The organism is Solibacillus faecavium (assembly GCF_014836905.1).
Taxonomy (GTDB): Bacteria; Bacillota; Bacilli; order Bacillales_A; family Planococcaceae; genus Solibacillus; species Solibacillus faecavium.
Genome location: NZ_JACSPZ010000014.1, coordinates 1174 through 50243 on the forward strand (window position 1 = coordinate 1174; position 49070 = coordinate 50243).

Sequence of the window (49070 nt, forward strand, 5' to 3'; positions counted from 1 at the left end):
ATGCTTGGAAACTGGCACGTTCCGTGTGGAGCAGGGGAAAAGCCGGAGATAACTTCAAACGCTTACCTATTGCTACGTTTTGTGGAAGAAGGTTTATTTTTACAAATCTAGAATATGTATTATCATTATAAGGAAGTGGGTGTATATTGGATGTTTCATCAAAAAGAATATGAATGGGTTCGTCAGACACGATTAACGCTGCTAGACTATTGTAAGGAACTTAACCAAAATGATTTTACTCGCCAAAATGGATACAGTTGGGAAAGTGTGCGAGACTCATTGGTTCACATAGCAGATTGTTATATTGCGTGGCTCGGCTCATTTGTTTTATTAAAAACTAAGAAGCCAATTACACCAAAGGATGTACGACAGAAATTGAAACTGGACGATATAAAAATACGCTTTGAACAGGTTGATTCTTTTGTAAATGAGGTATTTGAATTACACGGAAAGCAATTATCTGAGCCAATTCAAAGAAAGATTCCTTGGAGAGATGAAAAAGAAATTATAACATTTACCCCTGGTAAATTAATAATGCATACTATAACTCACGAATTTCACCACAAGGGACAAATTGTAGCTATGATACGTCAGATGGGTTATGAACCTCCAAATACAGATGTATTAGGAACTAACGATTAATATATGTAAGAGAAAATAGATTTCTTTACTTTTTTCTATTAACAGGTATAAAGGTAAAGTTCAGCTGCCAACTCAGGCGGCTTTTCTTATCGAACTAAAGGGGCAGCGCGACAAGTTTTGTTATAAGCACTCCGGTGCGAAAGACGAGGAATTTCCACAGAAATTCTAACTTTATAACCGAGGATAGGAATGATAAAACCATGTATTTTGAAACTATCCCATTGATACTCCTGCATGCGTCATAATGGACAGATTATGGGGTATGAAGCTCAGGTGAAGTCGGCAGAACAAAGGCTAAAGCCATTCCTTTCAGGATAAAGGTATGCCAATGGATATGCCGGATGGCTGAAAAACTAAATAAGGTGAGAATTTTCTTACACAAAGAACGGACGAACTTCCGAATGTACAGGTCTAGAGTTTCGAACAATAGGAAACTATTGTACCACCCTTACGGTGGTGTGAGTGATGTGGAGTAAAAATTGCCCCTCTGAAACACGTTATATCGAACAATGGCGGTATCCAGCTCACAGGCTTACAGGAAGCACCTACGTTTAGATAGATAGCTAAGTTATAAGGGACTTGGAAAGTAAGGAACGTTGATTCGAGGGCTGTCACCCAAAACGGTTGCTATAAGTAATTGAACGAAATGCACTTGTCCTTATGAGGGTAGGGGTACGACTGATGAAGCTTCTGTAACGGAGGTAGAGGAACAGCCCCAAGTCTAGTGATTGGCAACGATTATTTTTCAATTGTGCATTGCACCGGTCGGGTAAGAACGTGGGAACATCACCTCACAAAGGAATGATGCCACAGTGCAAGCTCTACGATACTGGGATTACTATGATATGACCGACACTTTTACTGACTTGTACCACCGAGCTAAAAATAAAGAAACATTCCATCACTTATATGACGTCATCACGTCGAGGAATAACATTTTATTAGCTTATCGGACTATCAAGTCAAATAAGGGGTCTAAGACCCCCGGTACAGATGGAAAAACCATCATCGACATAGAGAGACTAACAGAAAATGATTTAGTAGAAAAGATACAAAAACAGCTCAAGAATTATCGCCCGAAGAAAGTCAGACGAAAATTAATTGAAAAAGATAATGGTAAAATGCGACCTCTAGGCATTCCATGTATCCTCGATAGAATCATTCAACAGTGTTTCAAGCAAGTATTGGAGCCAATTACGGAAGCGCACTTTTATAATCATAGTTACGGTTTTAGACCTTTACGGTCTACACATCATGCGATGGCAAGAGTTCAATTCCTTGTTAACCATTCTAAACTTCACTATGTTGTTGATGTTGATATCAAAGGCTTCTTTGACAATATCAATCATACATTGCTCATTAAACAGCTGTGGAATTTAGGTATTTATGATAGAAAAGTTTTAGCTTGCATTTCAAAAATGTTAAAAGCTGAAGTTGATGGTGAAGGCATTCCGGAAAAGGGTTCACCGCAAGGTGGACTACTATCCCCGTTATTATCTAATGTGGTTTTGAATGAATTAGATCAATGGATAGCGAATCAGTGGGAACTCTTCCCTCTTGATAAGCCATATACGACACGCGAAGGTGAACGCTATGCAAAGATTCACACAAAGTTAAAAGAAGGTTATATAGTTCGCTATGCCGACGACTTTAAAATCTTATGTCGGGACTGGAAGACAGCCGAAAAATGGTATCATGCCGTTAAGCTTTTTCTGAAAGAGCGTTTAAAACTTGACATTTCACCGGAAAAATCAAAAGTAATTAATCTGCGGAAACATGAATCAGCCTTTCTTGGATTTACGATACGTGCCATTCGCAAAGGTGAAAAACGTGTGGCCCATACTTTTGTGAAAGCCGAAAAGATACAGAAAATAAAAGATGAAGCGAGGAAACGAATTGAGGCACTTCGAGCCTCACCAACGACTCAAAATGCTTTGCGATTTAATAGCTTTGTCTTAGGGCTGCATAATTACTTTAATCGAGCTACACATGTCAACTTAGCCTTCTCACGTCTTGCTTATGATATAGGTGCATCTATGTACAATCGTCTTAAACCAGTCGGGAAATACGCCCATCCAGCGAATCCGCCGCCAACCTATAAGAAGTTATACAGTTTGAGGTTCAAGACATTTGAAATTGCTGGTATTCATCTCTTCCCTCTTGCGAATGTTCAGACAAAGAACACTATTTGTTTCACACAAAGTCTGACACTATTCACAGTTGAAGGCCGAGCGCTAATTCATAAGAATTTGCATAAGAATATCAAGCAAGAAATTGCCTTGCTAATGGAGTCAAATATCCCGACACGAAGTGTCGAATATATGGACAATCGAATCAGTCGATATAGTATGAAACAAGGAAAATGTGAAATTACAGGACAATTTCTACAAGCACGGGATGTACACTGTCATCACTACGTGCCAGTACATCTCGGCGGAAATGACAAGTTCAATAACTTACGCATTCTCTACAAAGAGGTACACAAACTAATCCATATGACAGATACAACTAAGATGAATATACTCATAAAAAGTTTGGATATCACGCCACCGATATTAGAGAAAATCAATAAATATCGGGAAAAGTGCGAGTTAGAACCTATCATATAATCCAAATCAATAAGAGTAACTTGAAACTTATAATCAAAACCATCGCCAGATGGAACGCGGAATGCTTGGAAACTGGCACGTTCCGTGTGGAGCAGGGGAAAAGCCGGAGATAACTTCAAACGCTTACCTATTGCTACGATTAAATAAAATTTGGATAATTATGTTATTATAAAAAGAGATATTGGGGGATAAAATGAAGTTTTTCATAAATTTGTTGCCTTTGATTTTGGTATTTTAAGGCTTCTAAATTATGTGTATTTTGCTAAAAGAATAGGAGGATGAATGAAATGGCTAGAAAATGTTATGAGTGCGGGAACACAAACGAGGAAGAGATTGAATATAAGACGGTGACTACTGACGAAGGTGACGGGAACGAAAAAAAGATAAAACTTTGGTTATGCATAGATAACGATGATTGTGAAATGAGAGTGTCTAACAAATATACATCTCGTAGTTAAATAACGTTCCCAAATGAAACTTTGGGAGTCTTAACCGAATTTATATAACAAAGGGGTTTAAGAATTTGAGTTCATGTACAAATATCTATTGTTCACTAAATTTCGTTAGCAATGAAATAGTTGATGTAAAAGAGTTTCGTAAGGATTTTCATCTATATGAAAGGTTAACGTGGGTAAAAGGTGATTTACAATTTCCAGAGTATGAAACATCAGCACGTTTAGAAAGCAGGATTACAATCCGTTCAGAGATTTCCGAGAATAACGATGGTGAAGCCATTATAAACGCTTTTTTTGAAGATTTATTACCAAAAAAAGAAAGGCTTTTACAGTTGAAAGAGATATATAGTGGAGAAACATTTTTCGAAATTATTATAAATTTAGAGTCAGATGATTCGCCTATTGTTCGCTTACAGTCACCACATTTAGCTTTCTTAACTGAATTAGACGCAACGTTAGATAGCTATGTGTACGATTATAAAGAAAGAGCCTAATCATATTATTGAGATATACAATCCCATACAAATAACGTTCCCAAATCAAAGCTTGGGAGCATTTCAAACGGCGAAAAACACTGATTTAACAGTATTTGTCGCTGTTCTTATTAGAAAATAACGCGCTGAGACGCTGCGAAAAATCATGTTCGATTCACTTGTTCTGAGTGGCGATTGAAATGTTAGGCTCTGTTCGTAAAGATTGTTGCTGATACTTAATAAAAAGAGACAGCACTTTTTTGACTGTCCCCATTATTGGACTAAAGCCCCGATTTGTCTAAGTGTAATCACACGTATTTTTACCAAGTTAAGGAAATGCGGTATAATAAGTTGTATGTGAATTTTGGATAGGAGGGTTTTTATTTGTTCTACTTAATACCTTTCTTATTAGGCAGTGTTATAGGAATCTTCACATTAATTTTGTCTCTAATCTTTAAAAGGCTCGGTAAGCTAACTAATGCAAATATTGTCACTTATATAGGTATTCTCATAGGGGGAGGGATATTATGGTACTCCCTTGAGATTGTCAGAGGATTCGAGGGGGCTATGATTGGTCTTATAGGCGTTTTTGCGATATTAGAGTGTATCGCTATTCGTATTTATCTAGCTTCAACAAAAAAAGGAGGTGGCAGCATTGCAAAGTAAACAGAGTATGGGGTTGCTTTCTTTTATTAGTCTAATTGTTGGACTTATTTCACTTGGTGTCTATATTTTTACGGGAGATTCGTTTATTGATGACAACATAACAATGCTACTCGGGTTTACCTTTTTAGTACTCTCTTTTGTTTTATCCTTGTTCAGCAAAAAGGACAAATTAGGAAGGGTATCGCTATACGTTTCCCCAATACTTACGGTTATTTATCTATTGTTTTTCGGAGTTATGTCTTTATTTTGGAATACACCATAATAGTGTATACAAAGTAAAGACAAATAACGTTCCCAAATGCCACTTAGGGAACCAACACCCCTTATTCAATTGAATAGGGGGTGTTTCCAACTAACGGAGCAAGATACTTCAAGAAGGAATTTAAACGGTTGGGATTGAACTGATAAATACAAACATATAAAGGCGTGATACATATGAGATTATATGATAAACCGATTAAAGCATATTTACATAACGAATTAAGTGCTGTTGAGGAACACGACGGTGAACTCATTTATCTTTTTGAAGAGGGATACGTGACAGTTCTTGGCGAATTTGAATGTGAGAAGTATGTTGGAGGAACAGCCTGTATTATTTTTAATCAAGAAAATGTTATATCGGTTGCAAAAGGGATGCTACGATTTATTGACAAGGACGTATAAATTATACAAAAGAAAGTTAATAAACGTTCCCAAATAAAAGTTTGGGAATACACCAAAAAGCCGTAAACGCTGTTCTATCAACGTTTACGGCTTTTGTGGTGGAACATTGTTTATACATGATTTTATGCACGTTCCGACAAAGCCAATTCCAGCAACAGATTGAACGTGTTTTGGATAGGGCTGCGTTCATCACGATGTTGCATAGAATCTTGCATATTTTTAACGTTCCTTAATGTAAAAAATTCTCGAAATGTTGGCTGTACTCCAAATAACAGAGGTTTCGGGGTGCATGAATAAAAGGCAACCTCAGTATAAAACTGACAGCTGCCTTTTCAAGCTTTTTACCCCCCTATCTTCTGACCACAAGCAGGGCACGTATTAACCTTATTTACAGCAGGCAGAATCGCATTTACAATTCCATCAACAATTGCATCAAATTTAGCGTCAAACAGCTGATTATCAGCACTATTATCAATAAACCCGATTTCCAGTAGCAACGCCGGCGCTCTAGTGTTTTTCAGTACATAAAATTGAGCTTCCTTAACCCCTCGATTTCTAAATCCAACGCTTACTAAAGCATTTTGGATTTTATCTGCTAGTGGTTTTGATTTGGATTGAGGATTGGATAGGCTGAAAACAAAAACCTCGGCGCCAGTCGCTACTTCAGGTCTAAATGCATTGCGGTGAAAGGATATAAAAAAATCGTACTTTTTCCTTTTTTCCATTTCTACTCGCTGTTGTAAAGACAAAGTTGTATTTGTTGTTCGCGTTTCATCGATTTGGAGCCCAGCAGCCCGTAAACGCTTTGCGACAGCTTGTCCTAAGCGTAATACATCATTCGCTTCATGACGCCCTTTATACGTTGCTCCAGGGTCTTTTCCACCGTGTCCGTAATCAAATAAAATGAGCATCTCACCCCTCCTAATTCAGATTATCCGACACTTTATAAATTAAAAAATGCCGTTATAAAACAGATGGTTCTAAATCATTTATATTAACAAAAGCAGACTGTGTATAGTGCCTTGTAATAGCAATTGAACGGTGGCCAAGTAAATACTGTATTTTTTCAATCGGCACCCCGTTTTCTAAGAGTAGCGTAGCAAACGTGTGACGCAAGACGTGGCAGCTAAATTGAATTCCGTGTAGTTCACCGAAGTTGGCTGCATAGCGTTGTAAAGTACGCTTACTTACACGAAATGCTGGTGCGCTAGATACATCCAGTGTTTTCAAATAGCTAGTTATAACTTGAACAGCGTTTAGATTCAGTACGGGAATTAGCCGATCGCTATCGTATTTTGCATCTTGTATATTTACAAACAATTTATCATCTCGCATCAAAAAATCCTCTTTCGTTAAATTAGAGATTTCACTGACACGAGCTCCAGTCGCATACATTAAATAAAATGCAGCTCGCACATTCACCTGTAGGCTATCCACAAAGTGAAAAAAGTCATTGATTTGATTGTCTGTCAGTCGATTTTGGCGATATTCTGCCACTTTGATCGTCAGCAGTTTAGATACCGGATTCACTTTAACGACTTCGTTTAAAATCAGAAAATCAAAATAGCCCCGAATGCACGATATAATCGCATTTACTGTCCGTTTTGATTTGCCACTCTTCAATAAGTATTCTTTAAAATCGATTAGATGAGCAGGTTTTATGTCAAAAATCTCGTGTTTTTGATCATTCATCCATACTAAAAATTCGATTAAATGGTACTTATAAGTGTCAATCGTGTTTTCAGCTTTTCCTTCTAATTGCAGATGTTTCAAGTATTTCACCGTCAAACTCAAATCAAATTGCCCTCCTTGCACTTATTTAATAATATGTTGTATATTAAATTTGATAAATTACCCATTTTAACGTTAAAAAAAATGTCAGTTTATTTTAGATTGTTAAGTTTATTAATGCTCTCTGTAAGGGCTTCAATCTTTTTTTCCATGCGTATTAAAAGGTAAATCGATATTACAAATGAAAAGCCATAATCCAAATAAGATAAGATTGTTTCCATATTAGGTTGTCTCGAATTTGAAATCGGTTCTTACATTTTCTGTCGATACCTTTATATTCAAAATATCACCAAAATTTTGACCGCATGATTTACAGAGATCCAAGTCACCGACTAAATAATTTGCTTCTGCAGCATCGAGTATATTCATCTTAAAGTAGATATCTTTTACTCGGTTACAACATTCACATTTTTTGTAGATGGTATGAGCGAGCGTAGCGATTTTCAAGGATTTTTTTTTCAAATAAATTGACTCCTCTCATTACATTTTCTAAAAAGACCAGATAAGAATGGCAGTTCTCATCTGGTCCATAAAATTTAGCTAACAACGATGTCAAAGTTAGATGTAACGGTTTTTACAGTTTTAGCCCCTTTGACTTTACCTGGTCCTACTAGGCTAATGCTGTTAAATACATTTAGGTTTACAAACAGTTCCATGGCAGATTCGACAGTGGCAGCTGTCAAATCTTCCTTTGGATCTGCCACACGGATAGATCGTGCTTGACCAAAGTAATCAGTAAACTCCATCACTAATACATTACGTGTAGTTGCCTTACTCATTTTTATCACCTCCTTCTCCTTCTATTAATAATTTACGGTTCAATTACTTGTGAGAATTGTACAATTTCAACATCGTATAAGTCGTGCTTAATGAGAGAGCGAAAAGCTTCTCCTACTTGTTTAGCCTCGTCTGGAGTTAGATCTTTTCGTACATTGCTCAAAGTTACGCGTGTAATTTTGGGTTCGCCTGTTTTTTCATCAGCTTTACCAAGTACCAAAACAATATTGGCTTTGTAGTTATTAAATATCATGGAATCACCTCCTCCCTTATTTCGATTATATAATATATCTTACCTATAAGTTATTAATTTACTTAATTTCCTTATAATGTCATTTATAAAGAAATAAGTGTTAATTTTTTGTCATTCTAAAATACTCACAATAGTCGCGAAAAAATAGATAATGACAGCAATCATACTCATTTCAAACATAATTAAGTCACCTCCTAATTTGATATTAAATTAAGTATAATACAGGAATTTTGGAGTGTTTTAATGACATTTATTATTTAAGAGAGTAAGGTAAATCCTCAATTAAATGATTTACTTTCCGTTAATTTTAAAATATACATATAAGTTAATTATTTACATAACAAATAAATTATGGTATTATTAGAAAATTCCCCTTAATTTGAAAGGGTTTATATAGATAAGAACTTATAAAGGAGTGAGTAAGACATGCATCAGTAATAATGTAAAAATAAAATCACCCCCTTGATTAAATAATGTATAAAAACATTAATAAACAGGAGGTGAAATTATGAAAGTCTTTGCTTTAGGTGTTTTAGCAACAATCATAGGCGGATTTCTTTACGACTATCTAAAAGAAATTAAAGAAAAATACGTCAAATAAAGCGGTAATACATATAATTAAAATACATAAGTAATACATAAGTAATGCATAAGTAATACATAAGTAATACATAAGAGATGGCCATCTCAATAAAATGAGGATAACCTCAGAGAATAAAAGTTACCTTTCAAAATTCAAGGCAAGATAAGGGTTGTAAAGGTAACTAGTAAACAAAGAAAAAACTCACCAATTCTAGTGAGTTTTTTCTTGCTTTGCCACAGCGCGATGTTCTTCAACAAGGGGCTGCCGCAAGTGCTGTTACTCCATAAATTATAATTAACTACTGTTCTCGCTTAATAATAACAACCTTGTATGTCTTAATCAGATAACCTAGATACATAGCTAGCAAACTACCTACAAACGATTCCAACAAATACATCACCACCACATCAGATTATTAAATTAAGTATAAAACTAAAATAGCTTGTAACACTAGGAAAATCGTTAAAATACCTCTCATTTATTAATGTTAATTTAATTGTAATCATACGAGCATAAATCTAGGGTTTACTAGGTTAAGTAATTCCAAATAATGCACAGTGGTGGTATATAGGGTTATTGCTGAATTTTGATATTAAAATGGGGAAAATCGTTGATATAGCAAGATTTCCGCTTATTTAGTTTGTTCACCATTTTTAGTAATATTATGTATATTTCACATCTTTATAAATCGGCATTATTGAATTTACCCCAAATAAGCGATTTGACAAAAATTCAGCTCTAAGTTTGCGTTGTGGTGGTGCAGGTTTCCACCACAACGCAAGCTTAGAGCTGCACAGGCATGTTAAAAACGCGAGCGGTAGCGAGGTTTACCTCGATGCCGTTAAGGGTTTTCAGCATGCCTGATGTTTTTTGTCAAATCGCGTGTTAGGAGGAGCCACTTTATTAATCACTCTATATGAAGCCTAAATCTATACGGAGCGGGGGCATGACGTGATAGTAATGCGCCGGAACGGTTTTCTCGACGATCTGCCAGCAATCACGGAATGCCCATTTTTTGAGGGGAATTAATTTTATGAAAGCATGGTGCGCGTGTGGAGGTAACATTGAAATTTATATTTTATGCATGGTTTTATTCATTTAAAGATTATGTGTAAATTTACTTCAAGCATTCAACACAACGCTTTTTGCTATAACTGACTTTTATTAAAAGTGACAAAAAATTAGTATTGATAATATTCAAAAAAATCCACGGAACGTTGAAGTGACCCCCTAAAAATTAGCCTGTTCATCTTGAGAGCAGGCTATCGCTTTCATAAATACGATGTACCAACTCTTTTAAGTTACCTGGTTGTTATTGCAACTTTTGAATGGAATTTTTTGTAGCAAAAGAAAAAGGTTTAAAATCAAGGGGATTTCAACGTATTTAAAACGTTTAGGAGAGCTGAATTATCTGATAGTCAAACGTATTTTGTGTATACAACTAATTGATTTGTTAAAGGAAACCCGTCACACCTAGAAAAACATAAATACTTATGAAACTTAAAAAAATCCAAATAACACCTAATATTTTTTCGTTTTTCACACTTTTTTTTGTAATTACTTTTTCAAAAATTTTAACTAAATTTAGATAGCATAGAACAACAAATAAAATTGTAGAAAGAAAAAAAATATCTCCCATAGATACCTACCTCCCAAAATATTAGTTCTTAAAATCGCTTAGAATAAATTCTAATAACGAAAAATAGCTTTATATGGAGCAATGGGCATGATAACGTCGTTTTGCTAGGCCATCCTAATCCTAATATAGCTGGCCTTTTGGTTCAAAAAATCATGCCCATTCCTCAATATTATTTTAATAATTGAATTCTTCAGCGTAAGGTAAAATCTCTGTACGATAGTGTTGTGTAATCCCAACTCCCAAACCGCCAACTCCAAATGATAGACCTACTGAACCGGCAACTGTTCTATGACCGTATTCAAATTGGACATTTGCCTTTCTACCCTTTCCAGTGTTTGCATTAGGAATGTAGAAGTATTGACTTACATATCCACCGTTTACCTGATTAGGCTTAAGTGATAATTTTAAATCGTGTGTACTTGCTACCCCGTTGTTAATATTATAATTACCAGGAGCAGGAACATTATATTGATCAGTATAACTTAGCAATTTATCATTGCTTTTATCAAAAATCGCTGTATAAGATGAGAAACCACTTATATTTCCATTAGATGTTTTATAAAAAATCCCAATTCCGGTAGGTAGTCCAATTGCTATTTTATCAGAAAGATTCCATACTGGAGTTTTTAACCATCGGAAAGTTGACATAGCCATAAACTTCGTATAACCTGAAACATCACTATCATTAAACTTATAGACATTCCCCCATAAGTTTAGATCAGATTTGGTTAAAGCAAGTGGTTGAATTTCAGCATCATTAGGTTCTTCTACATTATAATATTCGTCAAAATCTAAGACTATTTCAGCTTGCCCTTCCACTAGGGCTTTTAAGTCCATTAAAGGCATAGCTTCAATTTTTTTTTCATTAAAATTCAGATTATTATACAAATAGTCTAATTCTTCCTCTGATAATTGATCAACTTGTGCAGCTTCTGTAACCGAATTAAAAATAAACGCTGATATAACAATCGTAATACCTATTAAAAATTTCTTCAACTGTATCTTCCTCTCTTTTATAAATATTGATATAACAATGTGCAATAATAAATTACTTACTTCCAATTAAATCAAATACTAGTGTAGTAATATCAAGTAATAAAATTTCCATTTTTTCACATCCCTTCAAAAAAATTATACGACAAAATTATCCATTTACGTTATAATGTAAACAATAGTTAACATTAGGCGGTGTGAAAATGCAAATTGGTGTTATCATCAAAAAACTACGAATAGATAAAAAAATCCAATCCAATACTTTATATCAAAATCTATTATCTCGTCCGGCCATTGCGAAATTTGAAAGTGGAGAAAGCGATACGACAGTTGTGAAGTTTATGATTATCCTCGATAGATTGAACATTTCATTAGAAGAATTCGAAGTTGCATATAGGATGAATAGTACTAAGAATATTATGGAAATTTATTCGCCAGGGGCATACAAAAAGGCATTTTATGCTAGAGATGTTCCGGAGCTTTATTATTTGTCGAGAATGTCGATGCAGAAGTATGAAAAAACAAAACTTGTAAAATATCAACATAATAGTGCTGTAATCAATTTACTAATTAGCGTTATTGAAAATACATCAGACATTATGGAAGACCGTGAATTATTACAAAACTATTTATCGAAATGCGAGTATTGGAGCTATTATGAAATTACACTTTTCACCAATACTTTGAGCTTTTATTCGAATGAGTTTATTGACGTTACTTATAAACATGTTAAACGAGTCTTAATCTCTTATCAGGGATTAGTACGATATAAAAATGAATTAGCACTTTTATTGTTTAATATTCTTCAGTTAAAAATAACAACTAATCAATTTACGTCCCTTAATTACTACTTAAATGAACTCATAGTGTTAAAGGATGAATGTATAGATAATATGTATGTTCAAACAATAATTTGTTTCTTCACATTATTAATGGAAGTAATCAAAGGAAATAAAAATAATATAGCAGAACTCTATAAAATAATTGACATTTTTGAATATCTAGAAATGCAATTTAAAGCCGATCAATGCCGAAAGTTGCTTACTCATGTGATAAATCATTCAAGCATTAAAACTTGATATAGCCCAAATGAGTTTATTGCATTGAGACCAATTCGCCACTTAATTGGCAAGGTTTTTAAAGAAGCTGGCGCGTAAAACCAGCGAAATAGGTGTTTCCAGTTGTTTTTCTTGTGTCCTTCAGTATCATATTAACAAAAAAAGGAACAACTTTATTTGGACAATTTTTTGTGTTTAGGGCATGACGTGATAGTAATGCGCCGGAACGGTTGTCTCCGGCGAGTTACGGTGCTGGTCAGTTCGTCGAGTGGTTTTCTCGACGATCTGCCAGCAATCACGGGATGCCCTTTATTTTGCACAGTATATTCTTAGTATGAACATGCTCGTATGATGAAATTTATTTCATCATGGCGGGCTATTTGAGATGGAAGAGCAAACGACAAAAACCAGCTGGCAATTCAGCACGAACAAGCGGAGCGATTCGTGCTGAATTGGTCCCCCTTCCTCCCCTAAGAGCGCCTCCAAGTTTAATCCTGTCCTTGCTGACGGGGGATGGAGGGGTTTGCCGGGAGGTTTGGAGGGCGGCAGGGGAGGAAGGGGGACGGTTTTCAGCGATTCTCAGCTGAAAACAGGCTGGTTTTTGTGGTTTGCGGACTTTGTTGGCCGACTTGATGATAAGGGAAATGTTTATTGAGAGGGAAGATTTAGCGAGCCATGACGTAATAATGAGGTGCCGGAACGGTTGTCTCCGGCACTTCATGGTTTTTTCTTGGTGCCGGTGGTTTTCCGGCACGGAGAAAAAAATTACGGGATGGCGAGCGTGGGGGAAATATTTTTTGTGGTTATCTAATATTTATTTAATATTGTTTATTTAATATTTAAGAAAATGTGTAAATATCAACGTTTAATGGGATATGCAAGGTGTTCTTCAATCTGTCGAAAGCATTATATGAACTTAAAAAGAAATATTTAATCTGGTACAACACAGAATTTAAACGCACAAATGCTGTTAAATCAACATTTGTGCGTTTAAATTAAAAGTCCATTATGTAATATAAATTTATAGCGCTTGACCGGTATAGTATACCGAGTCAAGCGCTACCAATATTTTGTTCGGTTTTGTTTAGCTAATGATGAATAATGACGTTACAATGACTACAACTTCCCAATAGAAATAAGGGACAGTTTGAAAGGTAATAAGTAACTTTATTAGTTGCATGTATATTTTATTCAACGTCATCGCCTCCTTTTCTTTAAAGAAAAAGGTAGCGCTTGTTTCTATTTATATTATACACGGTTTCACTTAAAAGGTTTCACCATGTCGGTCGGTTAAATGTACTATTTTGTGGGGGAATATGAATTATCGGCTTCTTACGCTTCATACAAATGAATTTTCATGATGTGTGGGATATAAATTCTTTTATCCCCTTGAGGTGATAGGGTTGTGATAAATGCTGCGTTCACGGGCAGTTTTTTTATTGTTCCTTCGATTGTGAAGGATTCACCGCTGTTCCAGTAATGGATGAGGACAACACTATGCGTTTGTACGGCTGTTTGTATTTGATGAGCGAGTTCTTCATAGTCAAATTCATCGAGTTGTGGCTCAAGTACAAAATTATCTTCATCGTACCATTCACGTATTAGTTTTACATGCTCGGGCATCATCATTGCTGTCCATTTAATTGTGCCACGATCCCGGTTTTTATTATCCATTTAGTCACCTCTAAAATACGGAACGTTTGTTCTTATCTTAGCAGAATGATGAAATAAAGTAAAACAGGAAAAAATCGCTAAACCCTTTTCACCAAAGGATTTAGCGATTTTTTATTTCTCCTTCTGCACCTTTAACGCTTCAATTTCAGCTTGATACTTCTCACGACTTTCATCATTAATTTTACGTAACTCAGCAATCTCTGCATAAAGCGCCTGGATCTGTTCGTTGTACTGCTCGTTTGCCTTGGCTAGTTGGGCTTGTTGCTGACGTTCCAGTTCGACTAGTGCTTTTTCACGCTCTAGATCTTTGCGTTCGATAGATAGTTGGAGAGTGTCTTCAAACTTTTTCTGTTCTGAAGCTAAGGTCTTTCTAGATTCTGCAAGTTCCTGTTGAAGTGCGTTGCCTTTTACTTCTGCAGCGTTTGCTTGTTCTACTAATGCTGCTTTTTCATTGCTGAAATCGATTTTCAGCTGTTCATTTTCTTCGGCATAGGCTTGGTATTTTGCGACTAAGCCACTTAACGTATCATTTTTTTCTTTATATTCAGCAATAAGGGCCTGGTTGTTTTCCAAGGTAGTTTCATTCGCTTTTAATTTCTCTTTTAACTCTTTTTCTTGTTCTTGTAATGCCGTTACCATATTATTTTTCAACGTGATTTCTTCTTTTAATTGGAAAAGTTGTTGTTGGAACTCCTGGATAATGGCTTCTTTGCTCTCTAATTTATCGCTAATATCTTTCACAGCGTGGTCCTTCAGATAAACCGAACGTTGAATCATATTGACGATTAGCTCATACATGCGGGTTGTATGGTGTTCAAGTTCCGATAAATCTTGCGTGTAGTCACTTGAACCTTGCTTAATAGTATTCAATTCATACAATGCCACAGCCTTCTCGAACCAGTCCTTTGAAGATACACCACTTGATTCGATAACCATCTTCGCTTTTTCATACATTTCTTCGCTTACTTTGACTCCAAATGTTTTATCAGCCATTTTAACTCCTCCTAATGGTTAACTAATAAAATCAATAATATCAAAGGGTTAACCTAGTTTTTTTAAGTTAACTTTATTATAATTCAATGCGACTGAAAATTCAAATATTAATCCTGTATTGGCGTATAAAAAACGCTCCCTGTTCAAGAGGGAACGTTTTGTTGATCATCGTATTCCAAAGATTGTTTGTGATATTCGTGGAGCGCTAACGTTAACTGTTTAGAATAGTGTTCTTCGATATAAGCAGAGATATAGCGTTTCTTATCAATCTCAATTTGCGCAGAACGGAAAAGTTTTTGGAAAAGCGGTTTCTTTTGTTGGGTATACTGTTGAACTGCTTCGTTCTGTAAACGATTAAGCACGGTTTGTTCAATAGATTTTTCCCTAATACGTATTGCGATATCCTCCTTATTAGATGCCATCATTCCCTCGACCATTTTCCTCAACTCAGTGTTTTCCTGTTCAAGATTTTTTGTGATGGTTTGAATCTTTTCTAATTTTTGCGAAGTTTCGAGAGGAATGGCTTTTATTTTTTGTTCTAGAAAGTCTTGATTTATGGTTAGTTGCATTTGTTGGGTCTCTTCATTTTGCTCCATTTTAAATAAACCTGTCTTCATAATTTGTTCTAATGCTTGACTCATGGCATTGAGTTTGTATTCAATGTCATCGGGCGTAGCAATTTCTGTTGAAGGAGACGGTCTTTTTTGGATAATATGGCCATCTTCATTTATCCGTAAAAGTTGTCTTAGTCCCCTTACGCGATACTCATCCTTTAATAGCAGAATCATACGCAATTTTAAAATAGCTTTAAAATCTAAACGAATAAGGGTAGCTGTTGTGGGATTTGTCGCTTGGTCATCAAATAAATACTCTTCAAAGGGTTTGATGTAGTAACGCAGCTGTGCATCCGTAACATCAAACCAGCTCGCCACTTCGGGTGTGGAATAGTATTTCTTTTCAATGAGCTCGAGTAAATAAGGCTCAGATAAAAAATGCTGCTCGTTGGGTGTTCCTTGGATGACTTGAAATAAAGTATCGTTTGCAAGGACTTCTTTTATACGTTGCTCAATGGGAATCACTTGTTCCATATTCTATTCTCTCCTATTCTATTCAAAACTTTTTTATTCTTTTGTACGCAACTCTACGGAAAACTTTTCAATTCTTTTCTACGCTAGGGCAAATTTGAAAATATTTCTCTATTTCTCTCTATTCTTTTGTGGGCGTTTTTATGCTAGTTTTCTTCGGAAAGAGCGCAAAAAAAGCGTCCTCATGAGATTCGAGATGGATACCCCATACATCGAATTTATGAGAACGCTGAGATATTTGATTTTTCAAATAGCTGACAGCGAGCCTTGGAGTGATATCCCATTTCATTTGATTAACCTTTAAACGTTAATTTCAAAGAGGTTAACCAGTTAACTATTTATACCGTAACTCACCGGAGACAACCTACGTTGTCGAAGTAACATTCTTTAAAGTATCTTGATTGCTTCTTGACTGCTTGGCGAAATTTATGAAGTGCTACCATAAATTGTTTGAAAAGTGTTGTTCTTTGATGTAAGCACCGTTACAGAAGTGCTTTTTCCAAATATCTTTAAATAGTTTAATTATTAAAGCGCAATATATATCAAAAAATATTGTTTAAATTTGTTATAATTTTGAACTAATAAAATAAATATTTAGAGATTTTTAATAAAACTTAGCTTAATTATAAAGGAGTAGAAACAAATGAATAAAAAGGAATCAATTAAAGGGTGGGAATTTATAAGTTCTACTCCAGATTTATACACATTTGAGTTAGACGACAAAGTATTTTATTCAGGTAGAAAATCAGGATTGCTTAATGCAAAAATAGGAGTAAGTACTAGAGAATTTGCAACAATAGTACAGAGATTTCAAGCAAGCATTTATTTAGGGAAACAAATTAAAATGTCTTGTTATTTAAAAGCGGAGCGAGAGACAAAATGCCAAGTATGGCTTCAAATTAATGATTCATATGATGATATAATTATTTTTAATAGTATGGATAACAGTATTTTTCAAGGAAAAACAGATTGGAATTATTACTCCATAATACTTGATGTACCTAAAGAAAGTGCTTGTATTCTTTTTGGAATGCAACTTTTTGGTGCGGGAAAAGTTTGGGTTGATAATTTTAAGTTCGAAGAGGTAAGTGAAATAATAAGTAGAACAAATAATGCAGATAGGAACCTATCAGAACAACCAATTAATTTAGATTTTAACTAATAGATAAACAATAATTGAAGGCTCAGGTATTCATAGAATATAGTAAGAGTATGATATTTGGTAAGGAATTTGAATGGAACAATTATGGGTATTATAAGTTTGGAATATAAACGATTAAACGGCTTAAACCCTCAGAATTTAGGCTCAAGCCGCATAATTTCTAATGTCTACTTGACGGGGAGTAACAATTGGGGTGCAATTCACTAAAAAGAACCTTCTATATATTAATTTTCCTCATGTGTGGTTTTATGAACTGGTCTTTGTAGACAATTCACTTTCAAATTTCCTCTTTTCACCTATATTAATGAATTTTTTCAATAAAATTTCCATGGGGCCATTATCCCATTTCTTTAAATATAATTTGCTCAATATAGCAAGGAATACATAAACCACAAAAGTAATTATCACACCATTTAAAACTCCAATCTTGCCAAATAAACCTAAACCATAACCATAGAAAATGAATGTAAAAATAATAGAATATGCAATGTAATTTGATAATGATAGTCTTCCTGTAGCAATTAAATAGGGGTTAATAAGTTTAAGATATGGATATATCGAAAATAAAAGAGAAATATAACCAATTCCTAAAAAATTTGATCCTAGTGTAAATGTCATTCCGTACAAATCGTTGTTAGGATATTGTAAATATAATAGTTTCATTACAATGCCAATGGGTATTAAAAGTATTCCTATATAATAATACCTTGGATTTATTTTATAAAATTTCATTTTAGCAGCGTATATACCTAACAGCGCCATTGGTAATAATGTAAAAGGAGAAACAAGAGTAGTTAAGATTAGTATAAACGTTCCCATTCCTTCGATATCCAGACCCAAAACTTTAGTTAATGCTTCTGATTCAAGCCGATGTTGCAGAATTTCTGAATAATGACCGTTTGAGTAAACCTCTTCCGTATTTAATATATAGGACGATATTTTATTTGGATCTAGAGCACTCTGATTATAAGATCCGTAACTAAACAAACTAATAGTGCCTAAAAATATAAGAGCCCATATTAATATTGTATGAGGTTTTCTCTTAATGAACATGAGAAGAAATAATGTAGTTAAACCATACGAAAAAAGAATGTCACCCTCCCATATAAACAAAAAATGTAAAAATCCAATTAAAAGTAAACCGATTGAGCGTTTTAAAATTATTTTAGAAGGTCGAATAGTATTTGAGCTTCTTCTGTATAAAACTAAGCTATATCCTAATAAGAATGTGAAAATTGGTAAGAAACTACCTTCTATAAGGATATAGATTAAATTACGTGTCCATATATCAGTATTTGAATCAGTAAAATATATTAATTGGTCTTTCCCCAAAATTCCATATTGAAAAATTAACATATTGACTAATAAAATTCCTAAAAGAGAGATACCTCTTAAAGCATCTAGCTGATCAATTCTTTTTTTCTGCATTTTTAGCTCCTTAAAAAGTATTTTTGACTTCAATAAAGGCAACCAAGAGATTTTATTTTACTGATAGAAGTTCTTGATTGCCTTAAAGTAATTATTTATTCGTCACCAATGTGTATGAATACTTCTTCTATTTGCTTACCTAAGGCTTTTGAAATTCTAAATGCTAAATCCAGAGAAGGATTATATCTATTTTTTTCAAGAGCGACTATGGTTTGTCGAGTTACTCCTACTTCTTTAGCTAGTTGTTCTTGCGTCATTTTTTTATGAGCCCTCCAAATACTAATTTGGTTGTCTAGCATACCTATCCTCCTACCTCTAATTCATTATTATTTCGAAATATAATTATTCCTTACTGGTATTTCCGATCATACAGAAAGAGGCTCACTGTATGAATTAAGGTTCCTACTGATAGTCCAATTAACATGTAGTTAAAAAGGTTATCCGCGGTGATAGCTTCAGTAGTGTAAAAAACGGTAATTATCCCCATTATCACAAATAATGAAGAGAATGAAATTTTGGCTGCTTTCCCTACTATATGGTCACCTCTTTCATCATTTTTATTTTTGTCTAAGAAGTGAAACCAGTAAAAAATGGTTGCTAATAGTAGGAATCCTGAGACAGTTGTCAACGTATCAAGCATTTCAATACCTCCAATTTTTTATTATAAATTTAAAGTAACATATTTCTTACATTTTGTAAAGCATTTCTTACGTCAATAGACACCATTCGATAATATTGTGAATATTTATAATCGTTTGTAAAGTAATGTATTTAAGTCAATTTGTAATGAATTCTAGATAAAAAGAATAAAATATTTTACATTTTTTTAAAAAAATCCTTGATTTAGATATTTTGGGATGTTAAGTTATTTGTAACAAATAAAGGAAAAAAATATGACATATTTTTACATAATTTTTCCAATATTTGAAATTTTATAGGAGGTGCGTTATGGAAAAAGTAGTTGGAATGAGCATGAAAAAGTTAGAGAAGGGTGAAATGGAGAAAATTTATGGGGCTTCTGGTGTAGTAGAACCACATACAACTCCAATCCTTAGTGCTGCTACTAAAAGTAGTAAGAAATGTTTAGGAGCAATCTCTGCAATCAGTGGTCTAGTTTCTTACAACAAAGATTGTTTGGGATGATTTTACAAAAAGGAGCGTGACTATTAAATGAATGTTAACTCTACTGTTGGTAAAAGTTTGAAAAAGTTAAATAAAACAGAGATGGAGAAGGTTTTCGGAGCTACAGGCTCTGAAATTCAACCTCAATCTACACCGCTTTGTAGCTTCCTAGCTTCATATATTATATCTGCTCAGTTTAAATGTGGCGGAGATAATAAACCTTGATTTGTATAGTTTCTTAAAGTATTTTGGGCAAAGTGTTGAATTTCACTTTGCCTATTTTTATAAAGGAAGGGAGTATAAAATTGACTAAAAAAATTTTACTATACTCAGGATCAAGAAACCTGAGTTCTAGAACAAATATTATTATTGAACAAATACATTCATATATAGTTGGAAATTATGCTGACATCCAAACGACGAAAATAGATCCATTATCAATGCCACTTAGACATTCGACCGGTTGTAAAAATTGTTTTGAGCATGGGACTTGTCCTTCTGAGGGATATGCTGATGATAACGGGAAATTCTTAAAGGAAAAAGCAGATGAAGCTGATTTAATCATATTCGCTACTCCTGTATATTCACATAATGTTTCATCTGACAGCAAAATTTTTATAGATAGATTATCTTACTGGGGCCACTTAATGAAGTTTGCTGGAAAATCGGTTATAACGATTGTTACATGCGAAAGTAATGGAGGGGAACATGTAGATAGTTATCTTAAAAAGGTGTTTACATTTATGGGTGCAAATATATTACACTCTGAAATTTTCTTTAAAAATTATGATGAAGATGAATATAGGGAAGGTCTAGAAGAAATAGAATCTGTTATACATGATCATTATAAAAATGATTTCCCAGTTGTAATTAGTGATAAACACGAGAGTACGTTCCAAACTATGAAATCAATTTTAAATAAATATCCAAAAGAGCATTTTGAATATCGATATTGGGAAGAAAGTGGGATGTTTAAAAGCCCTACTCTAAAAGAACATATAAAATCTAAATCAAGCGAGGGGTTAAAATGTTAGATAACCTATATTTAAGTTTAAACATCAAGGAAAGGTATTCTATTTTAAAAACAAACAAAGAATTATTAAATGATTTAAATACCAAGGCATTAGATAGCTGGCGATCAGAAATGAGTATTTTAACAGATAGTGCATTTGCCGAAATGATTTCCATCAACAATTATAATCTTAATGTTTTCTCACATGTAGTTGATAAAGATGTATCTGCAGCTAACAAAAAGTTATATCAATTATATGCAGAGAAATCGGAATGGTATCAAAAATTTGTACAAATGGTAAATGAAGTGAATGCAGATAAGAGTATTCACTTCAAAAAAGATATTTTATTTTTACTAAGACCTTATACATACTATGTTGAAAAATCAATTGATGAATTACTTTCTACTCCATTAATTAAAAGGATAGTAGGTAAAGAAATAAAAAAATGCTTTGTAGAGCACTTTGCGATTACTGCTATAGAAATTGCTCAAAAACCTATTGTTTTAGAGTTAAATATCGATAGGGAAAAAGGGGAATTATCCGGTGAATCTAAGGAAGACAGGTTTAAATCTTTCATAGATTCATTTTCTTCTAATTCCAAATTACTTTCCTTTTACAACAAATACATTGTGTTGACACGCCTGCTTACAGATATTTCTTTGAACTATATTAAAAATGCAGAAACTTTGCTGAAAAGAATAGAGGAAAACAAAGACTTATTGTCATCCAAATTTGGGATCACTGATTTTGTATTAGAGAAGGTCAAAATGGGACAAGGAGATACTCATGGACGTGGTAATACAGTAACGGAGTTAGTTTTTAAAGATAGCACAAAGATTATTTACAAACCCAAAAATGTAAAGATTCATAAAGTATATAAAGAATTCGTTGATATTTTCAATAAAAAAGAAAATATATTAGAGATGCAAGTAACAGAAGCTCTTCATCTTAATGATTATACGTTTGAAGAATTTATAGAATATAAGGGGTGTAATAATAATAATGAGGTAAAAGATTATTACCGACGCTTTGGGCAATTAATGGGTATTCTATATTTCTTAAATGGAACAGACATGCATATGGAAAATTTAATATCACGTGGTAATCAACCGATCGTAGTCGATTTAGAAACGTTATTCCAACAACCAATCCCATTTGATTCAAGGGACTATCCTATTATGAAAGATGTACGAAAAATTTTGTTTGGTAATGTAACTTCAACTATGCTACTACCTGTCAAACATGGATCTGGGAGAGAAGATGACTTTGGCGTGGATTTAAGTGCTCTTGATGGAAAAGCTTCTAAATTACCAAGGAAGGTTTTACAGCCTGTAAATTTAGGAACTGATGAAATGAAATATGATTTTAAAGAAGTATCCAGTACTGACTCGAATAATATTCCATTTTTAAAAGATCCAACAGATAAAGTGTATTATAAAGATTTTATAGATGAAATCTTAATTGGATTTAAAAATATTGCTTTAGAGGTTATGAGAAACAAAGATGAGTTCCTGAATGGATTATGGTTAAAAACGCTTCAAGAAGATATTTTAGTTAGAACCATCTTCCGAGACACAAGCCAGTATGGAAATATATTGGAACACTCTAACCATCCAGATTTATTAATGGATATGCTAGATCGCGATAAAGTACTGGAAAATATGTGGAGCTTTGGCTTATCTAATAAAAAAGTTATTTATTATGAAATAGAAGACATGAGAATTAATGATATTCCTATTTTTTTCTCGAATATAAAAGAAAATAATTTACTCAGCAGTAATTTGTATCCTATTGAAGGTGAGAGAGACTACAATAGCCTTACATTGGTAACAGATAAAATAAATAATATAGATAATGATGTTTTAGATAAACAGCTCTCTGTAATAAAAGTAGCTTTAGGTCTTTATCCGAAGACATTACCTACTAAAACAGCACCCTTAATTTCAGATGTTCAATATGAATACGATTTTATAGAGGAAGCGAAAAAAATTGCTGATTTTTTAATAGAAAATATTACTATTGAAGATGACAAATATGTGTATTGGATGTCTGTAGTACATGGTTTGGATGTTGAATGGGAAGTTGGCTATTTAGATAATGATTTTTATGATGGGATAGCAGGAGTTTATTTATTTTTCGAGTCACTTTACTTAGAAACAAAAATTAAAAAGTATAAAGAGTATGCTAAGAAAATAGTCAACTCTTTAAAAATGAATTTCAATAAAAACACTGTAGGATTAAGTAGCGGATATGTTGGACTAATACATGCTACTGCTTATATCAAAAATAGGAGAGTAATACGAGAAATAAGCGAGGATCTTCAAACACAATTCTCTTATCTTGAAAATGATCACGATGATATCCCGATGGATTACTTAAATGGAACCCCAAGTCTAATCAATTCCTTGTTAAAAATATACCAACGAGACGATGATATGGATGTGCTATTACAAGCAACTAAATACGCCGAAAAGTATATGTCCTTACCAGTGGCAGAAGAAATGAAATCTGACTTAGGCTTTGGGCATGGTTATTTAAGTATAGCGCTAGTGTTTTATAGATTGTGGAACATAACTGATAATGTTAGATATTGCAAAAGTGCCGAGCAATATTATAGTTATTTTGAAAGCAGTTATGAAGCTGAAAAAGAAAGTTTGGAATCAAATTTATCCTGGTGTCGTGGTTTGTTAGGCGTATTAATCGGACAGTTGGAAATATATCAAATAACAAAAGACGAGAAGCATCTAAAAATCATTAATGAACTTGAAGAGATTATTTTCAAAATGAATGAACTTAATGATGATGGATTGTGCCATGGTAATATCGCATACTCTGAGTTTTTCGTTAAAAAGTATGAATATTTTGATTCCCCTACAGATTTTGCTCATGCAAAAAATATTGTCCAAAATGTATTAAATTCAGCCAAAGAAGGATTTAAGTTAAGGAAAACGGATGGATTTCAATCATTGGGATTATTTACTGGATTATCAGGAATTGGCTATCAACTATTGAGGGTCAATAATCCGAAAAAAATAAACTCCATTTTAGATTAAAAAAAGGAATACAAACAATATGAAGCACAAGAGAAAAGTACCTTATATTGAACAAATGGAAAGTGTAGAATGCGGACTGGCTTGCTTTGCGATGATTTCAAGTTACTATAATTTAAATGCAACACTAAGCGATATTAGAAAAGAAAATCCTGCTCCAAGGGAAGGGTTTTCTTTTCTAAGTTTATCCAATATAGCTAATGAGTATGGATTTGAAACTAATGCATATAAAGCTAGTTTAGAAGACTTGAAGAATGTACGGCTACCCTGTATTCTTCAGTGGGAACATAACCACTTTGTAGTTTTAGAGAAAATAAACAAGTCAAGTTATCAAATATTAGATCCTAATAGTGGTAAATTTAGTATATCCCACGAAGAATTCAAAGAAAAATATAGTGAATATGCTTTAGAAATTTATCCTGGAGAAAAAGGGATTCTTACTGGAAAAAAGGGGAAAGAAGAAAGAATAGTAAGTAAATATTTATTAAAGCATAAATATATTTTTCTAAGTTTAATTGGTGTATCAATCTTAATTCAAGGGTTAATGGCCTTAATTCCATTAGCTACTAGATGGGTAACAGATAATGCTATTAACACTGCAAATATAGATAACTTACAATTGTTTGGTTGGTTAATAATTGTTTTCTTATTCTCGTACGTCATAGTCCAATCTGCTAGAGCAGTAATCATAGCTTTGTTCCAAAAGCGTCTTGATGAATCTATAATGAATGACTTTATGAATAAGTTATATAAGCTACCTTATTCGTTCTTTGAGCATCGAAGTAAAGGTGATTTGTTATTTAGAGCTAATTCAGCAATATTTATTAGGGACATAATATCTACATCAATGATTACGATATTTATAGATAGTTTATTGATTATTACATACACTATAGTAATGATTAACTTTTCAGTACAATTGAGTATGTTTTTGTTCCTATTAAGTATTTTTCTAATTTTCTTCTTAATTCTAAATACGAATATTATTAGGCAGATGTCAAAAAAGAATTTGTTGGATAAAGCTAAAACTCAATCGGTTTTATCTGAAAACATCCATAATATCTTAGATATTAAAAGTCTAGGACTTGAAAAGAACAGACTAAATTTATGGTCAGAAAAGTATGGTGCTGAATTAAAAACGACACAAAAGTTAAATGTATATCAATCTTTAATAGGTACAGTCACTAGTCTAATACAAGTTGGTACCCCTTTAGTTATTCTGTTTTTAGGGGGAGGCTTATATATAGATGGAAAAATATCTTTGGGTACTCTCTTTGCATTTAGTTCAATTGCAGTTACATTTATAACCCCAATTATTTCAATCGGTACAAATTATACGCAGCTAATTTCAATCGGGACATATTTTGCGAGAATAAAAGATATTCTTACAGCAGAGGAAGAAAGAGTTGGCGAAAAAGAAGGACAAAAATTAAAAGGTACTATAGAATTTAGAAATGTTGGATTTAAATATAACAAACATAGTTATCCCGTATTGAAAGATGTTAGTTTTTCTATAGAGAGAGGACAAAAAGTAGCTATCGTTGGACCTTCGGGATCAGGGAAAAGTTCTATAGCGAAACTACTGTTAGGGCTATATGAAGCATCATCAGGTAAAATTTTTATTGATGGAAAAGAGTTTTCAGATTATAGCCTCACAGATATACGATATTCAATTGGTACAGTATTGCAGGAATCTAAGTTGTTTTCAGGTTCTATTGGAGACAATGTTTCAATGTCGAAAAATAAAAATAAATATAGTGACGGGAAATTAGCAGATGCTGCATACAAAGCAGGTGTATTAGACGATATTCTGAAAACTCCTATGGCTTTTGAAACCTTAATATCAGAAAATGGTAATAATTTTTCAGGTGGTCAAAAACAAAGGCTTTTAATTGCTAGAGCCTTATATCAAGAACCAAACATTTTACTTTTTGATGAAGCAACAAGCCATCTAGATATGATAACCGAAGAGCATATTAGCAAGACACTTAAAGAATTGAATATTACACAAGTCGTTATAGCTCACCGTCTAAATACTATTGTAAATGCAGATAAAATTATTTTTATTGAAGATGGGGAAGTTAAGGAAATAGGCACACATGATGAATTAATAGAGAAAAAATCTTATTACTATAGATTGTACTTTGCAGAATAAGTATTTTTTACAAGGTATTTATTTCAATATCTTCTAGAGCTATGAATAGCTCTTTTTTTGTTATGTAGCTATCAGTAAAATATAGGGGTCGTTAACTTTTATTATAGCGAAGGAAATAATTAAAGGAAATCGAAAAAAGCGCTCAGATGAATTGAGATGCATGATGAACCAATAAACTTCTTCACAAAATCATTATGGGCTTTATGGAATATTACTCATTACCGCTTGTTTGCCCTCCTAAAATAGCCCGCCTTGTTGGTGCTGAAATATACTGTGCAAAAAGAAGGGGCATCCCGTGATTGCTGGCAGATCGTCGAGAAAATCACTCGACGAACTGACCAGCACCGTAACTCGCCGGAGACAACCGTTCCGGCGCATTACTATCACGTCATGCCCTCGCTCCGTATAAATTTAGACTTCAGATAGAGTGCATTAATAAAGTGCCTGCTCCTAACACGCGATTGGACAAAAAACATCAGGCATGTTGAAAAACCTTCACGGCATCGAGGTAAACCTCGCTACCGCTCGCGTTTTTAACATGCCTGTGCAGCTCTAAGCTTGCATTGTGGTGGAAACCTGCACCACCACAATGCAAACTAAGAGCTGATTTTTTGTCAAATCACTTAAAATAAACTAATTCAGCAAAAAAAAACGTTGAAACAGTGACTTTCCGGAGAATATGAAGTTTACGGTTTTACCAACCGTAAAAATACTGTAAAATATCTCCAAAGAGGTGATGATTAAATGAAACGCTTTGAAAATAGAAGTGTTATTACTCGAATGGATTACCCAAATGATAATATAGGTAGAGATTTAAAAATAAATGAAATTGCACAGGCCATTCATGTAATTAACCGCAGAGCCAAGGTTGTACCAGATTCCAGTGCCCTCTATTCGCTGAAATATGCAGTAATCAAGAAGCTACTATTAGAACAGCGTGCCACAAAATTATGTGTCCATCGATTTAAAAGAGTCCATCAACTTCATTCAATTCGAGATTCAAGAATTGATATCCAAACAATATTCGTAGTAGTTTCTTGTGGTGAATATACCTTCCATTATCCCGCTGAAAAACAAGATATTAAGGATCTGAAATTTGAGAAAAAAATCGTCAGTATTCGAAATCCACGTTCTGAAATGAGTTATGCCTCAGCTAAGCGACTACTCTTACAATATCTCCAGTAGGGATACCGTAACTTGCCGGCTAACCGTAGCACAGAGATGGACTCCCCTATAGTTTTTCTTGCAGGTCTCTATTGCTTCTTAAAACCATCCCGCGTTTATACATCTTAAATTGAATCACTGTATTTTGTATTTTGAAAAGAAGTTCCTTTTCGCACATTGAAAAGACGTTGGTTCAATATGGAACCAACGTCTTTTTGTTGTTTTTGTAGTATTCTACGAAATAGTTGATAACTTATTAAACGTCATTTGAGTGTATTTATAATTACAAATATTCAGGATCTATAGTTTCGAGATCGACTGCAACATAGTGTCGCTGTTCATCAATTAAGAATTCAAAATAAATAATATGACCGTTGTCTTTTAAAAATTCCTTTGTCTCTAATGGCAAATTATTTTCATGTTGTATAACCATAGATTGAGTCGCTTCTATTGTTTGCTGAGGCTTCAATTTCTGACTTCTAAAGTCTATATACTCTCTGCTTAAATAATATGAATTCAACTCTTTAGGAAAATAGCCGATGTAGGCAATATTTATATGCTGCTCAGTTAAATTTTTAACTTGAAACTGAAAGGTTAACCTTTTTTCAAATTCATTTTCCGTGTCGTCGATACGAAAAGTTTTTTGCTTAATCGAAATAATTTCCTGTAATACTTTATTCTCAGCAGGGTTAGTTAGGTTATCTATTCCTAGTGCAACTTGCTCATAAGAGTTTTGTTCAGATGTAGAATCAGTTTGTTGTGTACAGCCACTTAGACATATACTAAGTAGAATTATTAATATAATTTTAGATATTGGAATTTTCAGATAAATAACCCCCTTTTTTCGAATTCTCAGTAGGATTCAGTATATGAACCAAAATTACTGCTCCAACGGCTTTGGACAATAGTACTTAATCGTGTTTTATTCATATAGTTAGGAGCTTTTGAAATTTTATTTGGACTATTTGCTAATCTTGAATAGTCATAAGCTGCATTTTGAACGCAATCACAAGATTTATCTAGATAACTAACTGTTATATTTTTATACCAATATCGACTTACACTATACCCCATATCTTTCCAAGAATTTGTATAATCCCATACGTATAGCCAATGATAGAAATAGCGGTCAGAGTAACTAGTTTTAACGTCTGTAGTTTTACCAGTCCCACTCCCAATATCAGCACCTACATTTTTTAGATGTGACCAAATAGTTGAACCGGTCTCAACCCATTTTCCAATAACAGGGAGTGAAGAGGCGATTTCAATACTAGCCCCTTTAAAAGATTCAAACGAAGTAAAATTTCTGTCAGCTTGTTCTCTGAGACCGTTAAGAGATGATAATGCATCATTAATTTTCACTGCGCCATATCCTGGGTCATTACTTAATGGACTAATGATTTCACCATTAAAGTAGCCATTCGTGTTACTCTTATTTGGTTCAAAAATTTCAGTACTAATAATTGTCGTTTCCTCAGGAGTATGGATGCTATCATTAGTTGCACTTGCTGTTTCAATAAAAATTAGATTATGCAACAAAATCCCCCCTAGTATTATAGCTAGATATATTTTTACACTTTTCATATTATACCTCCAATTAAAAAAATTTTATAATTCTACACTTAGGATTTTAAATAATAGAGAATGAGTAGTATAATTTCGAAAATTATCAATAAGTATTATAATTATTATGGTACTTCAAGTATTTTTTTTGTTTCATTTTAAAATACTTGATTTAGATTTGAAATATTTTCACCGCCTCCACCTATAATGAGATAAATACCTAAGCCAATAACTATTAAATAATAAAGCAAAGCATTTCTATTCATTTTCTCCCCCCTTACTTCCATATTTAACTAAATTATAATAAGATATTTACCATAAGTATTTTTTTTGTCATATATGAAAGTAGGTTAGATATGAATAAAGGTGAAATCTTTAAAGTCTTAAGAAATTCCAAAAATATAACTTTAAAACAGGCCTCAGATGGGATTGTGAGTGAGTCATTTTTATCAAAATTTGAGAGAGGTAAAAATGATATATCACTAACTAATTTTTTATTATTATTAGAAAAACTTAATATAAGTATGAATGAATTTAATATTATTTCTGAAGAAATAGATTTAATATTTCCGTTTAAGGAATTATTAAATTCAATTAATTCTGCATATCAAAGAAAAGATATAGACCTTCTGATAAATATTAAATTTGAACTACGGAATCAATGGATAAAATCAGAGATAAAATCTTATAAATGTAATAGTATAATGGTAGATGCGCTTATAAAAAATCTAAATCCTGAATATAAAATAAATAATACAGATGTTGAATTTTTAAAAGATTTTTTATTTTCTAGAGACCACTGGGGTTATTATGAAATGACGTTATTTGGTAATTCATTAGATATATTTAAATTTGAATTAATTGATTTATTAGGAAATGAGTTAATAAATCAAAAAGTATTCTTCCAAGATAGTCAACACAAAAAGGAAAAAATAAATATACTTTTGAATATTACTGCTTTATACATTAAAAATAATAAAATAAAAAAGGCTGAATTTTATAGTAGAAAAGCTAATGAACTATTAAATAATGAAAATTTTATGTTGCAAAGATGTATATGTAAATTTTTTGGAGGTATGATTTTATTTAAAAACGGAAATACAGTTGAGGGAGAAAACGTTTGCAGAGATATGATTGAAATTATGAACAGACTAGATTATAAAATAATGAGTGAAAATTATAAAGTTTTTTTTCAAGAAAATTATTTAGTCATGTCTGCTAATTAACTAATTATTTTTGTTAGAATTTTAATTAGGTAGATGTATGAAACATTATTTCTAAAAATATTAGCTTCATAATACCTTACCTTTGGATAAATATTAATAAATTCTTGAAACCGTCAAGCTGTTTTTTAACTAGTTCTAAGATGCTAGCTTCGAAAGCAGCGGGTGGTTTTTCATTCGATAGCTATCGCCATCCATACGTCCAACTTCCACCAGGTGTAATAAACGATCATAAATCACCTTTGTACTGCCTTAGTTCCCCATCAATTAAATCCATTGCTCTACGTCTTATTCGATATTAGAATAGTCGCTCTATCATTCCAATTCGCAATATCTCTGTAGATTCTGCTATCTGCAAAAATTCCTATAATTGAATGGTTTCCTGCATATTATACGTTCCTATGTAATACTTACTAAAATTATTAACCTTAAAAAATAATGCTTGTTTAAGGTTGAGAATGGTATAATAAAAGAAACGTTTGTTCTCCTGAAAAGTCAGATTCCTTCAATAAAATATTTAGGTAAAGGCAAAGGTCTTACTTACCAAAAGTAATTTCTCTTTCATGGAACACATACATATTGGCTGATGAATCAAAAGAATAAAAAAGAATAGAAAAGAAATAAAAAGAACGGAATGGAATAGGGAGGTATATATAATGGAAGAAACTCTGTTTTCTTTGCAGCAATATAAGATGCAGCAACAGAAAGATGAAACGATTCAGGCGATGAAAAAGAAGAAGCTCGACATGTACAAACCAGATTTCAATTTATTTCAGGCGTTCTGTGAGCAGAACTTTTTAGCAATCAATTTTGACTCGCTTGAACTTTATTTACACGAACTCATTACGCACCAACATGCACGCCTTTCAACATTTAACCGCAGATTTGCCGGGGTGAAATACTGGCTGGTCCATGAATACGGACTGCAGATGACGAATGAGCAAGAGTCGGGTGTGAAAATGCTGCGGTCACTCTACAATGAGGAAGATTATCTGCGCTTAAAATCGATGCGTGGTATTCGTGCCGAGAAACAAACGGATGTGCTACGTTTAATCGATCGCTATGATACGGGGAAGAAAGGCGATATCCGTAAGCGTGCGATTTGTCTCGTAAATTTAATCACTGCCAACCGACCGTCGGAAATGGTGCGCCTCAAAGTAAGTGATTTTGATTTAGAGAATCGAACGGTTCAGGTGATGATGGTTAAACAAGGCGACATGAAAGAAAAACGCCTGACACTCGAGTGCGTGCAGGCGGTTAGAAATTATATAAAAGCATGTGAACTGATTGCCGAAGATTATTTTGTCGGTGCTGCAGATAAATGGGGCAACCATACAAGCCGTCAAATTAGTGAAGTAAGCTATAATCAAGCCATTCAAAGCTGGCTTGGCTTTGCTCCGTATACTTTCCGTAAAACACAGATTACGGCAATGTATCAGAAGGGAGCCGATATTCCAACGATTGCAAAACAGTCTGGTCATAAATCGCATCAGACGATTATGGAACATTATATTAATTTGCGATCAGATGATGTTGACGAGTATTTATAAATGCACAATATAATAGTAGAAACTCATATTTTTATGAACTACTTCATCCAACTCTAGGTTAATTCATTAAAAAATACGTAAAAAGTGGCGCTCAGTCAAATTGAGATGGAATAGATAATTCATCATCTCAATTCAATTCATCTGAGCAGGTATTGTCAGGTATTTAAAGAGGGAAAATAATTTAATAACAGGATAAATTTCTTGGACTCACCCCTTTAAACAAATTGCTTCAATGGGTAATTCCAATTTGTACCCGTGATCTTTAAACTGGATTAAATCCATGTTAGGATAATTGTTAAATGCCTGTGAAGGTTTGTTTCTTAATGATGAAATTGTGCGCTTTACGAACATGGAGGTAGTTGAATAAATGCAATAAGAAGCGTGCTCAAATGTTAAATTGGGCACGCTCTTGAATTTATTATCAATTACAATTACTTTAATCTTTATCGTTAGATGTAAGTTCTCTATTTATAACTCGAAATACATTTTCTAATTTCTTTCTAACTTTTTTATAAAATACATCTGGAACAATATGATTAGGCAGCCTGCCAAATATATAAATGCAATCTTGTATAGAGCGAATTTCGTTGTCTGTAGGATGTCCCTTTTCATATAACTGGTTAATATAATTCGCAATTCTCTCCAAATCTTTTTCTTGTTGCCAGATTTCAAGGAAATTTTTTCCTAAATAAATAAATAAGGGTGTAGCAGGGAATATTAAAGTAAGAAATAATTCATTAACTGTGAAACTATTGATACTTGATATGAGAATAAATGTAGTAATTAAAGATAATAAACAAATGAATAAAAGCCATTTGAATTTTTTCTTTTGTTGTAGGGTCCAACAGACATTCATTCTTTGTGCAACTAAGATATTTATTTTTTCATTTTTAGACTCTAGTCCGGAGTACCAATTTTTTAGTTCTTCTTCATCTGTTTCTTCTTTAGAGGCAAGCTCATATAATTCTTCATCGCTAATTTTTTTATCTAATAGGGCACTATTCCATCTGATTTGAAAGACACTGGTATCAAAAATTTCTTGAATATTAGCGCCTATTTTATTATACTTTTGCTCAAATAATTCTAGTATTACCGATAAGATTAGTATAAGTGAGCTGAATATTAAAACATAATTAACTAAAGTATTATTGAAAATAAAATACAGGATAATTGATATTAATGGTGTGAAGATACTTAAAATCATTCGAGCTAAATAAAATCTTTTAGATACTTTATAACTCTGTCTTTGGGCGTGGAGATATCTGATGTTCTCATCGGTATTTTGGCGCTCAAGTATTGATGAAATTTCAGACATAGTCATCACCGAAAATAATACGCCATTGTTTGTCAGCTTCTTCGTATTTCTTATCATTCTCATAAGTAATGGCATTACTTGCAGCGTTCATACTTTTATTAGCTTTATTTTCAATAATAATCTGCTTAGAATGTTCTAAATCATTTAAATCACCCTGCAATGATTTTGGATCCCACACTGGCTGGAAAATGGCAGATGATAAATAATTAAAGAATGATTTAAGTTGGTATGGTTTAGTATTCCAAATTTCCCCTTCTCCTTCTTCAAAGTAATTTAAAACAATATTTTCTAGTAGGTAAGAGGAAATTTTGATATTTTGTATTTGATTCCAAAATTTAATGATCCGGATAAATTCGAGTACATTGTAATCAGTATTTTTATTTACATTTGTAACCCTAGCCTGATCTATTCTAGGATCTGTTTTTTTCCAATGACCATCTCCATCTGGAATCAAGTAATAAGATCGCCCATCTGACTCTTCTACCGTTTTAAATGCGGGGATAATGTCAAATGTCCAATCATAGCTTACTAAATTTAAAATAACGGCTTCTTGACTTGAACGGATTTCTGACTTTTGGTACTGAGCCACTTTTGAAATATTATTTTTAATTTTATTAGCTATCTTTCTAGAGCTTAAATATCCGTTTTCGTCTCGTAATTTATACAAATTAGCAGCTGATTCAGGTACAGTCATTTTAATAGTTTCTGAAATGTGTTTATAAGTCGTACCGTCTGCAGAAAAAATCAACATAAAATCAATATCATCTAAAGGTCTAATTTTAGTTTTACGAGAAAACGAACCATAATTATATATTTCTTTACCAGGATAGAGACGAGGGAAATTTTCTGCTTTGTTAGGTAATGCGGATAACTGTTCATGTAAAAAATCTCGGCTCGAACGGGCTTTTTTCGTTACTTCTGTATCTAAATTAATGTGTTTTTTTATAAAATTGTCCATATTTACTTTTGTATAAGTGGTCATTAAAAGGCTCCTTTGTTTCATAAATTGATAAAGGCAAAAGTTACTGCTCACACTAACTTATAAGTTTTATAATAATAATTTGCTGTACCATTGTAATATTTACTTGTTTATGGTACATTTTTGGTGATTTAAATATTTTTAATAGCTTTTGGCGAAGCGATTAATTGTGAGCAGAATTTGGCGATTTTGTTCAGATAGTTATAGGTCTATCTCAAGCTTTTATGCAGGGGGTGGATTTATGACTTTTTTGTCTTTCTGCATTATTTTCACCTCCTTCAATATAGGAATACTTGTTCTGATTTTGGATTATAGATTATTTTGAATTTATTTACAAGTTTAATATTATCTCTACTTATTAGAATTTATGGGTAATATAAGTGAAAGTTACACCCTTCTAGAAATATTAGAAGGGTGTAGTGTTAAATAAACATTTGTTGCATGAAGGCTTGTTTTTGTTTTTGTAGTTCAATTAATGAAGACTCAGCTAAATCAATTTCCTTGGTTAATAATTCGAAAAATGATGTGATTTTTTGTTTTTCTTTTATTGAAGGTTGTGGGACATAAATACTCTTAATATCATTTGAATTCACAGACTCAAATGTACTTCCTTGAGAAAGCTTATTCCACTGATCAGTCATATTAAAATAATCTAAATAATAGTATAGGAAATCATCTGATTGGATTGAACAAACGCCTCGCCCTATACAAGCTGGAATATTGGTTTTGGCTACAACGCCGACTGGTGCACGAACAGTTAGGAGGATATCTCCTAGTTCACTCATTTTTGTGATTTCTGAAGTATAAATTCTAGGTACGATTTTTCCTAGTTTTAAATCAGCATTACCTTGGACTAATACAGTATCTGAGGAATTATCTGAATAAGCTGTACTATTAGGGGATTGTCCCATTGTTATTGTGGCAATATCTCCAATTTTTTTGTTTTCCCATTTAGGACACTCTCGCCCATTCACATCCTTAAACCGCAATTCCTGACTAAATATCTTCTGCATAAAACCTTTTTTCTGTTCCTTCAGCAAGTCAATTTTTTCTTGTTGAAGTTGGATTTTTTTTTCAAGTAGGCTAAAAAAATCTCCTAACTTTTTTTGTTCTGGTAAAGGTGGCAACTTCACTAATGTAGTAGCTAAATTATTCATATTTATTTTCTTTGGAGAAGCAGTTAAAAGGGATTTCGATAAAAAATCCCTTTTATATTTAGGTGTTTTAATATACTCAACTAGAAAAGTAGAATCAAAAAGTTTGCTAGATTTTATCAAACCTACACTTACATAAATACTAAAAGGTGTATCCCAATCCACTAATTTTGGTAAGCCAAGTGAATTAATTCCTGAGCTAATCCTTGTAATTAAAATATCGTTTATTTGTGGATTACATCTTTTATTGATTTCTTCATGTTCTTCTTCTGAAATGTATTTCACAGGTGCATTTTTTGTAATAGTTTCAACACTCCAGAATGGTATACCAGATAATTTATAATTTGGTGTAAAGTGTGTACCATCGCTTAATGCTGTTAAATTACCAAGGGTAAAAGACTCCCATTCGTCATTAAAATCTTTAAATCTTAACTTAGGTGCATTCATCCCTACACCCCCAATTCTTTAAAGAACTTCTCTAATTCAGAATCTACTTCTGCAATTTCTTTATCGATTTCTTTCAGACGGTTTGCAACAACCTGTAAATCAATTTCTTCTTCTTCCTCAAACGTATCAACATAGCGAGGGATGTTTAAGTTGTATTCGTTCTCTTTGATCTCATCTAATGTTGCTGCGTATGAATATTTCTCAAGTGTTTCTCGGCTTAAGAACGTAGCTACAATTTTCTCTACGTTTTCATCCGTTAAGATGTTTTGATTTTTGCCCTTTTCAAACTCATTTGATGCATCAATGAAGATTACGTTGTCATCGTGTTTACGACATTTTTTGAATACTAGAATACATGTTGGAATCGATGTACCGTAGAAAATATTTGCTGGTAAGCCGATAACTGCATCTAGGTAGTTTTTGTTTTCGATTAAATATTGACGAATCGTACCTTCTGCCGCCCCACGGAATAGGACACCATGGGGTAATACAACGGCCATTGTACCGTTATCGTCTAATTGGTGAATCATATGTTGAATAAACGCAAAGTCTGCCTTTGATTTTGGTGCAAGTTTACTGTAAGCACTAAAGCGCTCGTCATCTTTGAATTTGTCATCAGCACTCCATTTTGCACTGTATGGCGGGTTTGCAACAACGGCTTCGAATCGTTCGCCTACGTGTTCAGGTTCTTCTAATGTATCAGCATTACGAATATCGAAACGTTGATACTCTACATCATGTAATAACATATTCATTCGAGCTAAGTTATACGTTGTTGATGTTTTTTCTTGACCAAAGAATTTGAAAACTTTTGCTTCCTTTGCAACACGTAATAATAATGAGCCCGATCCACATGTAGGATCATATACGTTTTTTAGTTCTGTCTTCCCAGCAGTTACGATTTTCGCTAAAATTTTAGATACTTGTTGTGGGGTATAGAATTCTCCCGCCTTTTTCCCTGCGTTTGCAGCGAATTGTGAGATCATATATTCATAAGCATCCCCAAGTACGTCTATTTCTACGTCATCTTGTAAGAACGGGATATCTGCGATGCTTACCATGATTTTAGCGATTAATTTTGAACGTAATTCAACTGTACGTCCAAGTTTTGATGAAGCTAAATCCATATCATCGAATAAATTTTGGAAATCATCTTCACTTTCTGCTCCAAGCGTCGACTCCTCAATTGCTATAACGCCTTTTTGTAGTAATTCTACGTCAAATGATCCTTTATCGCCTTTTCGGATTTCAGTAATCATAGAAGAGAATAAGAATTTTGGTTCGATGATATATCCTAGTTCTTGGATAAGATATTCCGCTAAGCCTTCACGATATTCTTCATTTTCCCATGCTTTTTCAAAAGTAGTGTTATCTTCTTTTAATAGCTCATTCGCACGAACTTCTACTTTTTCTGATAAATAACGGTAGAAAATTAAGCCGAGAATGTAGTCTTTAAATTCAGAGGCTTCCATTTGGCCACGTAAATCATTCGCCATATCCCATAATTTTTTGTGCAGCTCAGCTTGTTGCTGGCGCTGTTTTTCAGATGTTGTCATCTTTATTCCTCCATTAGTTAATTGATTTAATATTGCTCAAATTGACTAGTTGCTGATGTGTTAATTGTGCCTGTAAGTGTATTTTCTCTTTAAGTAGCTGTTCTTTATGCTTAGAGAGTTTTGAAACTTTTCCAAGTAACCTTTGCCGTTGGATATCAGGCAGTTGTAGATTTATTTCTTTTAAGTGCGCAAGTGAAATAGTGGAAATAACACTTCCTTGTAGACCAAGTAAAATTTGCTTTTGAATAAAAGGGTGTTCATTAAAATACCATTCGAAATAGTCAATATCAACAGAATCAGGTAACTGGATTTTTACAAAATTAGTCGTTAACAGCAGTCCAGCATATTTATGTGGTAAGCGAGCAACCTTTTGCGTGAGTGTGTGTAAAACTAAGCTCTCAGTATCAGTAATAGCGGTAGAAGGCACCTTACCATGATCAAGAAAAACGGTGGAGCTTTTTTCAATCGACATTCGGTAAGACAGACCCAGTGTTTCATTGAACTCTTTTAAAGTGAGTAAGTTAATTTCTACGTGATTTGGGTCATTTTTAGTGGTCTCAATGCGTGAAAGATAGACACCCTGTGTTAAGTTTGCGATTTCTTGTAACTTCAAAATTTCACCACCTTTTGTTCATCTCTCCGCCTATTGTATATGTCATTTTTAAAAATAGCAACAAAATATTTTTGTTGTTTTTAAAAATGACAAAAAGCAAATTGTTTAATGTGCTTTTATAAGGATTAAATTATCTTGGAGAGAATGCGCCCCCCTGATATGTTTTATAACCATTAAATTTTTTACATGCATGATTTTCACTTACTTCAATTTTGTTTAGTGCTCCACATACTTTACTTGTAAAATTCACACAATTAAAACAACGTTTATATGCTTTATGATGCGTTAAATAGACACCTAATTTTTTATATTCTTGATCTGACATCCCTTTGGGAGTATGCGCTATTTTCTTCTTAGTTGAATTTTTAAGATTACTAGTACTCTTAAAATTATTCTCAACGTTATTCAAAGAGTTTAAATAGGTTTCTTTGGCACTTTTAATAGGTGAATTGGTTTTAGACTTAAATGCAGATGTTTTATTAAGCTTTTTAATTTCCTTGTTTTTCACTAAATAACCTCCCACCTAAGATAATATTGTTGAGAATTAATTTTTGGATTAATGCTAAGCAAATTTCTTCGTATGTTCAATAATGAAGTCTTTCACACGTGTTACAAGCTTTCGTCGGATAGGGAAGATACCCGGTAAAACATCCATAATTTCTTTTGTGTTAATAAGTTGGCTAAATTCATAGGTAGCCACATGTTGTTTTAATACATGGTCTTCTACACCAATTTCCTCTGCAAAGGTATGAATTTCTTCTTCACGTACTTGCTCTTCATATGCATTATACGCATCATCAATCGAATCTTCTTTCGTAAGTGTTGGAGCAACCTTAGTTAAGAATCCTTTGATTAAATCCATTTTTAAACGTAAGTCAGCATCTGAAGCTCGTTCTAGTTCTTGTGTAATCAAACGTATATCTTGGTCCAACTTAGATTTGTCATCGACATCAAGATTACGAATAAGGTTCATGATATAGCTTACATTTATTCGGTCCGTATGCATCAGCTCTAATTCAAAGTCGATATCCTGTAAAATGGACACTTTTTCAATTTCACGTTTTGTCTTATCAACAATTTTAAAGTATTTACTTTTGAAGTCTTCATATGTCTGTGCATCTATCTTTAATTTTTCTTCATCAAACTCAAAATCGGAGAAAGATTGAAGACGAAGTAAAAGCTTTGTTACATTTTTAAAAGCGATAATAAATTCTTTTTGATCTTCTTCGCGCTCTAAACTATCAACAGAATCAGGCGTAGGTGTAATGGCCACTAATTTAGCACGGGCTTCAAGGAACATACCTAAATAGTGGGTATAACTTTTCATCAAAACATCATTAACCGAATCTGTTTGTGAAAATAGCTTAATGGCATCATCGGTCGCTTCCTTTAGATTTCGGTAGTTGACGATATTTCCATAAGGCTTTGTTGACTCTTTTACGCGATTCGTACGGCTATAGGCTTGCAATAAATCATGATGTTGCAGTGATTTATCAACATAAAGCGTATTTAATGGTTTACTATCAAAACCGGTTAAGAACATACGCACGACAATTAGAATATCGATTTGTGCTGCTTTTACGCGTCGAGATACATCTGCAAAGTAACGGTCCCACACATGGGTAGAATAATCTGTTTTAAATAGCTCATTATAATCCGAAATCATACGATCTAGGGCATCACGTGAATGTTCCTCACGCCCTTCACTTTCTTCATTCGCTCCAAACGAAAAGATCCCAGCAATCTTTAAGTTATGATCTTTCTTTTTGAAAATATTATAGTACTTGATAAGTGTCGGTATAGAATCGACAGTAAACATCGCACAGTAACCTTTGCTTTTTGAACGTCTTTCGTGATTAGCGATAATGTGATCTGCAACTAGTTCTAAGCGCTCCTCGTGATGCCACACTTCATCCGTATCAATACCCTGTACTTTGGTTTGGTCGCTTTCATCGATATTGGCGTTAAAGGTTTTAATATATTCAACTGAGAACCCAAGTACATTCCCATCTCGAATCGCATCTTTAATTAAATAATGGTGCAAGCATTTCTCAAATAAATCAGCTGTGGTACGCCCGTCTTGACTTTTATTTTCAGCAAAACGTGGGGTACCTGTAAAACCAAAGTACTGTGCATTTTCGAAGTGTTTAGCAATGTCATTACGCATTTTCCCAAATTGGCTGCGGTGACATTCATCAATAATGAAAATAACACGTTCATTTTTATAGGGTGCCATAATTTCTGCATAACGTGAATTCTTCACAGCATTCGCCATCTTTTGAATTGTTGTGACGATAAATCGATTCATTGGATCTTGGATTTGTTTAACTAATACATCGGTTTTATCTGTTGTATCAACGGCACCCTTTTGGAACTTATTAAATTCTGAAATCGTTTGGCTGTCTAAATCTTGTCGGTCAACTAGGAAGAAAACTTTTTGGATATGGTGTTCATTTGATAAGATTTGACCCGCTTTAAAGGAAGTCAGTGTTTTTCCTGAACCGGTAGTATGCCAAATATAGCCGTTATTCTTTGTCTGCAATGCACGTTCTAGTAGCGCTTCCACTGCATAAACCTGGTAAGGTCGCATTACCATAAGTAATTTATCAGTATCGTTAATAACCATATAGCGTGCAATCATTTTTGCTAAATGACATGGCTGCAAAAATGATTTTGTGAAATCTTGTAAGTTTGTAATGAGTTCATTATTAACATCCGACCAAAAGAACGTGAAGCCAAAATTAATCTCTCCGTCAGCGTTAGAGAAGTATTTCGTATCAACGCCATTACTCACAACAAAGATTTGAAAAAAACGATAGAGTCCTTTAAATGAATGCTTACGATAGCGCTGAATTTGATGAAAGGCTTCTTTAAAGTCCAGCCCTCGACGTTTTAATTCAATCTGAACAAGAGGCAGTCCATTCATTAAAATCGTCACATCATAGCGATTGGAATATTTTCCTGCTACTGTTGTTTGTGTTGTTACTTGGAATAAGTTTTTACACCATTCCTGTTTGTTGAAAAGTTCTATGTACAGCTGTGAACCATCTTCACGCTCAATTAATTGTTTATCACGTAAAATTTTAGCTGATTCGAACACACTTTTGCCATCAATTTTCGTAAGTAGGCGTTCAAATTCTTTATCTGTAAGTGGCTGCCCATTTAGTTTGTTTTTATTAAATATATTTAGTTGTTTACGGAAATTTTCTAGTAATGCATTGTAATCTTTAATAGTTACCGACTCATAACCTTGTGTTACGAGTTGTTGCAGCATATTTTTTTCAAGTAGTGCTTCTGATTGATAAGACATAGGAACCCCTCCGATTCATTAATACTATTATACTGAATTAAGCTATCTTTAGTTTCGAGAATGTGGAATATTTATTACAATGAAGTCGAATGCGAACGGTAAGTCATTCAAGAATCCCACCCGTTACAATGTAGATGTAGGGATAGCGGCTTTAGTCGTGGGAGTCTCAATGCAAACGACGGTATAAGTGGAGAAAGGGAACTTTTCAAAAGTAGAAATTCTAATTTTGAAATATATACTCATTCACCAAAAAAGAACTTCTATATATGAAAAAGACATGGCGCTTCATTTGAAGAGTCATGTCTTTTCAATAAGTTTTAATGTTGTCCGCTAACGTCTGGTACATGCATTAGAGATTAAACGTATCAGGTTTGACGATACCTAGTCATCACGTATTGGTATTGTTACATCGCAATTAAATTAATCATCATAAGGATAAAACTTTAAAATATATACCTAACAAAAGTAGAAATTTCTACTTTTGTTAGGTATTCTTCTGTTATTTATCCTCGTGAAACGCCTTTACCATAAACTTGAATTAACGTTGCTGGCGATCTGTTAATTCATTTTTCACGTAACTATCAATTATTTTCTGCAAAATCACATACGTTTTTCCTTCATCCATAAATGAACCAAGTAAATTGATTTCACTGTGAATGACAGTCGGCACTTTTAAACTTTTTGTACTATTTGTTTTCCCGACGCCCATCTTTTTACGTGGTGTTGCCGGTCTAATTTTGGTAACCGCATTTTTAACAACTACAGGAGTTGGCGTTTCAATAGGGGCAACAGGTTCTTCCTGTAGCAGGGGGACTATAACCAAAATCCATATCATTTTTCTTTACCGGCACAGCTGGCTTCATAATCGGCGGCTTTTTCTTCTTCTTAATTAAACCGCCTTTTTCATTACTCATACTTACCAGCCTCCTCGAACTGAGCAAATTTCTTTTCTAACTCCTCAATTACATCTAATAAAACCTGATGCGCTTTACGATTGTGCATATCATTATTTGTAATGTCCGTTACATCCCACGCTTTTAAACGCTCTAAGTGCTTGATGACATTCTCCATAACGTTATCTTCTCCAAATATTTCTTTCGCACGCTCGATCGATCGTAGACATGTCTACACGACCACCTGGACGAAGTAATACTGGTAACCCATCAGCTACTTGAATATCTGCATTTGTTAAACTAATTCTGAGCTGTCAACGCAATTAAAATCAGAGCTATTTCACTTCAAAACCTACCAGTATACAAGTATATCAGTAGACTAATCTACAAGTATATCAGTCTACAAACAAACATCCCTAATCATTTAGAATACAGCCTTTTAAAATAAATCCCTCTAAAAACGAATAACTTATTTCCCTTCCCTCTAATTCCTTGCTATAATCTACTTATCTACACGTCTACAAATCTACATATGAATGAAAGTATGTTTTTAAAATAAAGGAGGTAGTGGAGATGGAAAAAAGAGAAGAAGCAATCATAGTAACGTTCGGTAATTTCAAGGGGGGTACTGGGAAGACAACTAACAGTACGATGATAGCCTATGCGTTATCAGAAATGGGTTACAAGGTGCTTTTGTGTGACCAGGATCCTCAGGCAAATGCGACTACACTATTCTTAAAAACAAAAGCTTCAGTGACCGATGAAATCGTAACATTTAATAAAACATTAATGGCAGCAATTCAAGAGGAAGATTTGGGGCAAATTGTAACCGAGGTTAAAGAGAACTTATACCTTTTACCGAGCTTTAGTGATTTTGCCTTGTATCCACGTTATCTTGAAAAAAAATTCCCTGCAGATACGAGCTCACGGGTGAAATATTTTGCTTCATTAATTGAACCATTAAAAAAGGATTATGATTTCATTTTTATAGACGTACCACCAACGATTTCTGTAATTACGGATGCAGCACTGTATGCTTCGGATTTTGTCGTTGTCGTACTACAAACGCAAGAAAGAAGTTTACAAGGTGCTGAGGTATTTACAGGTTACTTACAATCATTAATTGATGAGTATGGAGCAGACTTAGATATTATCGGGATTTTACCTGTTCTTCTTAAAAACGGAGCAGCGGTTGATTTAGCAACTTTGGAAAACGCCCGTGAAATTTTTGGTCCAGAAAACTTATTTGAAAATGTAGTAAACAATATGGAACGATTAAAACGTTTTGATATAACAGGAATTACGAATGAAGATATGCATGATCGCAAAGTTCATAAAAGTTATGGCATTATCGCTGAGGAATTTATACAGCGTCTAGAGTCTGAGTTAACGGAGGTGACTGGTGTTGAGCAACTTACTAAATAATAGTAAAAAGAAAAAGTTATTAGATCGTGGGCCTAAAATTACCCCTGCTCAAGAATTTACTCTTAATGATGCTGATACGAAAGAAACTGAAGGAAGTTTGGTGGAACCTGAAGCATTAAAAGTAGTAGTAAATGAAAAACCGAAAAAGACAAAACAAAGCACGACAACGGTTCGTGTTGAAAAATTAACGAGAAGCAAACTGAATGCACTCGTTCAAATGGGCAAGGCAGAAACGGTAGATGTGTTAGTAGATATCTTGATTGATGAGTATGTTAACCATCAGCTCCTTAAAGATGAAAAGAAAACATATGATATTCTTTTAAATGTCCTCCGTAAAAAAGAACAATCGTAGTTTTTGAACTGCACCCACCTCTAACAATAGGAGGTGCAGTTTTTTTTTGTAAGGCGTACAGCCAACATTTCGGAAATTTTGTACGCTATTGATATTTCAAACCAAAAAAGTCGAATTCCCGTACGCTAAGGAATCGGCTTTTTAATTTGCTTGTTAAGCTACGGCCTCTGAATGTTGAACACCCAATATTAAATAAGGACATTTAATATTGGGTTTGTCACAACTACTATTACTAAAAGACATTTCGCCCATTATTAACTAATTGTTAGAGAATAGAATATAAATTATTCTATTTTGTCTACTTTTTCAATACTTCAATCGTTGTATTAATGAGGGGGGAAAATATGAATCAAAAAGATGCTTTCACCTCCTATCTAATTCAAGTTGGAGAGGAAGTGTTTCTACTTTTACGCTCGAAAGGGGCATCAAAAGAAGATGCGGAAGACATTATTCAAAATACATTTTATAAAATCTATTCAATGTTAAGTGACTTGGACGAAAAAACCGTTCGCCCGTGGTTTTACCGAGTTTCCCTTAATGAGTTTATTGATTTAAAGCGAAAAAAATTTCAGCATAATGTACCGCTTTCCGATGAAATCCAATCAAAGTTAACAAGCGGTAATGCGGATTTTGAACAGCTTTTCAATCAAGACGAAATTATGTACTTATTAAAAAATGTAAAAATGGAGTATCGGGAAATCTTTGTATTGAAATATTATTACGAGTTTTCGTACGAGGAAATCGCCCAATTACTCCATTTGCAAGTAGATAATGTAAAGAAAAAATTATATAGGGCAAGAAAAACAATTCGTACGGAAGTAGGAGGGATCATGACATGGGTTCACCGATTCAAAAAGCATTAAAAAAAGCGAAAATAAAACATTGGGTTACTATTACTATTATTTCGATAGCAGTTTGCGTCGTTTTACTTTTTGCTTTCAATAGATTTGGAAATTATTTATCAGCTCAAAACACGATGCGATTACACGACAATCTATTTTTACAACATAGTATATCTCAACCAAATGTGAACATCGATTCTCAGGTAACTGCTAATTCTTCGATGTTTGGTGGTAATATAATCACAAATCGTTCAAAAAGTATAAATGGTTATCTAATCCCTTGGAGTACATTAACGAGTTCTTATTCGTGGTTTGGTGCTTCTATTGACCATAATGAACTAATTCCTGGCTTTCATTCAAGCGGTAATAATTATTATGAATATGATAAACAAACGAAGCAAAAAGTAGCAACGTTTTATCATCCAGCAATTGAAGAATATTATGATGGGGTTCAAAATCAACTTGAAGCTGTTGTTCAATTAGAAAATCAAGTAGCTGAAGTAGCAATATCATTCAAGAAACCTTTAACAATGGAACAAGTACGAGAAAACATACCTAAAAATTTAAATATAGCGTGGCTTTATATGACGTCAAGAATTGTCGATGAAGCTCCAGGACCTTCAGGTTTACCCGTTTACGGATATAAAGATTCTGAGCTGTCGAAGGAATCCTTCGATATGTTTATTGAAAACCTTAAAAAATATGATGAAAGAGGATCAATGGAGGAAATCCAAAAATATATAGAAGAGAATGAAAACAAACCATTTAACGAAGTTACTATACTGGGTGTTATGCTAACAGGTCGTACTGAAAGCTTTAATGAATTGCTAGGTAAAGACTTTATTCGAGGAGCATCTGTAGGAGTAACTGCACCAATTGTTCCGTATATTCAACCAACAAAATAATCTTTTCATATATGTAACAAATACAAATAGAAATACAAGCTGTTGTTTTAAATGGCTCTCAATCTATACAATAATAGTGACAACCTAAACAAGGATTGACACTATACTCGATCTAATGATAGACATAATCTAGCGTGATTGTTGAACAAAATTAAAACAGCTATTCAATTCATATATAAAGCCCCATAAACGGTCGTTTATGGGGCTTTATAAAATGACATTTCATATTTTATAAGAATGGCTCGTCCATAGCTGTACCCCTGTAAAAAAAAAATTTAAAAACAAAAAAGTCTACTGGTATACTCATCTACATGTAGACAGGTCTACTAGTAGATCAATATACAAATCTACTGGTCTACATACATTTCAAAAACCTTATTATATCAACGGTTAAACCATATATAATAGTCTACTAGTCTACGCATCTACAAATAGATTGGTATATGAATCTACACATCTACAAGTAGATTAGTCTACTAGTCTACTTTCCTCTTAGAAAGCCGAAAAAGCCTATTGCATCTAGGTTTTCCCATAGTTATAATGCAAATAACAGAATATATAGGCAAAAGAAAAAAGCCATTCCCCAATGTCTTTCGCCGGACAAGGAATGACTTTCACACGATTAACAACTAAATAAGTGAGTGTTCGCAATTAACTAACCTATCGTCATTAATCTACAACAAAATAAAATAGCGTCTTCAATAGATCGCTTATCTTGTTGCTATAATTTGTAATGGTGTGCTGGTAACACGCCATTTAGTAATACAATATTACGTTGATTATAGCAATTGTAGACCTATTTTTCAATATTAATATATTGAAAATTGGTTTTGTGCACTCTTTTTTAAGTGTGCCTTTTAACGAGATAGCCGTGGACGCATACCATGTCCTGGGCTATTTTTGCGTTTCAAAGCAAATGTAGAACTCGGAGCCACTGTTCACTTTAGTTCTCAAATTCCTTACATATGTGCGTATTTCAATTTAAGTCATTAATATTATAAAAAGATGCAAATATGACAATGGGGGATTAAGCTGACTGACTGCACATATCAATATACCTATAGAAATTTTACAAAAGGAGTAATAATTTCTAAATATTAGGAAATTTTCGGTTGCAACAGCCTTATGGAACTACTATAATTTTAGGTGTATTTAAGTGTCACAGTAAAAAAGAGAATAAAAAAGAAGCCATTCCTATAGTCTTTGGCCGGACGTGGAATGACTTCAACCTATTTTCCCAGTGATCGATTTATACGAGTGAACGTAAAGGCGAACGCTAGGTAACATAGCTATGTGCTACCAACACATAATTATGTAAAAAAATTTCTAAAATCTGTACCGATTATATCAACTTGAAATTCCAATTACAATACCATTATGTCCAAAAGTCATATTTGGTGATTTTTCGACGAATTTCTTTTAGCTATTTGCGTTCACTCACTCACTTATTAATTTAAGGGAGAGGTGTGCGCAAATGGCTATTTTTTCATATGCAACTAAACAAGATAAACTAACAACCATCATTGAAACAATCATGCACGAGGGTCTATTAACTTATCATCCGAAATCTTCAGCTGCACCCCTAGATTTGCAATATAGAGCAAAGCAACTCGACAAGCTCCACAAAAAAGGGGCTGTCTTTGCTGTGCGCGATAAAAGCCATTTTGAAAGTGGTGTGAAAGGCTATATCATCACATCAAATGAAACGCTCATTAATCAGGCAAATCAAATTTCACATTTCACCCCAAACGTTTATCGTCGCTATTACTATGCAGATGACAAACGCCAAACTATTAAAGGTTTTGAAGAAAAAAATCTCTTACAAATTAATACATTCGTCATCGATATTGATACGCAGCGTCATAGTGTAAATGATATTTTATTAGCTTGTATCAACGACAGTATTGGCGAGCCAACACTTATCTTGAAAACCGATCGAGGGTATCAGGTTTATTTTGTCCTGGCTGCACCTATCTTTATATCAAATAACCGAAAATTTATAAGTTTAAACGTGGCTAAACGAATTGCCGACAATTTAAAACGTAGCCTAGCGACTGTAGATGCCGACATTTACTGCAATGACTTCGGCTTTTTCCGTATGCCAAATCATCAAAATGTCGTTTGGTTTAATGAACACGCTACATACCATCCAGCGAAACTGATTGACTGGTCACAACGTATCGACGATGACAAGGGGCGCCAGCTATATGTTGTCCCAACAAAAAAACAACAAACATCCCTACTAACATCAGAGTGGTTTTTGCAATTGATTCAAACAACAGATGTAAAGGGGGAAAAGGGTCAAATTGGGCGTAACAACTATTTGTTTACGCTTGCTTTAGTGTGCTATCAAGACGGGCGTGACCAAAGCTATGCATTTGATTTACTGGATCAGTTTAACTCACGCTTACGCACACCACTGCCAGTAAAAGACCTAGATACAATTGTTGAATCAGCTTATTCCGGGCGCTACCACGGACCCAAAAAAGAATACGTTGAGCAGCTTATCGAATTATACGCACCACAGCACACAGATATTAAAGTATCTTTTGGTCAAACAGCATGGTACAAGCATAAAAAAGCGCGTGAAGACCGTGAACGTAGCCATTTAGACGAGTGGGAAGAAGACATTACGAATTGGATTACGGCAGAAAAACACGTTTCTGAGCCGTTTATTTGGCGTACACAAAAAGAGCTGTGCAATGAAATCGGTATTTCCAACAGCTCGCTAAATAAGCTACTGAAGCAATCTAAAAAACTACTAAAGACAACAACAGGTAAAGGCCGTAATGCAAAAACAGGGTGGACAACTGTTAATCTATTCATCAGCTATATCATTTGGTTAAAGCAGGATATGGGCGTGCGTTTTGCTAAGTCTATCCGTGCACTTGTTGAGGAACAAATTGAAATAATTGAACATATCGCAGGTTACGAGACACTCATCACAAACATAAAAAAATTAGAGCAAGAACAGCTCGTCATCGAACAACTGACCATGAAAGAAACACTATTGGGCACTGGTTAATTAAATACTCCACTCCGCCAATACATATTTCTATTATCCTAGCTTTTTCTTTTTCGGAGATTGTTATAGATATTGTCTAGATATATTCATTGTTTTGTTTTTGTTGGAGAACAAAGCCCAAAGCGGGAGGCGTTCCGCAGGCAAGCTTGCTGGGCGAGGACCTTAAAACATGGTTAATGATATATATTTGGGTTTCAGTAGCCAATTTTAATCTAGGGGATATGACTAGAATTTTGAATTAGAGAAGGTAGGTTGAGGAAGCAGAAAGGGGAATAAGGATGGAAAGAGTTAATTTCTTTTATAATAAATCATTTTACGAAAAAGCAGAGGAAACCTTTTTTATACACAAAGCAATAATTGAAGAGGTACTATCTGAATGTGATGTGCAGCATGTGTAACCGCTAAAATAAACTTAACAGTTTTTGCTCATTTCAAATGAACACTTTTCATCTAAATAATAGTTTCCTGTA

Annotated in this window: 47 protein-coding genes; 21 read left to right on the plus strand and 26 right to left on the minus strand. The window is 33.7% G+C overall.

From position 1 onward, the window contains the following. Nucleotides 1-150: 150 nt before the first annotated feature. The 6 genes from H9635_RS18280 to H9635_RS18305 all read left to right on the plus strand — a co-directional run bounded on the left by H9635_RS18280 (nucleotide 151) and on the right by H9635_RS18305 (nucleotide 5508). Nucleotides 151-642: a DinB family protein gene (locus H9635_RS18280; protein WP_191701752.1), complete on the plus strand. Its 492-nt coding sequence runs from the start codon at nucleotides 151-153 to the stop codon at nucleotides 640-642. An 812-nt stretch (nucleotides 643-1454) separates the two neighbouring features. After that, entirely contained in the window at nucleotides 1455-3251 is a 1797-nt protein-coding gene (gene ltrA / locus H9635_RS18285) for a group II intron reverse transcriptase/maturase (protein ID WP_191701753.1), read from the plus strand. A 523-nt stretch (nucleotides 3252-3774) separates the two neighbouring features. After that, nucleotides 3775-4200 carry a DUF4279 domain-containing protein gene (locus tag H9635_RS18290; RefSeq protein ID WP_191701754.1) on the plus strand — a complete coding sequence of 142 codons (426 nt, stop codon included), beginning with the start codon at nucleotides 3775-3777 and terminating at the stop codon, nucleotides 4198-4200. Nucleotides 4201-4563: 363 nt separating this feature from the next. Next, nucleotides 4564-4845 carry a hypothetical protein gene (locus H9635_RS18295; protein ID WP_191701755.1) on the plus strand — a complete coding sequence of 94 codons (282 nt, stop codon included), beginning with the start codon at nucleotides 4564-4566 and terminating at the stop codon, nucleotides 4843-4845. After that, nucleotides 4835-5107 (plus strand): hypothetical protein, encoded by a 273-nt coding sequence (locus H9635_RS18300; protein WP_191701756.1) that lies wholly within the window; start codon nucleotides 4835-4837, stop codon nucleotides 5105-5107. Before H9635_RS18295 ends, H9635_RS18300 begins: the two co-directional genes overlap by 11 nt. A 173-nt stretch (nucleotides 5108-5280) precedes the next feature. Continuing rightward, nucleotides 5281-5508 (plus strand): hypothetical protein, encoded by a 228-nt coding sequence (locus H9635_RS18305; RefSeq protein ID WP_191701757.1) that lies wholly within the window; start codon nucleotides 5281-5283, stop codon nucleotides 5506-5508. 341 nt (nucleotides 5509-5849) lie between these two features. Here H9635_RS18305 and H9635_RS18310 read toward each other — a convergent pair whose 3' ends face one another. The 8 genes from H9635_RS18310 to H9635_RS18345 all read right to left on the minus strand — a co-directional run bounded on the left by H9635_RS18310 (nucleotide 5850) and on the right by H9635_RS18345 (nucleotide 11547). Further along, nucleotides 5850-6419: an N-acetylmuramoyl-L-alanine amidase family protein gene (locus H9635_RS18310; RefSeq protein WP_191701758.1), complete on the minus strand. Its 570-nt coding sequence runs from the start codon at nucleotides 6417-6419 to the stop codon at nucleotides 5850-5852. A 52-nt stretch (nucleotides 6420-6471) separates the two neighbouring features. Beyond that, a complete protein-coding gene (locus tag H9635_RS18315; protein ID WP_191701759.1) occupies nucleotides 6472-7281 on the minus strand; it encodes a tyrosine-type recombinase/integrase in 810 nt (269 codons plus the stop codon). A gap of 110 nt (nucleotides 7282-7391) precedes the next feature. After that, on the minus strand, nucleotides 7392-7520 hold the full coding sequence (locus H9635_RS18320; protein WP_191701760.1) for a YvrJ family protein: 129 nt from the start codon (nucleotides 7518-7520) through the stop codon (nucleotides 7392-7394). Between the two features lies 1 nt (nucleotide 7521). After that, nucleotides 7522-7668, minus strand: a complete 147-nt coding sequence (locus H9635_RS18325; protein WP_225231401.1) for a hypothetical protein — start codon at nucleotides 7666-7668, stop codon at nucleotides 7522-7524. Between the two features lie 167 nt (nucleotides 7669-7835). Next, a complete protein-coding gene (locus H9635_RS18330) occupies nucleotides 7836-8078 on the minus strand; it encodes a DUF2922 domain-containing protein (RefSeq protein ID WP_191701762.1) in 243 nt (80 codons plus the stop codon). Between the two features lie 32 nt (nucleotides 8079-8110). Further along, nucleotides 8111-8329, minus strand: coding sequence for a DUF1659 domain-containing protein (locus H9635_RS18335; RefSeq protein WP_191701763.1), 219 nt, complete (start codon nucleotides 8327-8329; stop codon nucleotides 8111-8113). A gap of 2036 nt (nucleotides 8330-10365) precedes the next feature. Beyond that, the gene (locus H9635_RS18340; protein WP_191701764.1) at nucleotides 10366-10551 is read right to left on the minus strand and encodes a hypothetical protein; all 186 of its coding nucleotides are present in this window, start codon (nucleotides 10549-10551) and stop codon (nucleotides 10366-10368) included. A gap of 174 nt (nucleotides 10552-10725) precedes the next feature. After that, nucleotides 10726-11547, minus strand: coding sequence for a hypothetical protein (locus H9635_RS18345; RefSeq protein WP_191701765.1), 822 nt, complete (start codon nucleotides 11545-11547; stop codon nucleotides 10726-10728). A 200-nt stretch (nucleotides 11548-11747) separates the two neighbouring features. Here H9635_RS18345 and H9635_RS18350 point away from each other — a divergent pair, with 200 nt between their 5' ends. Continuing rightward, on the plus strand, nucleotides 11748-12623 hold the full coding sequence (locus H9635_RS18350; RefSeq protein WP_191701766.1) for a helix-turn-helix domain-containing protein: 876 nt from the start codon (nucleotides 11748-11750) through the stop codon (nucleotides 12621-12623). Between the two features lie 1311 nt (nucleotides 12624-13934). Here H9635_RS18350 and H9635_RS18355 read toward each other — a convergent pair. The 3 genes from H9635_RS18355 to H9635_RS18365 all read right to left on the minus strand — a co-directional run bounded on the left by H9635_RS18355 (nucleotide 13935) and on the right by H9635_RS18365 (nucleotide 16357). Further along, nucleotides 13935-14276: a YolD-like family protein gene (locus H9635_RS18355; protein WP_191701767.1), complete on the minus strand. Its 342-nt coding sequence runs from the start codon at nucleotides 14274-14276 to the stop codon at nucleotides 13935-13937. Between the two features lie 111 nt (nucleotides 14277-14387). Continuing rightward, nucleotides 14388-15269, minus strand: a complete 882-nt coding sequence (locus H9635_RS18360) for a coiled-coil domain-containing protein (RefSeq protein ID WP_191701768.1) — start codon at nucleotides 15267-15269, stop codon at nucleotides 14388-14390. A 143-nt stretch (nucleotides 15270-15412) separates the two neighbouring features. Then, the gene (locus H9635_RS18365) at nucleotides 15413-16357 is read right to left on the minus strand and encodes a DNA primase (protein ID WP_191701769.1); all 945 of its coding nucleotides are present in this window, start codon (nucleotides 16355-16357) and stop codon (nucleotides 15413-15415) included. A gap of 640 nt (nucleotides 16358-16997) precedes the next feature. Here H9635_RS18365 and H9635_RS18370 point away from each other — a divergent pair. Continuing rightward, a complete protein-coding gene (locus H9635_RS18370; protein ID WP_191701770.1) occupies nucleotides 16998-17516 on the plus strand; it encodes a hypothetical protein in 519 nt (172 codons plus the stop codon). A gap of 246 nt (nucleotides 17517-17762) precedes the next feature. Here H9635_RS18370 and H9635_RS18375 read toward each other — a convergent pair whose 3' ends face one another. From H9635_RS18375 to H9635_RS18385, 3 genes are all read right to left on the minus strand, one after another. Continuing rightward, the gene (locus H9635_RS18375) at nucleotides 17763-18944 is read right to left on the minus strand and encodes a DUF418 domain-containing protein (protein WP_191701771.1); all 1182 of its coding nucleotides are present in this window, start codon (nucleotides 18942-18944) and stop codon (nucleotides 17763-17765) included. 95 nt (nucleotides 18945-19039) lie between these two features. Beyond that, nucleotides 19040-19243 carry a helix-turn-helix transcriptional regulator gene (locus tag H9635_RS18380; RefSeq protein WP_191701772.1) on the minus strand — a complete coding sequence of 68 codons (204 nt, stop codon included), beginning with the start codon at nucleotides 19241-19243 and terminating at the stop codon, nucleotides 19040-19042. A gap of 50 nt (nucleotides 19244-19293) precedes the next feature. Beyond that, nucleotides 19294-19584 (minus strand): hypothetical protein, encoded by a 291-nt coding sequence (locus H9635_RS18385; RefSeq protein ID WP_191701773.1) that lies wholly within the window; start codon nucleotides 19582-19584, stop codon nucleotides 19294-19296. A 308-nt stretch (nucleotides 19585-19892) separates the two neighbouring features. On the opposite strand from H9635_RS18385, the gene H9635_RS18390 reads away from it, so the two are divergent. From H9635_RS18390 to H9635_RS18415, 6 genes are all read left to right on the plus strand, one after another. Continuing rightward, entirely contained in the window at nucleotides 19893-20087 is a 195-nt protein-coding gene (locus H9635_RS18390; protein WP_191701774.1) for a lichenicidin A2 family type 2 lantibiotic, read from the plus strand. A 27-nt stretch (nucleotides 20088-20114) separates the two neighbouring features. After that, nucleotides 20115-20291, plus strand: coding sequence for a mersacidin family lantibiotic (locus tag H9635_RS18395; protein WP_191701775.1), 177 nt, complete (start codon nucleotides 20115-20117; stop codon nucleotides 20289-20291). Nucleotides 20292-20371: 80 nt separating this feature from the next. After that, the gene (locus H9635_RS18400; protein ID WP_191701776.1) at nucleotides 20372-21100 is read left to right on the plus strand and encodes a flavodoxin family protein; all 729 of its coding nucleotides are present in this window, start codon (nucleotides 20372-20374) and stop codon (nucleotides 21098-21100) included. Further along, nucleotides 21094-24132 carry a type 2 lanthipeptide synthetase LanM family protein gene (locus H9635_RS18405; protein WP_191701777.1) on the plus strand — a complete coding sequence of 1013 codons (3039 nt, stop codon included), beginning with the start codon at nucleotides 21094-21096 and terminating at the stop codon, nucleotides 24130-24132. Before H9635_RS18400 ends, H9635_RS18405 begins: the two co-directional genes overlap by 7 nt. A gap of 19 nt (nucleotides 24133-24151) precedes the next feature. Further along, nucleotides 24152-26284: a peptidase domain-containing ABC transporter gene (locus H9635_RS18410; protein ID WP_191701778.1), complete on the plus strand. Its 2133-nt coding sequence runs from the start codon at nucleotides 24152-24154 to the stop codon at nucleotides 26282-26284. Nucleotides 26285-27028: 744 nt separating this feature from the next. Further along, on the plus strand, nucleotides 27029-27469 hold the full coding sequence (locus H9635_RS18415; RefSeq protein WP_191701779.1) for a YkyB family protein: 441 nt from the start codon (nucleotides 27029-27031) through the stop codon (nucleotides 27467-27469). Nucleotides 27470-27731: 262 nt separating this feature from the next. Here H9635_RS18415 and H9635_RS18420 read toward each other — a convergent pair whose 3' ends face one another. Continuing rightward, the gene (locus tag H9635_RS18420) at nucleotides 27732-27881 is read right to left on the minus strand and encodes a hypothetical protein (protein ID WP_191701780.1); all 150 of its coding nucleotides are present in this window, start codon (nucleotides 27879-27881) and stop codon (nucleotides 27732-27734) included. Between the two features lie 419 nt (nucleotides 27882-28300). Continuing rightward, complete coding sequence (locus H9635_RS18425) at nucleotides 28301-29032, minus strand: hypothetical protein (protein WP_191701781.1); 732 nt, start codon at nucleotides 29030-29032, stop codon at nucleotides 28301-28303. A gap of 335 nt (nucleotides 29033-29367) precedes the next feature. On the opposite strand from H9635_RS18425, the gene H9635_RS18430 reads away from it, so the two are divergent. Together H9635_RS18430 and H9635_RS18435 are read left to right on the plus strand one after the other, a co-directional pair. Then, the gene (locus tag H9635_RS18430; protein ID WP_191701782.1) at nucleotides 29368-30237 is read left to right on the plus strand and encodes an Rgg/GadR/MutR family transcriptional regulator; all 870 of its coding nucleotides are present in this window, start codon (nucleotides 29368-29370) and stop codon (nucleotides 30235-30237) included. Nucleotides 30238-30890: 653 nt separating this feature from the next. Further along, on the plus strand, nucleotides 30891-31784 hold the full coding sequence (locus H9635_RS18435; protein ID WP_191701783.1) for a tyrosine-type recombinase/integrase: 894 nt from the start codon (nucleotides 30891-30893) through the stop codon (nucleotides 31782-31784). A 436-nt stretch (nucleotides 31785-32220) separates the two neighbouring features. Here H9635_RS18435 and H9635_RS18440 read toward each other — a convergent pair whose 3' ends face one another. From H9635_RS18440 to H9635_RS18485, 10 genes are all read right to left on the minus strand, one after another. Next, complete coding sequence (locus tag H9635_RS18440) at nucleotides 32221-33099, minus strand: S-4TM family putative pore-forming effector (protein WP_225231402.1); 879 nt, start codon at nucleotides 33097-33099, stop codon at nucleotides 32221-32223. Continuing rightward, the gene (locus H9635_RS18445; RefSeq protein ID WP_225231403.1) at nucleotides 33092-34081 is read right to left on the minus strand and encodes an SMODS domain-containing nucleotidyltransferase; all 990 of its coding nucleotides are present in this window, start codon (nucleotides 34079-34081) and stop codon (nucleotides 33092-33094) included. The genes H9635_RS18440 and H9635_RS18445 overlap by 8 nt, the downstream gene beginning before the upstream one ends. A 419-nt stretch (nucleotides 34082-34500) precedes the next feature. Next, nucleotides 34501-35679: a restriction endonuclease subunit S gene (locus H9635_RS18450; RefSeq protein ID WP_191701786.1), complete on the minus strand. Its 1179-nt coding sequence runs from the start codon at nucleotides 35677-35679 to the stop codon at nucleotides 34501-34503. A 2-nt stretch (nucleotides 35680-35681) separates the two neighbouring features. Continuing rightward, nucleotides 35682-37235, minus strand: coding sequence for a type I restriction-modification system subunit M (locus H9635_RS18455; protein WP_191701787.1), 1554 nt, complete (start codon nucleotides 37233-37235; stop codon nucleotides 35682-35684). Nucleotides 37236-37248: 13 nt separating this feature from the next. Then, nucleotides 37249-37848 (minus strand): restriction endonuclease subunit S domain-containing protein, encoded by a 600-nt coding sequence (locus tag H9635_RS18460; protein ID WP_191701788.1) that lies wholly within the window; start codon nucleotides 37846-37848, stop codon nucleotides 37249-37251. Nucleotides 37849-37978: 130 nt separating this feature from the next. After that, nucleotides 37979-38356: a hypothetical protein gene (locus tag H9635_RS18465; protein WP_191701789.1), complete on the minus strand. Its 378-nt coding sequence runs from the start codon at nucleotides 38354-38356 to the stop codon at nucleotides 37979-37981. A gap of 54 nt (nucleotides 38357-38410) precedes the next feature. Continuing rightward, nucleotides 38411-41158, minus strand: coding sequence for a type I restriction endonuclease subunit R (locus H9635_RS18470; protein ID WP_191701790.1), 2748 nt, complete (start codon nucleotides 41156-41158; stop codon nucleotides 38411-38413). Between the two features lie 538 nt (nucleotides 41159-41696). Continuing rightward, complete coding sequence (locus H9635_RS18475) at nucleotides 41697-41981, minus strand: hypothetical protein (protein ID WP_191701791.1); 285 nt, start codon at nucleotides 41979-41981, stop codon at nucleotides 41697-41699. Continuing rightward, nucleotides 41935-42072, minus strand: coding sequence for a hypothetical protein (locus H9635_RS18480; protein WP_191701792.1), 138 nt, complete (start codon nucleotides 42070-42072; stop codon nucleotides 41935-41937). Before H9635_RS18480 ends, H9635_RS18475 begins: the two co-directional genes overlap by 47 nt. Further along, complete coding sequence (locus tag H9635_RS18485) at nucleotides 42065-42229, minus strand: hypothetical protein (RefSeq protein ID WP_191701793.1); 165 nt, start codon at nucleotides 42227-42229, stop codon at nucleotides 42065-42067. The genes H9635_RS18480 and H9635_RS18485 overlap by 8 nt, the downstream gene beginning before the upstream one ends. Before the next feature lie 395 nt (nucleotides 42230-42624). Here H9635_RS18485 and H9635_RS18490 point away from each other — a divergent pair, with 395 nt between their 5' ends. From H9635_RS18490 to H9635_RS18510, 5 genes are all read left to right on the plus strand, one after another. Continuing rightward, a complete protein-coding gene (locus H9635_RS18490; RefSeq protein ID WP_191701794.1) occupies nucleotides 42625-43476 on the plus strand; it encodes a ParA family protein in 852 nt (283 codons plus the stop codon). After that, the gene (locus tag H9635_RS18495; RefSeq protein WP_191701795.1) at nucleotides 43457-43828 is read left to right on the plus strand and encodes a DUF5388 domain-containing protein; all 372 of its coding nucleotides are present in this window, start codon (nucleotides 43457-43459) and stop codon (nucleotides 43826-43828) included. Before H9635_RS18490 ends, H9635_RS18495 begins: the two co-directional genes overlap by 20 nt. A gap of 344 nt (nucleotides 43829-44172) precedes the next feature. Then, entirely contained in the window at nucleotides 44173-44691 is a 519-nt protein-coding gene (locus H9635_RS18500) for an RNA polymerase sigma factor (RefSeq protein WP_191701796.1), read from the plus strand. Then, entirely contained in the window at nucleotides 44664-45575 is a 912-nt protein-coding gene (locus H9635_RS18505) for a sigma factor regulator N-terminal domain-containing protein (RefSeq protein WP_191701797.1), read from the plus strand. Before H9635_RS18500 ends, H9635_RS18505 begins: the two co-directional genes overlap by 28 nt. A gap of 1474 nt (nucleotides 45576-47049) precedes the next feature. Beyond that, nucleotides 47050-48600 (plus strand): primase C-terminal domain-containing protein, encoded by a 1551-nt coding sequence (locus H9635_RS18510; protein WP_191701798.1) that lies wholly within the window; start codon nucleotides 47050-47052, stop codon nucleotides 48598-48600. The last annotated feature ends 470 nt before the right edge of the window (nucleotides 48601-49070 follow it).

Bases quoted from the DNA above. Each gene is read 5' to 3' on its own strand.
- H9635_RS18280 (WP_191701752.1), top strand. From the start codon at position 151: ATGTTTCATCAAAAAGAATATGAATGGGTTCGTCAGACACGATTAACG.
- H9635_RS18305 (WP_191701757.1), top strand. From the start codon at position 5,281: ATGAGATTATATGATAAACCGATTAAAGCATATTTACATAACGAATTA.
- H9635_RS18310 (WP_191701758.1), bottom strand. From the start codon at position 6,419: ATGCTCATTTTATTTGATTACGGACACGGTGGAAAAGACCCTGGAGCA.
- H9635_RS18320 (WP_191701760.1), bottom strand. From the start codon at position 7,520: ATGGAAACAATCTTATCTTATTTGGATTATGGCTTTTCATTTGTAATA.
- H9635_RS18325 (WP_225231401.1), bottom strand. From the start codon at position 7,668: ATGAATATACTCGATGCTGCAGAAGCAAATTATTTAGTCGGTGACTTG.
- H9635_RS18330 (WP_191701762.1), bottom strand. From the start codon at position 8,078: ATGAGTAAGGCAACTACACGTAATGTATTAGTGATGGAGTTTACTGAT.
- H9635_RS18335 (WP_191701763.1), bottom strand. From the start codon at position 8,329: ATGATATTTAATAACTACAAAGCCAATATTGTTTTGGTACTTGGTAAA.
- H9635_RS18340 (WP_191701764.1), bottom strand. From the start codon at position 10,551: ATGGGAGATATTTTTTTTCTTTCTACAATTTTATTTGTTGTTCTATGC.
- H9635_RS18350 (WP_191701766.1), top strand. From the start codon at position 11,748: ATGCAAATTGGTGTTATCATCAAAAAACTACGAATAGATAAAAAAATC.
- H9635_RS18355 (WP_191701767.1), bottom strand. From the start codon at position 14,276: ATGGATAATAAAAACCGGGATCGTGGCACAATTAAATGGACAGCAATG.
- H9635_RS18360 (WP_191701768.1), bottom strand. From the start codon at position 15,269: ATGGCTGATAAAACATTTGGAGTCAAAGTAAGCGAAGAAATGTATGAA.
- H9635_RS18365 (WP_191701769.1), bottom strand. From the start codon at position 16,357: ATGGAACAAGTGATTCCCATTGAGCAACGTATAAAAGAAGTCCTTGCA.
- H9635_RS18370 (WP_191701770.1), top strand. From the start codon at position 16,998: ATGAATAAAAAGGAATCAATTAAAGGGTGGGAATTTATAAGTTCTACT.
- H9635_RS18375 (WP_191701771.1), bottom strand. From the start codon at position 18,944: ATGCAGAAAAAAAGAATTGATCAGCTAGATGCTTTAAGAGGTATCTCT.
- H9635_RS18380 (WP_191701772.1), bottom strand. From the start codon at position 19,243: ATGCTAGACAACCAAATTAGTATTTGGAGGGCTCATAAAAAAATGACG.
- H9635_RS18385 (WP_191701773.1), bottom strand. From the start codon at position 19,584: ATGCTTGATACGTTGACAACTGTCTCAGGATTCCTACTATTAGCAACC.
- H9635_RS18390 (WP_191701774.1), top strand. From the start codon at position 19,893: ATGGAAAAAGTAGTTGGAATGAGCATGAAAAAGTTAGAGAAGGGTGAA.
- H9635_RS18395 (WP_191701775.1), top strand. From the start codon at position 20,115: ATGAATGTTAACTCTACTGTTGGTAAAAGTTTGAAAAAGTTAAATAAA.
- H9635_RS18405 (WP_191701777.1), top strand. From the start codon at position 21,094: ATGTTAGATAACCTATATTTAAGTTTAAACATCAAGGAAAGGTATTCT.
- H9635_RS18410 (WP_191701778.1), top strand. From the start codon at position 24,152: ATGAAGCACAAGAGAAAAGTACCTTATATTGAACAAATGGAAAGTGTA.
- H9635_RS18415 (WP_191701779.1), top strand. From the start codon at position 27,029: ATGAAACGCTTTGAAAATAGAAGTGTTATTACTCGAATGGATTACCCA.
- H9635_RS18420 (WP_191701780.1), bottom strand. From the start codon at position 27,881: ATGGTTATACAACATGAAAATAATTTGCCATTAGAGACAAAGGAATTT.
- H9635_RS18425 (WP_191701781.1), bottom strand. From the start codon at position 29,032: ATGAAAAGTGTAAAAATATATCTAGCTATAATACTAGGGGGGATTTTG.
- H9635_RS18430 (WP_191701782.1), top strand. From the start codon at position 29,368: ATGAATAAAGGTGAAATCTTTAAAGTCTTAAGAAATTCCAAAAATATA.
- H9635_RS18435 (WP_191701783.1), top strand. From the start codon at position 30,891: ATGGAAGAAACTCTGTTTTCTTTGCAGCAATATAAGATGCAGCAACAG.
- H9635_RS18440 (WP_225231402.1), bottom strand. From the start codon at position 33,099: ATGTCTGAAATTTCATCAATACTTGAGCGCCAAAATACCGATGAGAAC.
- H9635_RS18445 (WP_225231403.1), bottom strand. From the start codon at position 34,081: ATGACCACTTATACAAAAGTAAATATGGACAATTTTATAAAAAAACAC.
- H9635_RS18450 (WP_191701786.1), bottom strand. From the start codon at position 35,679: ATGAATGCACCTAAGTTAAGATTTAAAGATTTTAATGACGAATGGGAG.
- H9635_RS18455 (WP_191701787.1), bottom strand. From the start codon at position 37,235: ATGACAACATCTGAAAAACAGCGCCAGCAACAAGCTGAGCTGCACAAA.
- H9635_RS18470 (WP_191701790.1), bottom strand. From the start codon at position 41,158: ATGTCTTATCAATCAGAAGCACTACTTGAAAAAAATATGCTGCAACAA.
- H9635_RS18480 (WP_191701792.1), bottom strand. From the start codon at position 42,072: ATGAGTAATGAAAAAGGCGGTTTAATTAAGAAGAAGAAAAAGCCGCCG.
- H9635_RS18485 (WP_191701793.1), bottom strand. From the start codon at position 42,229: ATGGAGAATGTCATCAAGCACTTAGAGCGTTTAAAAGCGTGGGATGTA.
- H9635_RS18490 (WP_191701794.1), top strand. From the start codon at position 42,625: ATGGAAAAAAGAGAAGAAGCAATCATAGTAACGTTCGGTAATTTCAAG.
- H9635_RS18500 (WP_191701796.1), top strand. From the start codon at position 44,173: ATGAATCAAAAAGATGCTTTCACCTCCTATCTAATTCAAGTTGGAGAG.
- H9635_RS18505 (WP_191701797.1), top strand. From the start codon at position 44,664: ATGGGTTCACCGATTCAAAAAGCATTAAAAAAAGCGAAAATAAAACAT.
- H9635_RS18510 (WP_191701798.1), top strand. From the start codon at position 47,050: ATGGCTATTTTTTCATATGCAACTAAACAAGATAAACTAACAACCATC.